The sequence below is a fragment of the Pseudomonas sp. Y24-6 genome, from assembly GCF_020295325.1.
Taxonomy (GTDB): Bacteria; Pseudomonadota; Gammaproteobacteria; order Pseudomonadales; family Pseudomonadaceae; genus Aquipseudomonas; species Aquipseudomonas gregormendelii.
In genome coordinates this window covers 56,417-114,087 of sequence record NZ_JACBXG010000015.1, presented here as the reverse complement: position 1 = coordinate 114,087, position 57,671 = coordinate 56,417, and the positions used below count along the sequence as shown (strand labels likewise).

Genomic DNA, 57,671 nt, shown 5'->3' with positions numbered 1-57,671 from the left:
TCCTCGCCACCGCCTTGCTGATGCTGCGCCCGGTGCTGGATGAATCACTGTGGGTGGGGCTGTGTGGAGCATTACTGTTGATCGCGGCCTACAGCGCCTGGAAGCAATCGGAAGGTTTCGGCCGGGTTGCCCAGCTGTTCGGCGCAAGTTCCTTGCTGATGGGGGTGTGGGGCAGCCTGCTGCTGATCGGTGCCGCCGGCGGCAGTGATGACCTGTTCAAGCCATTACAGGTCTACAGCACGGCAAATTCGACCAGCATCGCCCGCCCGGTTGGCCACGAGGCCTTCACCACCATCAAGGACCCGGCTGCGCTGCAACGGGAACTGGATGCGGCCAAGGCTCAAGGTCAATGGGTGTTGCTCGACTATTACGCCGACTGGTGCGTGGCCTGCAAAATCATGGAAAAACGCGTGTTCGGCCAGCCGCAGGTGCTCACGGCACTCAGTGACGTACGTTTGCTGCGTCTGGACGTAACCGCCGATAACGCCGCCAGTCGCGAACTTCTCGGTCGATACAAGGTGCCAGGGCCACCGAGCCTGCTGTGGATCGGCACCGACGGCGAGGAGCGACGTAGCCAGCGCATTACCGGCGAAGTTGATGCCGCCACATTCCTGCAACGCTGGAACCTCACCCGAGAGGCCCGTTAATGCTGACGCTCACCCTCGGCACGTTTGCCATTGCGCTCAATCACCTGCTGCTGATCGGTGCTCTGGCGCTGGCGACCTTTGTGGGTTGGCGAGCGGCCAGGCGCGGTGGCGAAAACCCCGAGTCGGTGCTGTTCAGCCTGTTCCTGATCGGCATGCTGGCGGCCCGGATCGGTTTCGTGGCGCTCTACTGGAAGCATTATCGTAACGATCTCTGGCAAGTCATCGACCTGCGTGACGGCGGCTTCCTCGCCTGGCCGGGGGTGATCGCGCTGTTGCTCGTTGCCCTCTACCGGGGCTGGCGCCGCCCGGGACTGCGTCGCCCCCTGGGGTTTGGCGTGGGTAGCGGCCTGGCGTTCTGGCTGCTCGCTACTTTTTCCCTCTCCATCTACGAACAAGGCACGCGCCTGCCGGAAATCACCCTGCGCAATGCGGCCGGGGAAACCGTGCGACTGGAGGATTACAAAGGGGGCCCGCTGGTGATCAATCTCTGGGCCACCTGGTGCCCTCCCTGTCGCCGGGAAATGCCGGTGCTGGAAAATGCCCAGCAACAGCGTCCGGACCTGACCTTCCTGTTCGTCAATCAGGCCGAAAGCATGCAAAGCGTAAGTACCTACCTGGAAACCCAGGGCCTGAGCCTGTCGAACGTATTGTTCGATGGCAGTGGCCGCCTGGGTCAGGCGGTGGGCTCCATGGCCTTGCCGACTACGCTGTTCTACAGCAATGAGGGCCGCCTGCTGGGCAGCCATCTGGGCGAACTGTCGGAAGCCAGCCTGGCCCGCGCCCTGGAAAACTTCGACAGCCCTGGTTCCGCCACTTCTTCAAGGAAACTGCCATGCCCCGCCTCCGCCACCTGCTGACGTTGACCCTGGGCACTGCCCTGCTGCACCTGCCATTCGCGCAGGCTGCCGAAGAATTGCCTGAGGCGATCAAGAAAATAGAAGCCAAGGGCGCAAAAATCGTCGGCCAGTTCGACGCACCAGACGGCCTGCGCGGTTACGCCGCGCAGTACCAGAACCGTGGCATGGCCCTGTACCTGACCCCGGATGGCAAACACGTGCTGCTGGGCAACCTGTATGACGCCGACGGCAATGACCTCAGCACCGCCCCCCTGCAAAAGCTGGTTTACGCGCCGATGTCCAAGGAAGTCTGGGGCAAGATGGAAGCGAGCAACTGGATTGCCGACGGCAACAAGGACGCACCGCGCGTGGTGTACCTGTTCAGCGACCCGAATTGCCCTTACTGCAACATGTTCTGGGAACAGGCGCGGCCTTGGGTGAAAGCCGGCAAAGTGCAACTGCGCCATATCATGGTCGGCATCATTCGCGAGGACAGCCCGGGCAAATCCGCAGCGCTGCTGGCCGCCAAGGACCCGCAAAAGGCCCTGGCAGACCACGAAAAAGCCGGCAAGGCCAGCTCGCTCAAGGCCTTGAAGGATGTTCCGCCGGCGATCCAGGCCAAGCTCGCGGCGAACATGCAGTTGATGGAAGAGCTGGAATTGTCGGCCACCCCGGCGATTTTCTATATGGACGACAAGGGTGAGTTGCAACAGCAGCAGGGCGCGCCGTCGCCGGATAAGCTGGTGAAGATTCTTGGGCCGAAGTAAGCGTCCGTTGGCCGCGGACTCCTTGAGTTCGCCTGTTTACTACTGACTGGAAGTTGAGTGTGGGTGCACGGCAATGACTCTACAGAAGGTTTCACTTAACGTGACTTACTGTTGAGTCATTGCAAACACCGCTGGTCTTTTCAACCTCAGGCATGGCAGCCCCAATCACTGCATTTCATTCCCAGACAGTCACAACCCCTCAAGCTCCGCCATCAGATCAGTCAACCGATCCACTTTCTCTTCGGTGATATCGCTCGCCGCCAGCCCATCGATGTATTCGGCCAGGTCCTCAACCGTACTGCACTCGAACATCGCCCGCAGCGGCACTTCGCGCTGCAGCGCTGTCTGCACCCGCGAAGCAATCTGCGTGGCCAGCAGCGAATGCCCGCCCAACTCGAAGAAATTATCGCGCACACCCACCCTGTCGACTTTCAACACCTGCGCCCAGATATCCGCCAGCTTCAGCTCAAGCTCAGTGCGCGGCGCCTGGTAGTCCTGGCTCTGCAACTGACCTATCTCCAGTGCTGGCAACGCTTTGCGATCCAGTTTGCCGTTGGCATTAAGCGGCATTTGCTCCAGCCACAGCCAGTGCAGCGGCACCATGTACTCCGGTAGCTCGGTGCGCAGACGCTGCTTGATGCGCTCCAGGCGTTCGCCGGAATTGAGCGCCGAATCCGCCGCTACCAGATAACCCACCAGGTGCTTGCCATTGGCGCCCTCCTGCACGCCCACCGCAGCGTCCCGCACTTCTGGTTGTTCGTGCAGGCGCGCCTCGATCTCACCCAACTCAATGCGATAGCCGCGAATTTTCACCTGATGATCGATTCGCCCGACGTACTCCAGCACCCCATCGCTGCGGCGGCGGGCCAGGTCGCCGGTGCGGTACAGACGATCCCCCGACGCGCCAAACGGGTTGGGCACAAATGCCTGGGCAGTGCGCAACGGATCGCTCACATACCCGCGGCCAACCCCTGTGCCGGCGACACACAATTCACCTACGGCACCCAAGGGCACCAGTTCCAGCGCGCCATCGAGCAGGTACAGGCGATTGTTGTCGGTTGGCATGCCGATCGGCAGATAACTGCTGCGGGTCGAGGCCAGGTCGACGCGATGAAACGCCACGTCATCCGAACATTCCGCCGGGCCATACGCGTTCACCAGGCCGACTTGGGGGTAACGCAGCAGCCATTGGTGGGCCAGTTCAGGTGGCATGGCTTCACCGGTCGGCAGCATCCAGCGCAGGCCATCGAGGCTCATGTGTGCTTGAACGAGCATGCCCTGGATCAGCGACGGCACGCTTTCCAGCACGGTGACGCCTTGGGCCACCACGTGTGCCAGCAAGCCCTGCGGATCATGGGCGATGGCGTTCGGCACGATGTCCACACGTGCACCGAACAGCGGTGCCGCGAGGAACTGCCAGACGGATATATCGAAGCTTTGTGAAGCGGTCTGCGCGATCACATCGGCCTCGCCCAGCTTCAGGTACGGCACCTTGCTCAACTGATTGTTGAGCATGCCGCGCTGTTCGACCATCACGCCCTTGGGCAGACCTGTGGAACCGGAGGTGTAAATCACGTAAGCGAGGTTATCCGGTCCACTGTAGATCCCGGGATTGGCGACCGATGCAGCGCTCGCCTGCACCTCTTCCCAGACCAGCAACCTGGGCCGATGCGCACAGCTGAATGAATCCAGCAGCGAAACGGCCTGCTCCCGGCAAGCCTGGGTGCACACCAGCAACGGCGTGCGGCTGAGATCGAGGATGCGGCTCAAGCGTTGGCTCGGCAGGCCCGGATCCAGCGGCAGATACCCCGCACCCGCCTTGAAGCTGCCGATGATCATGCCCAGCAATGCACAGTTGCGTTCGGCCAGCAGGGCCACCGGTTGATCCAGCCCCACCCCGGCCGCCAGCAGTGCATGACCGAGCCGGTTGCTGCACACGTTCAGTTCGGCATACGTGTGCCGCTGATCGAGACAGCTGGCCACCACTCGCTGCGGATGCCGGGCCACCTGCGCTTCGAACAGCGCCACGTAGCTCTGCTCCAGCGGATACTCATGGGCGCTCTGGTTGCAACCGTAGAGCAGGAAATCCCGTTCCTCGGTGCCCAGCAGCGGTAGATCCGCCATGTCACCATGGAAACCCTGTACCAGTGCCAGCAACAGGCGCTTGAACTCGGCGAGCATGCGCTCGACCGTGGTTTCATCGAAGAATCGCTGGTCGTACGACAGATGCAAGCCCAGGTCGTCCCCCGGATAACACACCGCCGTCAGGGGGAAGTTGGTATGCGTACGGCCTGAGTCCGACGTGGCATTGAGGCTCTGCGCGCGGTCCAGAACCGAGACTTCGACCGGCGCGTTCTCGAACACGAACAGGCTGTCGAACAGCGGCTGGCCCTTGGGCAGCTCACTGTGTTCCTGGATGTTCACCAGCGGCAGGTACTCGTATTCACGCAGCTGCATATTGCTGTCGAGCAACTCGCCAAGCCATTGGCGAACGCTGCAACGCTGATCGTCCCCAGGCATCTTCACCCGCAGCGCGATGCTGTTGATGAACAGCCCGACCGTGCGTTGCATTGCCGGCATCTGCACCGGACGGCCGGCCACCGTGACACCAAACAACACGTCGCGATCACCGCTGAGGCGCCGCAGGACCAAGGCCCAGGCCGCCTGGGCGAAGGTATTGACGGTCAACTGATGGGCCTGGGCCAGTTCGCGCAGTTGCACACCGTCCCGGACAGCCAGACGGGTGTAACAGTCGCCGACGACCATGCCGCCGCTGTCGCCGGCATGCTCGCGCAGCAAGGGCCGATCGCTTGGAATCGGCGTTGTCCGTTCAAAACCCTGCAGATTGTCTTTCCACCACTGCCGGGCTTCGGCAAGGTTCTGCCGTTGCAGCCAGGCGATATAGTCACGATAACGCGGCGGTAGCGATAATTGCGCTTCGCGCCCCTCGCCCAAGGCGGTGTAGATCTCAAGGAAATCGTTCATCAATAGCGAACGGCACCAGGCATCGATAAGAATGTGGTGGTTGCTCATCATGAACCAGTAGCGCGCCGCGCCGACCCGGATCAGGCGCAGGTGAAACGGGGCCTGGTTGAGCAGGTCGAAGCCGGCTTCACGCTCGCTTTTGAGCAGCGCCTGCAACCTGGGTTCCTGCTCGGCCTGGGCAACAGCCGACCAATCGAGGTACTCGATCGGCGTGCTGCCCGGCTTGTGGATAACCTGCAGCATGTCCTCGCCAACGTTCCAGCAGAACGATGCCCGCAGGGCCTCGTGCCGGGCGATCACCGCGTGCCAGGCCTCGGCAAAACGCTGCGGGTCCAGTTCACTGTTGATGCGGTAACGGTCTTGCATGTAGTACAGGCCGGTGCCCGGTTCCAACAAGGTGTGCAGCAGCATGCCTTCCTGCATCGGCGTCAGCGCAAAGACATCTTCAATGAGCGCGGCAGGTACTGGCAGCGCATCGAGCTGGGGCTGGGTGAGTTTCGCCAGCGGGAAGTCCGACGGCGTCAGGCCTCCCGCGCCATCGCCCAGGCAATGCTCGATCAGACTCTGCAATTCTTCGAGGTAGGCGTGCGCCAGCTCGGCGATGGCCTGCGGGTCGTGACGCTCTGTACTGAAGGTCCAGCGCATTACCAGCTCACCGCCATAGACCTGGCTGTCGACGCTCAGCTCGTTGGGCAGCGGCGCCTCCGGATCGTGCGCCGCGCCGACCGGTTCGTCCAGCGGACGGAACAAGGCGTCGTCAGCAAAACTCTGGTCGAACTGGCCCAGATAATTAAAGGTGATCTGCGCCGCCGGCAAGGCCGACATGGCGTGGCGGCAGACGTCGTCGGCCAGGTACCGCAGTACCCCATACCCAAGGCCCTTGTGCGGTATGGCGCGCAGTTGCTCCTTGATTGCCTTGATCGTGTGCTCATGCTCAAGTCCTGGCGTCAGGCGCAGTACGAATGCGCTGGTGAACCAGCCAACCGTGCGGCTCAGGTCGATGTCGTCAAACAGGTTCTCGCGGCCGTGCCCTTCAAGTTGAATCAGCGCCGACTCGTGCCCGCTCCAGCGGCACAGAACCCGGGACAAGGCACTCAGCAGCAGGTCGTTAACCTGCGTGCGATAGGCACTCGGCGCCTGTTGCAGCAACTGGCGGGTGCGCTCGCCATCGAGGCGTACGCTGATGGTCTGGGCGTGGCGATGCTGGCGTCCACCTTCAGGGCGGGCGCACGGCAGCGCAACATCCGGCCCTGCCAATTGTGCCTGCCACCAACCCAATTCCTCACGCAGCGAATCACTGCCCGCGTAGGCCTGCAGACGAGCCGCCCAGTCGCGCAAGGCGCTGGTTTTCGCCGGTAACTCGACGGGTTTTCCCGCGAGCAATCGACGATAAACCGCCTGCACATCGTCCAGCAGTACTCGCCAGGACACGCCATCCACCACCAGGTGGTGAATGGCGATGAACAGGCGTTGCTGACCCTGCGGACCATCCACCAGCAGCGCCCGCAACAACGGCCCCTGCTTGAGGTCCAGACTTCTCTGGGCGTCGGCGAACAGCGCGGTGCACTGTTCCATGGATTTGACCCGCACCTGCCACAGCACGGGGGTGTCGCTATCGATCCGATGTTCGGCGCGCCAGGCGCCAGCCACTGCGGTGAAGCGCAGCCGTAATGCATCGTGTTGCTCGATCACCGCCAGCAGTGCCTGCTCCAGGCAATGGGGTTCGAGCAGCACGGTCGGCTCCAGCAACAAGGCCTGGTTCCAGTGTTGAGGCTCAGGAATCTGGCTGTCGAAAAACCAGTGCTGGATCGGCGTCATTGGCGACTCACCGGTGAGCAGGCCTTGTTCGGCCACCACCTGTTCCGTACGCGTGGCGATGGCGACGAGCGCCTGCACGGTCTGGTGCTGGAACAGGTCCCGTGGGCTGAAATGAATGCCCTGCTGACGGGCGCGGCTGACCACCTGGATCGACAGGATCGAGTCGCCACCCAGTTCGAAAAAGTTGTCGTTGAGCCCCACCTGCGTGACATTCAACACCTCGCACCAGAGGCTGGCCAGGGTCAGTTCAAGCTCGCTGCCGGGTGCCACGTAATGCTGACGGTTGAGCGCCGGGTCCGGCGCCGGAAGCGCGCGACGATCGAGCTTGCCGTTGGCGGTCAGCGGCCAGTGTGCCAACAGGATCAGGTGCATGGGCACCATATAGTCCGGAAGCTGGGCATTGAGGTGAGCCTTGAGGGATTCGCGCAGGCTGCTCTGTTGCGCGTCATCCTGCTCGGCGACCGCCGTCAGCAGGTAGCCCACCAGCTGCTTGCCACTTGGCGCATCAAGCGCCAGCACCACCGCTTCACGCACCGACTCATGCTCCAGCAGGCGATTTTCGATCTCGCCAGGCTCGATACGGAAACCGCGAATCTTCACCTGATGATCGATGCGGCCGAGGTACTCCACCAGCCCATCGCCGCGCTGGCGCACCCGATCTCCCGTGCGGTACAGGCGTGTGCCATCGGCGGCAAAGGGGTTGGCCACAAAGCGTTCGGCGGTCATGCCCGGACGCTGGTGGTAACCCTGGGCCAGGCCGGCACCGCCAATGAACAGCTCGCCCGTCGCGCCCTGGGGCACCAACGCCAGGTCGGCGTCGAGGATGTACCCAACCCGGGCGCCGATCACGCTGCCGATCGGTACGCTGCCCATGCCCTCTTCCAGGTGTTCCGGGGCCAGGCTGGACAGGGGCATGACCACGGTTTCAGTCGGGCCGTAAGCATTGAAGAACAGGCTCGGCTTGAACGCCCCGCGAATTCGTTGCAGATGTTCGCCGGTCAAGGCTTCGCCGCCGGTGATGCACATACGCACTGGCAGGGTTTCATTGCGGGTGGCCAGCCACTGCGCCAACTGGCTGCCATAGCTTGGCGTGAAGCCAAGGATATTGATGTGGTGGCGACGGATCAGCTCGCAGATCTCCTGCGCATCCCACTGACCTTGCGCCCGCAAGACTACCTGGGCGCCGCTCAACAAAGGCACCAGCAATCGCTCGGTGGCGGCGTCGAAATTGATCGAATAGAAGTGCAGTTCGCAATCATCGACGCGCATGCCGAAGCGCTCGATCACCGCGCGGCAATGCATGGCGATTTCGCCGTGGGACACCATCACGCCCTTGGGTTTTCCGGTGGAACCCGAGGTGTAGATCAGGTAGGCCTGATGCTGGGGCAAGCTGCTGCGAGGCAACTCTGCCGCCGGGTAATCGGCCAGGGCGGCGCTGTCATCTTCAAGGCACCAGCGCGAGACGCCAGTCGGCAACTCGCCCAGGGCCGTGAACATGGCCGAGTTGCTGAGGAGCAAGCCGATGCCACTGTCCTTGATCATGTAGTGCAATCGGTCCAGCGGGTATTCCGGGTCCAGCGGCACGTACGCGCCGCCGGCTTTGAGTATCGCCAGCAGGCCGACCACCATCTCCAGCGAGCGCTCCAGCGCCAGGCCAACCCGCACCTGCGGCCCGACTCCACGCTCACGCAGCATCCAGGCCAGGCGATTGGCCCGGGCGTCGAGTTCGGCATAGCTCAGGGTTTGCCCGGCGAAGGTCAACGCCGGTGCATCGTTGCGCAGCAGCGCCTGTTCACTGAACAGGTGATGCACGCACTGGTCCAGACGATGCTCGCCCGGCTCCACGCCGAGGCTGCCGAGCAGGTGTTTCTGCTCGTCGGCGGCCAGCAGCGGCAACTCGCTCAGGCGCTGTTGCGGATCGGCCAGCAATGCCTCCAGCAGGTTGCGCCAATGCCCGGCCATGCGCGCAATGCGCGGCTCATCGAACAGATCGGTGCTGTAGGTCAGGCAGCAACCCAGGCGATGGTCAAGGTCGGTGACTTCCAGGTTGAGGTCGAACTTGGTTGCACGAGCATCGTTGGCCAGGTACTCGACGGTCATCCCCGCCAGGGTGCGTTTTTGCTGGAATTCCCAGCGCTGCACATTGCACATGACCTGGAACAGCGGGTTATAGGCGGCGCTGCGCGGCGGCTGCAAGGCTTCCACCAGGTGATCGAACGGCAAGTCCTGATGGGACTGGCCTTCGATGACAGTGTGGCGCACCTGATCGAACAACTCGCCGACGGACATCTGCCCATTGAGCTGGCAGCGCAGTACCTGGGTATTGAGGAACGCCCCGATCAGCCCCTCGCTTTCCGGACGGATGCGGTTGGCCACCGGCGCGCCGATGCGCAGGTCGGTCTGGCCGCTATAGCGATAGAGCAATACGGCCAGTGCCGCGGTCATGGTCATGAACAGGGTCAGGCCATGTTGCGCATTGAAGGTTCGCACCCGCGCGGCCAGCTCGTCAGGCAGGTCAAAACGGTACAGCTCGCCCCGGTGGCTTTGCACCGGTGGCCGCGCTCGGTCGGCGGGCACCTCCAGCAACGGATGTTCCCGGCCCAGCTGCGCGGTCCAGTAGTCGAGTTGACGCTGGCGCTCGCCGGACTCCAGCCACTGGCGCTGCCAAACGCTGTAGTCGAGGTATTGCACCGCCAGCGGCACCAGGGGAGATTCGCGGCCATCGACCAGCGCCTCGTACAGTGCGCTGAGCTCCCGGGCAAAGATGTCCATGGCCCAGCCTTCGGTGACGATATGATGCAACGTCAGCACCAGGTAGTACTCCTGCAAGGCCGTCCTGACCAGGCAGGCGCGCAGCAGTGGACCTGTTTCCAGATCGAAGGGTTTATGGGCCTCGGCGTCAGCCAGAAGCTGGACCTGGCGCTCGCGGTCAGCGTCTGCCAGCGCGCTGAAATCCTGCAATTCCAGGAGCACGCTGCTGTGCGGGTGAACCTGCTGTCGAGCCACACCGTCGACACTCGGGAAGGTGGTGCGCAGGGTTTCGTGGCGCAGGATCAGCGCTTGCAGCGCAGCGTCGAAGCGCTCGACATCCAGCTCGCCGCGCAGTCGCGCCATGCCACCGACGTTGTAGGCAGGGCTGTCGGGCTCCATCTGCCAGAGAAACCACATGCGCTGCTGGGAATATGACAGCGGCACCGGCTGGCTGCGGTCAACCTGCTCGATGGGCGGCTGCCGATTGATGTTGCCGCTGATTTGGAGCAAGCGTACCTGTTCGGCGAACGCACCGAGTTCACTGTTCTCGAACAGGGCTCGCAGCGGCAGTTCGACGTCACACGCCTGGCGGGTCCTGGAGATGATTTGCGTGGCCAGCAAAGAGTGGCCGCCAAGGGCGAAGAAGTCATCGCGCAGGCCTATCTGCCCATGGCCCAATACCTGGTGCCAGATGCCGGCGAGCTGCTGTTGCAGCGCCGTCACCGGCTCGACATGCTCGCACACCTGCCACAGCGGCTCCGGCAAGGCCCGGCGGTCGAGCTTGCCGCTGGGGCTCAGGGGCATCGCGTCCAGGCGCATCAGTTGCGCCGGCACCATGTACTCGGGCAGCTCGGCCGCCAGGGCAGCGAGCAGCCGGGTGTTATGCCCGTCATGTGGCTCAGCGTCAGGCGTAGCGGTGTAGTAACCGATCAGCTGTGCACCAGCGACCGTGTCGCGCACCAGCACCGCGGCCTGGGCGACGCCTTCCTGAGCCAGCAGGCGCGCCTCGATTTCCTGCGGTTCTACGCGGAACCCGCGTAATTTGACCTGCTGATCGAGCCGCCCGAGATATTCAAGCACACCGTCTGCGGTCCACCGCGCGCGGTCTCCGGTTCGGTACAGGCGCGCCCCTGGCTGGCCCAGAGGGTCGACGACAAATCGTTCCGCAGTCAGCGCCGCACGTCCCAGGTAACCCCGCGCCAGGCCGAGACCGCTGATGCACAGCTCGCCCGGCACGCCGGCCGGGAGCGCATTCAATTCGCTGTCCAGTACCCGACACAGCACGTTCCCCAGCGGGCGGCCGATTGGCGAGCGCTCGCCGTCGGCGCGGGTGCAATGCCAGTGGGTGACGTTGATCGCGGTTTCGGTCGGGCCATACCGATTATGCAACTGCACGGCGGGCAACTGCGCCAGGACGCGGTCGCGCAGCTCGGGGGCCAGGGCTTCACCGCCGCTGAACACTTGACGCAGGCTGGTGCACTCGGCGCTCAGCGGCTCGTCGATGAACAACGAAAGCAACGGCGGCACAAAGTGCAAGGTGGTGACGCCGAACTGTTGCACCAGCCTCGCGATACGGTGGGGATCGCGGTGCTCGCCAGGTGCGGCAATCAGCAAGCGCGCACCGGTCACCAGCGGCCAGAAGCATTCCCACACCGATACGTCGAAACTGATCGGGGCCTTTTGCATCAGCACGTCAGTCTGGTCGAGTCGGTAAGTGTCCTGCATCCACTGCAGCCGTTCGGCCAGGGCCGCATGCGTATTGCCCACGCCCTTGGGCTGGCCGGTGGAGCCCGAGGTGTAGATCACATACGCCAGGTTGTCGCCTTGCAGGTGCAGGCCCGGTGCGTGGCTCGGCCAGCTTTCCAGGTGCAGGGTGTCCATCGCGATGACGCTGACGCCTTCGGTGGCCGGCAAGCGGTCGAGCATTCCGGTCTGGGTCAGCAGCAACCCGACCGCGCTGTCGGCGAGCATGTAGGCCAGGCGCTCGGCAGGGTAATCGGGGTCCAGCGGCACGTAGGCACCACCGGCCTTGATGATCGCCAACAGGCCGATCAGCAACTGCGGCGAACGCTCGGCGGCAATCGCTACGCGCACGTCAGGACCGACGCCTTTATCGCGCAGATAATGGGCCAGGCGGTTGGCCTGGGTGTGCAGTTGGGCAAAATCGAGGCTGCCGCTTTCCCAGATCAGCGCCGTACGTTCGGGGGTCAGGCGCGCCTGTTCGTTGAGCTGGTCAGGCAGCCATTGAGTGGCCGGCGCGCGGGGGGCACCACTCCACTGCGCCAGTTGTGCCTGCTCGCTTGAGGTCATCAGGGGCAGGTCGCCGATGGCGGTACCAGGCTGCTGGCAAACCGCGCGCAGGAGGTTGCAATAATGCTCGGCCAGTCGCTCGAGGGTGCTGGCGTCAAACAGCTCGCTGGCGTAGTCGAAGGACAGGCTCAGGCGCCCCTTCTGGTCCTCTTCACTGTGCAATTGCAGGTCGAACTTGGCTTCGCGACTGTGCCACGGCAGCTCTTCGACCAACAGACCCGGCAGCCGCCGCAGTGCACTCAGGTCGCGCTGCTGGTGGTTGAACATGACCTGGAACAGCCCTTGTTCGCGCGCCTGGGGACAGGCTTGCAGCAGCTGCTCGAACGGCAGGTCCTGATGGGCTTGCGCACCCAGCGCGGCGTCGCGGGTCTGCGCCAGCAGCTCGACGAAAGGCTGCCGCGAATCCACCTCGGCACGCATGACCTGGGTGTTGATGAAGAAGCCGATCAGGCCCTGGGTTTCCAGGCGCGGACGGTTGGCGTTGGGCACCCCGATACGGATCTCGCGCTGGCCGCTGTAGCGATGCAACAGGCTCTGGAAGGCCGCGAGCAGCAGCATGTACGAAGTCGATTGATGCGCCAGGGCGGTCTGGCGAATGGCATTGCTCAGGGCCCTATCGAGCTTCACGCCATGGCGTGCCGCGCGGCGCAGGTGCTGCGCCGAGCGCGGATGGTCGGTCGCCAGGTTCAACGTCGGATGTTCATCGCCCAAGTGCGCTTTCCAGTAGGCCAGCTGCCGCTCACCCTCCCCTTGCCCCAGCCATTGGCGCTGCCAGCTGGCGTAGTCGGCGTAATGGGTCTCCAGGGCACCCAGCGTGGCGGTCTGCCCCTGGGACGCGGCGGCGTAAATCCGCGAAAACTCGTCGATCAGTACGTTCAGCGACCAGCCGTCAGCGATGATGTGGTGCATCGTCACCAGCAGTTGATGGTCTTGCTCATCGAGGCGTACCAGGGTCACCCACCACAACGGGCCCTTCTCCAGATCGAACTGGGTCCGCGCTTCGTCCTCACGAATCTGCAAGGCACGGGCTTCACGCTCGGTCACCGGCAGGTGACTGATATCGATCACTTGCAGATTGAATTCAGCGGCGGCATCCACCTGCTGCAACGCCACCCCGTCATGCTCGAAAAAGCGCGTACGCAAGGCCTCATGACGCTCGATCAAATGCTGGAAACTGACGCGCACTGCGTTCTCATCCAGCTCGCCACGCAAGCGCAGGGCACCGGGAATGTTGTAGGCGCTGCTGTGCGGGTCAAGCTGCCAGGTGATCCACAACCGGTTCTGCGCCAGGGACTGTGGCAGCGCTTCGCGGCGTGGCAGGGCAGCTATTGTGCCTTGGGCCAGGCCACCCTCCTGCTGTTGCTGCAGGACTGCTGCGGTGAACGCGCCCAGGGTTGGCGCCTCGAACAGCAGGCGCAGGTTTAACTCCAGGCCGAGCGCCTCGCGCAGTTGGGCGATCACGTGGATGGCGGCGATGGAATTGCCGCCCAGCAGGAAGAAGTGATCGCCGGCGCCGAGCTGCTCGACCTGCAATTGTTCGGCCCAGATCTTGCCGATCAGGCCTTGCAGTTCAGACCCTGCTTCGCCCGTCGCCTCGTTGGCCGGGGTCGCTGACGGGAACTGTGCATAGCTGTCCAGGCTGCCCTCGGCCAGGCGAATGCGACAGGCCGAGCGTTGCAGTTTGCCGCTGGAGGTCTTCGGCAGCGCACCCGGATTGAGCAACACCACAACACCCGGGGCCTCCTGATACGCTTCGGCTACCGCTTGACGGATGGCCTTGATCAGCGCCTCGGGCGCAAGGATTTTCTGCACGCTGCGGCTGATTTCGGCGGCGATGCCGATGCCTTCGACACCGTCCACTGATACGGCAAATGCTGCGACGCGCCCCTTGCGCACCACCTCGACTTCGCGCTCGATGGTTTGCTCGATATCTTGCGGGTACAGGTTGTGGCCGCGCACGATCAGCAGGTCTTTCAGGCGACCGGTGATGAACAGTTCACCGTCACGCAGGAATCCCAGGTCGCCGGTTCGCAGCCAGGTGCGGCCGTGGTGCTGGACGAACGTCTCGGCACTGGCCTGGGGATTGCGCCAATAGCCGTGGGCAATGCTCGGCCCCGTGGCCCAGACTTCCCCCACGCAATTGTCTGCGAGTTCGGTCCGAGCCAACGGATCGACCACTCGCAGCCCATGGCCCGGCTGGCTGATGCCGCAACTCATGATCGCGCTGCCTGCACCCGCCTCGGCACGATTGGCGGCCAATGCCAGGTCGTCGACTCGCAGGCTGCCAATGCCTTGGCCTCGCGGACTGCCGGCAACGAACAATGTGGCCTCCGCCAGTCCGTAGGACGCCATGAAGGCATCCGGTGTAAAACCGCACGTGGCGAATTTCCTGGCGAAACATTCCAGCGTGTCGAGGCGAATCGGTTCGGAGCCGGAATACGCCACCCGCCAGCCACTGAGGTCGAGCTGCGCCAGGGCCGACTCGCTGACCCGCTCGCAGCACAGCCGGTAAGCAAAATCCGGCCCGCCGCTGATGGTGCCGCCGTACTCGCTGATCGCTTCGAGCCAACGCAACGGGCGCGCAAGGAAGTACGCCGGCGACATCAATACACAAGGTACGCCACTGAAGATCGGCTGCAGCAGGCCACCGATCAGTCCCATGTCGTGGTACAGCGGCAGCCAGCTGACGATCACGTCATCGGGGTTCAGATCGATACCGAAGCCTTGGCGGATCAGCGCCTCGTTTGCCACCAGATTGCCGTGGCTGACCTGCACACCTTTAGGCTGCGCCGTGGAGCCGGAGGTGTACTGCAGGAACGCGATATGCTCGTCCTGCACCGAGGGTTCGACCCATTGCCCGGCGAGCATGCGGTCGAGGGTGTCGACGCACAGCAGCGGCGGCGCTCCTTCGATTTGCCCCAGGGCGTCGCGCAGGCCGGCGCTGGTCAGCAGCAGGCGTGGCTCGGCATCGCTGATGATCGACAGCAGGCGTTCCTGATGATGACGCCGGCTTGATTCCGGCGGATAGGCCGGCACCGCGATCACGCCCGCATACAGGCAGCCAAAAAAGGCCGCGACATAATCCGGGCCGCTGGGAAACAGCAGCACCGCGCGATCACCCCGTTGCGTTTCCTGCTGCAACGCCCCGGCGATGGTCCGCGCCCGCTCATCAAGCTCGCGATAGCTGAGCACCAGCGCTTCATCCCGGGATTCGGCAAGAAACCTCAAGGCCACCCGATCCGGCGTCAGGGCCGCGCGGCGCTGGAGGGCTTGGACCAGATTGCTTGGAAGTTCGAACGCGTCGGTCATGGGGTTTCCTGCGAAAAATTTGGGCTGTATGTATGCGGTGCCATTCACCAAGGAGAACGGATGGGGTCAGGCAAGAATTAGTCGTCGGCGTCGATCGCCAACAGGGCTGGCGTGCGTCAGCGTGTCGCAGTTCGCAAAACGCACCGGCAAGGAGCATTAATTCTCTTTCTCAATTGACAATCATTATCATTCAACCTAATTTGTCGCTCGATGTGTAGGGCAGCCGGCTCTCTGGCCGCTCCACTAACCTATTTGCAGCAGGGTGTTTTCCATGACGGAACAAGTATCCACAAGCAGGTGCGATTCACCGCTACTTCAGGCATTCGTCGACAATCGACTGATACTGGTCAAGATTGCAGCACGCATTACCGGGTGCCGGTCGCGCGCTGAAGACGTGGTACAGGATGCGTTCTTCCGCCTGCAGTCGGCGCCGCAGATCACCTCCTCCTTCAAGGCACAACTCAGCTACCTGTTCCAGATCGTGCGTAACCTGGCGATCGATCACTATCGCAAGCAGGCATTGGAACAGAAGTATTCCGGCCCGGAAGAGGAAGGCCTGAATGTGGTGATCCAGGGCGCGTCGCCGGAAACCTCGCACATCAATTTCTCGACCCTGGAAAACATCGCTGACGCCCTGACGCAACTGCCCAGCCGCACCCGATATGCGTTCGAGATGTACCGCCTGCATGGCGTACCGCAAAAAGACATCGCCAAGGAACTGGGCGTGTCGCCCACCCTGGTGAACTTCATGATCCGCGATGCACTGGTGCATTGCCGCAAGGTGTCGGGAAGTCGCGCGGATACGTTTGCACGGCGTTGAGATCTCGCAATTGCGGTGCGCTCAATCACGAGCAGGCTCACTCCCACACGGGATCTCCCACCCTGGACCCATGCCAAGCGCATATCCCCTGTGGGAGCCGGCGTGCTCGCGAAGGATGAATCAAGATCAATGAAGACCTTGATCCCTGGAACTCAAGCCAGCACACACCGTTCGAAAAACCGCTCCCGCCCCAACACCATCAACGCCGCCCGCTTGTGCGGAAAGTCGAACTCCTTCTCGCAGTGAAATCGCTGCCCCTGCATGTACCCGATCATCTTCGCGTTGTCCGCGCGCGGCTCGGCGACTACTCGCTGGGTGCGCGGGTCATCGAGAAACAGGTAGTGCGTCAGCGCCGATAACCAACTCGCCACTTTGTGCGGGCCGCGGTGCTGCTCTTCACCTACCAGCATATGGATTCCACGGTCGTAATCGCCCGCCTCGTAGAACGGCGCGAGGCGATCCTCCTTGGCCCAGTAGGCCTCGAAGTAGGCAAACGGCTGGTCATCGAAACAGCCGATCAGCGTCAGCGTGTGCGGGTCGGCCAGCAACTTGGCCAGATACTCCCGGTGCTGATCGAGGCTGCCCTCCTCCTGCCAGAAACTCGCAACCCGTGCGCTGTTCTGCCAGCGATTGAAGCGCGCCAGGTCATGTTCGATTTCGACCGTGCGCAGGGATATCCATGCCCCCAACCGCGCATCGAACCGTCGGTACACCTCGCCCCGAGGTTTGAGCGGCCGCAAGGGGTGGCGTTTGCCGTCGCTGATCACTGGATGCTGTGGGTAGCTGTTTACACTGGCCTGGCTCAACCAGGGCCGGGGCAACTGCCAGAACAGCGCGCGCTCGCAACGGTATTGGCCACTGATTTCACCGGTGACCAGCAAGCCGCTGAGCAGTGCCTCGGTGGGCAGTTCATCGAGGTGCCAGGTCAAGTGCTGACAGGCCGAATCGCGGGCGAACAACCAATAACAGGCCAGGTACAAGACTTCGCTGTCCGGGTGTTCGAAACGTTGCTCGATGGCCACGTGCAGCGCAGGCTCGCGGTTCACTCGCAAGCTGAGCAACGGCTGCCCGTCGCAGCCGAGGCTCAAGCGGTCGGTGGTTTCATCCGCCACAAGGCACCGGCCATCGGGCAGAGCCAGGGCAGTCAGAGCGTTCAGATCAGGCATGGGTCAGGCTCACGTTAGTCGTCCACTGTTAAACGAGGTGACGTGAGCCGATCAGGGAAATTTAACCGAAGACAGAAAATACCCGACGTGCGATCCCCATCAGTCCCCAGGAACAGGGACCACGGCGATTTGGTACGGCGCAAAAATTTTCATCATCTGGCCGCTCTCCCGCAACTCTTTCAGCAACTTGCCAAAGGCTTCACCGCTGATGGGTGCTGCAGGACGAAGGATCGCGTAATGGTGATAGACCTGGTCCACCCGTTGTGACACCAGCAGCTGATCGGCGACTTTTGCGTTGCGCAGCAGGTAATCGCTCAGGTACGAACGCGTGACCAACGCGATGTCCGCCCGGCCGCGCAGCACCATGAGCAAATTGCTGTCATGGGAATAGGTCAGCGAGGCGTTGTAGCGTTGCGCAAGTTTTTTGGGGTCGGCGTCAAAGTTGGCGAACTCGTAGTGATACCCACTGAACAGTGCCAGACGTTTGCCGGCAAGTTCGGCAAAATAGTCTTGCTGGCGGTCCGGCCGCTGTTGCGCGACGAAAATCTCGGCATCTTCCAGGCCCATGTCGACCGTAACATGTGGAATGTCCTTCCAGCCCCAATCAGGATTCTCGAAGATCGCCATGTCCACCCGGCCTTGCTTGAAATCACCAAAGCGGCGGGGAATCGAAGTCGGCACCAGGACAAACTGGTAGTCATGCTGGGCAACATTCAATGCTTCGACCAGCTGTGGCAGCAAGCCAGTGTCGGCCCCCATTTCCGGACGCACAGTGTAGGGAGGGAAATGCGCCGCTCCGACTCGAACCAGCTGTGCCGCCTGAGAAGGCAGTACCCATAATGCGGGAAGCGCCGCCAGTAAAAACCGGAAGGCCGTCCGTGTTGGCGAGGACATCAAAACAACCTACTCCCGAAAATTACACTCTATGGGTTCAAGCCAGGCGGTTTCGCCCGATTAGCCAGTGGCTACTGGCAAATCACCACTATCGTGGCTCTTTCAATACCATGATCAGGGCTTCGTCCGCCAGTTGATCCAGGCTCAGGCTGCCGCCGGCACGAAACCAGGTGGTGGTCCAGGACAGCGCCCCCGTCAGGAAACGACGCGTGATAAACACATCGCCGCCAATCAACCCGGCGTCCCTGGCCTCTCCCAGCACCTGCAACCATAGCTCTTCGTAGATATCGCGCAGGGCCAGCACCTGCGCCTGGCCCTCCTCGGATAACGACCGCCATTCGTAGACCAGCACGGCCATGGCCTCGCCGCTGCCCCCCATGATCGATTGCAGTTCGCAACGAATCAGCGCCAGCACCCGCTCACGCACGCTTGCGGCGTCACCGAGGGCGGCACGCATGAGTGCCGTGTTGTAGCGGATGGTTTCCTCCATCACTGCGCGCAGGATGTCGTCCTTGCTTTTAAAGTGATGAAAAATACTGCCCGACTGTATACCCACGGCGCCGGCCAGGTCGCGCACGGTGGTGCGCTCGTAGCCTTTGTTGCGAAACAGGTGGGCGGCCACTTGCAGCAGTTTGCCGCGGGCGCTGTCCGGGTCGGTCAACTGGCCGCTGTCGACCAGTTCGCGCATGACGCCCAGGGCTTTTTGCTCGTCCACCCATTCTCTCCTACAGTCGATCAATCCAGATGCGCCGCTCGCCGCTGAAACTGCGGGCTTGCGCGGGCAATTTAAGCTGGCGCCGGCAACCAAGCAAGCGCTCGGGAAGAAGATATTTCAAGGCATTTACAAACCAAGCGCTTGCTTGGTAGTCTCGAATCGTAAATCAGCAGTCACGCAGCGGTAGTCTCCCAACACTGTCGACGGAGGTGAGCATGAAGCCAACTGTGCCGGAAACCATTCGCATCGGGTGCGCCAGCGCGTTCTGGGGCGACACTTCGACGGCCGCGGCGCAGCTGGTGGAAGGGGGACGCCTGGACTATCTGGTGTTCGACTACCTGGCAGAAATCACCCTGTCGATCATGGCCGGAGCGCGGATGAAAGATCCCCAGGCCGGTTATGCCAGCGATTTCGTCGAAGTCCTCAGTCCGCTGCTCACGCAACTCGCCGAGCAAGGCATTCGGGTGATCAGCAACGCCGGCGGGATCAATCCACAAGCCTGCGCTGCGGCCCTGCAAGCTGCTTGCGACAAGGCCGGGGCGGGGTTGAAAATTGCCGTGTTGCTGGGCGACGACCTGCAACCGCAGCTCAAGCAGCTCAGGACCCTCGGCATCCAGGAGATGTTCAGTGGCGCGCCGTTGCCGGCGATGTGCGTCTCCACCAACGCTTACCTCGGCGCACCTGGCATCGTCGAAGCCTTGCGCCTGGGGGCGGATATCATCATCACCGGGCGGGTGGTAGACAGTGCCGTGGTCAGCGCCGCCCTGGTGCATGAGTTCGGCTGGTCGTGGCAGGACTACGACAAACTCGCCCAGGCCGCCCTCGCCGGCCACATCATCGAATGCGGAGCCCAATGCACCGGGGGCAACTTCACCGACTGGCGTGAGGTGCCAGACTACGAACACATCGGTTTCCCCATCGTCGAAGTCAGCCGCGACAGCCAGTTTATCGTCAGCAAACCCGAAGGCTCCGGCGGCCTGGTGACGCCGCTGACCGTGGGCGAACAGATGCTCTATGAAATCGGTGACCCGCACGCCTACCTGCTGCCTGATGTGGTGTGTGATTTCACCCAGGTCAGGCTCGTGCAACAGGGTAAAAACCGGGTTCAGGTGCACGGCGCCAAGGGCCTGCCGCCCACTGACCAGTACAAGGTCAGCGCCACCTTCCTCGACGGTTTTCGCTGCACTGCCAGTTGTCTGATCGCCGGGATCGATGCGGTCGACAAGGCCCGGCGCGTCAGCGCCGCGATTATCAATAAAACCTCGGACATCTTCAGCCAGCGCGGCTGGTTGCCCTACAGCGAGGTCAATGTCGAACTGCTCGGCAGCGAAGCCACCTACGGTTCTCACGGTCAGCGCCAGGACACCCGCGAGGTGGTGATCAAGCTGGCCGTGCGGCATCCGGACAAACAGGCGTTGATCCTTTTCTCCCGGGAAATAGCCCAGGCCGCGACCGGCATGGCGCCAGGGTTGACCGGGATAGTCGGCGGGCGACCGACGGTGTACCCGCTGATCCGCCTGTTCTCATTCCTGGTTGATAAATCCGCGTGCACCCTGGGTATTCACTTCGACGGTCAACGTCATCCCTGTGCCCTGCCCGCCATCGCGATGCTCGACACCCAGGACTTGCCGGTGCCGCTCGATCCGCCCAAACCGGTCGGCCTGGCCGACGCCAGCGTCGAGCTGGTCAAGCTGGCGGTTGCGCGCTCCGGGGACAAGGGCAACCACAGCAATATCGGGGTCATGGCCCGGGAAGCAGAGTACCTGCCATGGATCGCCGAAGCCTTGACCCCGGAGGTGCTGGTCGACTGGATGAGCCATGTTCTCGACCCGGTATACGGGCGAGTCGAGCGCTGGTACCTGCCGGCCACCCACAGCCTGAACTTCCTGCTGGAGAACGCCCTCGGCGGCGGTGGCGTGGCCAGTCTGCGCATTGACCCGCAAGGCAAGGCGTTCGCCCAGCAACTGCTGGAAATCCAGATACCGGTGCCGCAAAGCATCGCCGACCAGGTCAACTAGAGGACTGTCACCGTGGCCTACGATTCGATTTTCAAAGCCGGCTTGTTTACCGGGCAAAACATCATCGTGACCGGTGGCGGCAGCGGCATCGGCCGTTGCACCGCCCATGAACTGGCGGCATTGGGTGCCCATGTAATGCTGGTGGGGCGCAACGCGGCCAAGCTGGAGAACGTCGCTGGCGAGATAACCGCAGATGGCGGCCAGGCCGACTGGGTCGTGTGCGATATCCGGGAGGAAGAAACGGTGCGGCATATTGTCAGCGAATTGATCCGCGAGCATGGCCCCATCCATGGCCTGGTCAACAATGCCGGTGGGCAGTTCCCCTCGGCGCTGGCCTCAATCAACCAGAAGGGTTTCGAGACCGTGATGCGCACCAACCTGGTGGGCGGTTTCCTGATGGCCAGGGAAGTGTTCAATCAATCCATGAGCAAGCACGGCGGCTCGATCGTCAACATGCTCGCCGACATGTGGGGCGGCATGCCGGGCATGGGCCATTCCGGCGCCTCGCGCTCGGGTATGGACAACCTGACAAAAACGGCGGCATTCGAGTGGGGGTACGCCGGTGTGCGGGTCAACGCGGTGGCGCCCGGCTGGATCGCCTCAAGTGGCATGGACACTTACGAGGGTGCGTTCAAGGCAGTGATTCCTACCCTGCGCGAGCATGTACCGCTCAAGCGCATCGGCACCGAATCGGAAGTCAGCGCGGCGATTGTTTTCCTGCTCAGCCCGGCGGCGACATTCATTAGCGGCAGCACCCTGCGCATCGATGGCGCGGCGAGTCTTGGCGGGCGGGCGTGGCCCATGCACAAGGCGCACAACAGCGAATCGTACAACGGCTTTCACCGAGCGTACCTGCCCGAAGTACTTCAGGACAAGGACTAAGCCATGCCGGTCATACAGTCCCAGGTCGACCCCTTCAGCCAACATTTCGCGCAGAACCATGCCGCAATGCTGACGGGTATCGAGCAGATGCGTCAGCTCGAACAGAATCTTCTGAACAAGGCTGCCGAGGCAAAATCCAGGTTCGACCAGCGCGGGCAATTGCTGCCCCGGGAACGTCTCAACCTGCTGCTGGATCCCGGCGCGCCTTTTCTCGAACTGGCGAGTCTGGCCGGTTACAAGCTGCACGATGACAAGGATGGCCATTCGGCAGGTGGCGGCCTGATCGCCGGCATCGGTTACGTGTCCGGTGTGCGCGTGCTGGTGGTGGCGAACAACAGCGCGATCAAAGGCGGGACCATTTCCCCAAGTGGTCTGAAAAAATCCCTGCGCCTGCAGCAGATCGCCATGGAGAACAAACTGCCGGTCATTACCCTGGCCGAAAGCGGTGGTGCCAACCTCAATTATGCGGCGGAAATTTTTGTCGAAGGCGCACGCAGCTTTGCCAATCAGGCCCGGATGTCGGCCATGGGCTTGCCGCAGATTACCGTGGTGCACGGCTCGGCCACAGCGGGCGGTGCTTATCAGCCCGGCCTCTCGGATTACGTGGTGGTGGTGCGCGGCAAGGCCAAGCTGTTTCTGGCCGGGCCGCCACTGCTCAAGGCTGCCACGGGCGAGATCGCCACCGATGAGGAGCTTGGCGGTGCCGAGATGCACGCACAAGTGGCAGGTACGGCGGAGTACCTGGCGGAAAACGATGCAGACGGCGTGCGCCAGGTGCGTGAGATTCTGCGCCTGCTGCCATGGAACACGCGCCTGGCCATGCCCCCTCGGCCATCGTTCGAAGAACCTCTATACCCCATCGACGAATTGCTCGGGCTGATTCCCGACGACGCGAAAAAACCCTACGACGCGCGGGAGATCATTGCGCGGATCGCCGACGGGTCGAATTTCCTCGAGTTCAAAGGCGAGTACGATCAGCAGACGGTCTGCGGGCATTTGCAGATCCAGGGTCGTGCCTGCGGCTTCATCGGCAACAACGGCCCGATCACGCCCAGGGGGGCGAGCAAGGCGGCGCAATTCATTCAGCTGTGTGACCAGAGCCAGACGCCGCTGCTGTTCTTTCACAACACCACCGGGTTCATGGTCGGCACCGAGTCGGAACAGCAAGGCGTGATCAAACACGGTGCGAAGATGATCCAGGCAGTCGCCAACGCCCGCGTGCCCAAATTGACCATCGTCGTCGGCGGATCCTACGGCGCCGGCAACTATGCCATGTGCGGTCGCGGCCTCGATCCGCGCTTCATCTTCGCCTGGCCCAACAGCCGCACGGCGGTCATGGGTGGCGCCCAGGCGGGCAAGGTACTGCGCATTGTCACCGAGGCCAAACAACTCAAGGATGGCCTGGTGCCCGATCCGAAAATGCTCGACATGCTGGAGCAGGTCACCGCGCAGAAACTCGACGGCCAGTCCACTGCCCTGTATGGCAGCGCCAACTTGTGGGACGACGGCCTGATCGACCCGCGCGACACCCGGACCTTGCTCGGCTACCTGCTGGACATCTGCCACGAGGCCGAAGTGCGGCCATTGCACGCCAACAGTTTTGGTGTAGCCCGCTTCTAAAGGGCGATCAGGAGAACAATAAAAATGATCTTCACCCAGGAACACGAAGCACTGCGCCGCACGGTCCGCCAATTCGTCGACAACGAGATCAACCCCCACGTCGACGAATGGGAAAAAGCCGGGCGTTTTCCCATTCACCAGCTCTTTCGCAAGGCCGGCGAACTGGGCTTGCTGGGGATTTCCAAGCCGGAGAAGTTTGGCGGCATGGGGCTGGACTACAGCTACTCGATCGTCGCGGCCGAGGAGTTCGGCACCATACACTGCGGCGGTATTCCGATGTCCATCGGCGTACAGACCGACATGTGCACGCCGGCGTTGGCGCGTTTTGGTAGCGACGAACTGCGGGAAGAATTTCTGCGCCCGGCGATCACTGGCGAGCAGGTCGGTTGCATCGGAGTGTCGGAGGTCGGAGCCGGTTCTGACGTCGCCGGGCTCAAAACCAGCGCACGCAAGGATGGCGACGATTACGTGATCAACGGCAGCAAAATGTGGATCACCAACTCACCGAGCGCCGATTTCATCTGTTTGCTGGCCAACACTTCGGACGACAAGCCGCACATCAACAAGTCGCTGATCATGGTGCCCATGAATACTGCGGGCATCAGCCTCAGCTCGCACCTGGACAAGCTCGGCATGCGCAGTTCGGAAACCGCCCAGGTTTTTTTTGACAATGTGCGTATACCGCAGCGCAACCGCATTGGCCACGAAGGGGCGGGCTTCATGATGCAGATGCTGCAGTTCCAGGAAGAACGCCTGTTCGGTGCGGCCAACATGCTCAAGGGCCTGGAGCACTGCGTCGACAGCACGATCGAGTACTGCAAGGAGCGCAAGACTTTTGGCAATGCCCTGATCGACAACCAGGTGATTCACTTTCGCCTGGCCGAACTGCAAACCGAAATCGAGTGCCTGCGGGCGCTGGTCTATCAGGCCACCGAGCAATACATCAAGGGCCAGGACGTCACCCGCCTGGCGTCGATGGCCAAGCTCAAGGCCGGGCGCCTGGGGCGTGAAGTCAGCGACAGCTGCCTGCAATACTGGGGCGGCATGGGCTTCATGTGGGACAACCCCGTGGCACGGGCCTATCGGGATGTGCGCCTGGTGTCGATCGGCGGGGGCGCCGACGAAATCATGTTGGGGATCATCTGCAAACTCATGGGCATCCTGCCAGGGAAGAAGAAATGAACCGCTTGCCGGTATGCCAGACGTTGCTCCTCGAATTGCATAACGGCGTGCTGCACGTCACGCTCAATCGCCCGGAAAGTCGCAACGCCATGAGCTTGCAAATGGTTGCCGAACTGCGGGGCTTGTTGGCGAGCGTGCGCGAGGACCAGGCCATTCGGGCATTGGTGATCGGCGGCGCCGGGGGGCATTTTTGCGCCGGCGGCGACATCAAGGATATGGCCAACGCCCGAACTCAAGGCCCGGAGGGGTTTCGCGAGCTGAATCGGGCGTTTGGTGCGCTGCTGCAGGAAGTGCAGCACGCGCCGCAAGTGGTGATCACGGTGCTGCAGGGCGCAGTACTGGGCGGTGGCCTGGGGCTGGCGTGCGTGAGCGATGTCGCGCTGGCGGATCACCAGGCGCAGTTCGGTTTGCCGGAAACCAGCCTCGGAGTACTGCCAGCGCAGATCGCCCCGTTCGTGGTCCAGCGCATTGGCTTGACGCAAGCACGGCGCCTGGCACTGACGGCCGCGCGATTTGATGGCACCCAGGCGCGACAGATCGGCCTGGTGCACTTCGTCGAGCATGACGCCCAGGCCCTGGCCGAGCGGCTCGATGAAGTGCTGGCCCATGTGCTGCGTTGCGCGCCGGGAGCGAATGCACTGACCAAGCGTCTGTTGCTGGCCAGTGCCGGACAGCCGACCGATGCCTTGCTGGATGAAGCGGCGCAATGGTTCAGCGACGCAGTGACCGGGCCTGAGGGAGTCGAGGGGACTATGGCTTTCGTGCAAAAACGTAAACCAGGGTGGGCTCTGTGAAAGCATCGCAGGCAAACCAGCCCCCACAGGGTTCGTCAACGCCACAGATCCCCTATGGGAGCGGGCTTGCTCGCGTAGAGGCCCGTAAATCCACCGTGTAACCAGAGCGAAGACTCCATGCCCTCCTTCAACAAGATCCTGGTCGCCAACCGCGGTGAAATCGCCTGTCGCATCCAGCGCACCGCCCAAGCCCTCGGCTATCGTACCGTCGCCGTCTTCAGTGACGCCGACGCCGACGCACTGCACGTGCGCATGGCCGATGAGGCCGTGAACATCGGCCCGGCCCCGGCGCAACAGTCTTACCTGAGCATTGCGGCGATCATCGACGCCGCGCGCCGCACCGGTGCCGACGCCATTCACCCAGGCTATGGTTTCCTCTCGGAAAACCCCAAATTTGCCCTCGCCTGCCGGGAGGCCGGACTGACCTTTATTGGCCCGAGCCCCGAAGCCATCGAACTGATGGGCAGCAAGCGGCTGTCGAAAATCGCCATGCTTGCCGCAGGAGTGCCCTGTATCGATGGCTATCAGGGCGCTGAACAGGACGACGCGAGCCTTGGTCGTGAAGCCGCGCGCCTGGGTTATCCACTGATGATCAAGGCCAGTGCCGGAGGCGGCGGTCGCGGCATGCGCCTGGTACAGGATGCCAGTGACCTGCTGGCGCAGATTCACACCGCACGTTCCGAAGCGTTGAACGGTTTTGGCAGCGATGAACTGATCCTGGAACAGGCGCTGATCGATCCTCGGCATGTCGAGGTGCAACTGTTTGGCGACCAGCACGGCAACCTGATTTATCTCGGGGAGCGCGACTGTTCGATTCAACGCCGCCATCAGAAAGTCATCGAGGAAGCGCCCTGCCCGGTGATGACCGAAGCCTTGCGCCAGGCCATGGGAGAAGCGGCGCTCAAGGCCGGCCGCGCGGTGAATTACGTCGGCGCCGGGACGGTGGAGTTCCTGCTGGACCGGCAAGGGCGGTTTTACTTCCTGGAAATGAACACCCGTCTGCAAGTCGAACACCCGGTGACCGAAATGATCACCGGCCTCGATTTGGTGGCGTGGCAGTTGCTGGTCGCGCAAGGACTGCCGCTGCCGTTGCGCCAGGACCAAGTGCAGCTCACCGGTCATGCCATGGAAGTGCGCTTGTACGCCGAAGACCCAACCCAGGGCTTTTTACCGCAAACCGGACGTGTCGGGGTATGGGAGCCCGTCTTGCAAAGCACTGTGCGGATCGACCACGGCTTGATTGCGGGCCAGAATATCAGCCCGTTCTACGACCCGATGCTCGGCAAAATCATCGCCCACGGCGCCACACGCGAGGAAGCCCGGCGCAAGCTGGTGCGCGCCGTGCAGGACAGCGTGCTGCTGGGCGTGCAGACCAATCAGGCGCTACTGGCGCGCTTGTTGGAACATCCACAGTTCGTCAGCGGTGAATTCAACACCGGGTTCATCGCTACCCATTTCGCCGATCACGACTGTCTGCGCCCGCGGGTGCCGAGCGCTGCGCAACTGGCGATCGCGGCCGCACTGGTCCATCACCATTCGGCCCGGGTGCATGCCGGGCCGCTGGCCGGCTGGCGCAGCAATGCCAGCGTACCCCTGCTCTATCGCCTGGGCCTGGCGGAACAGGACTGGGCCGTGGAGTTGAATGGGCTTGCAGGACAACCCTACCGGGTACACATCGCCGGCCAGGCCCTGACCCTGAACGTGATCGAATGCGACGGCTGTTGGGCCATCCTGGACATCGACGGCATTCGCCAGCGCCATGCCTACCGTCTCGAAGCCGACCGCCTGTGGCTGTTCACCCGTCCCGGCAGCCTGTGCCTGGAAGACCGCACGCAAGCACCGGTCAGCGCGCAGGCCAGTATCAGCTCCGGCACCCTCAAGGCACCGATGGATGGCGCCATCGTCGATGTACTGGTCAGCGAGGGCAGCCCCGTGCACAAAGGCCAGCTGCTGGTGGTGCTGGAGGCCATGAAAATGGAGCATCCGCTGAAGTCCGGCATCGACGGCGTGCTCAAGCGCCTGCAGGTCAGTGTCGGCGACCAGGTGAAAAATCGGCAGATTTTGCTCGAGGTCGAATAAGCCGCTAGGCGGAACCGCAGGGTTTGGCTACGCTCAAAGCCTATCAGGACGCGGATACCAGGAAACCTGCGATGCCCCATTGGCTGGTCATTGATCTTGAAGCCACCACCGATGAGGGTGGTTGGCCAGTAACGGAAATGGAAATCATCGAAATCGGTGCCACCCTGGTGGATCGCCAAGGTCGCGAGCTCGATCATTTCCAGCGTTTCGTCCGGCCGCTACGCCGTCCCTTGCTGACGCCGTTCTGCCGCGAACTGACGCACATCACCCAGGCCAACATCGACGCCGCGCAGCCCCTGGACGAAGTCTGGGCTGCCTTCGAGCGCTGGCTCGGCAAGCATGAATCACGCCTGGAGGGCTGGGCCAGCTGGGGCGACTACGATCGCCAGCAGCTGGTACAGGAGTGGCAACGCCTGCAACTCGACAGCCTGCTCGGTCGGGTGCCCCACATGAACCTCAAGCAGCGCTTCGCCAAGGTGCGCAGGCTGGAGCGCCCGCTGGGCCTCAACGGCGCCCTGCAACTGGCGGGCATGCAGTTCACCGGCCAACAACATCGGGCCCTCGAGGACGCACGCAATACAGCGCGCCTGTTGCCGCTGATTCTCCCCGCCTAGAGTGGTGACGGCGCCCAGGGGCTTGTGCATACTGGCCGGCCCTTTTAAGCCCTTTTTGAGGAATCGCCCATGTTTAAAGTCAACGAGTACTTTGACGGCACCGTCAAGTCCATCGCCTTCGGCACCGCAGAAGGTCCGGCGACTATCGGCGTCATGGCACCGGGCGAGTATGAATTCGGCACCAGCCAGCGTGAAATCATGCATGTCGTGAGCGGCGCACTGACCGTCAAGCTGCCAGACAGCACCGACTGGGAAACCTTCGCAGCAGGCAGCCAGTTCAATGTGCCAGCTAACAGCAAGTTCCAGCTGAAAGTGGCTGTCGATACCGCTTACCTGTGCGAATACCGCGGCTAAAACCGCGGGTTTTCATAGCGAAAAAAATGCCCGGGCTGACCCGGGCATTTTCATTTCCAGCGCCGTTATTCGAGCACCAACACTGGCATGCCGACTTCCAGCCGGCCATTGCCGTCGTTCACCAGGTTCTGGCCGAACATCGCGCCGTCAGCCTGGGCCCGGTATTTCTGCAAGGTGGCCAAGGGTTCACGGTCTTCGCTGCGTTGACCGGTCTGTGGATCGATCGTAGTCAGGATGCAGCGCGAACAGGGCTTGACCACCCGGAACTCGACATCACCGATGCGAATGCGCTTCCAGCCGTCTTCGGCAAATGCGTCACTGCCTTCGATGACCAGGTTGGGTCGAAAGCGCTGCATTTCCAGCGGGCGCCCGACCCGTTGCGACAGGTCTTGCAGGGACGCCTGGCCGATCAGCAACAGCGGAAAGCCGTCGGCGAAAGCCACTTGATCATCGTCCTTGCCATAGCCGGACTGGGTCGTACGGGCACGATCGAGAGGGATTTGTACCAGTCGAGTAGGTTTGCCTATGAACTCGCTGACCCAGGCACCCGCCTCGTCTCCGGCATCGGGTACGCGCAGGCTGTCGCGAAAGATGGTCACTCCGCGCAGTTCGGCATCGCCGCCAGGCAGGGGTATATCAATGGTCGAATGCCCCGGAGCGCTAAGCGTCAGGCCGCCCTGGGCATTCCACAAGGCGGACAACTGGCTCATCGTTGCCACCGCACGCTGGGTGAGGAAGCGGCCGGTGGCTTCGTCCACCAGCATCCAGCGTCGATCACCGTCCACGCCCAGTTTGTCCAGGCTGACCTGTTGCAGGGCCTCGCCTTTGCCGGATTTCAGGGGGTAACGGTAGAGTGCGCTCAGATGCAGCATGGCCAGGTTCCTGAGGGGAAAACGTCACCCTATACGAGCTTGGGGCCTGAATCAAAGAACACGTGTCTGGCGTCGATCAAACCGGTACTTCATCCAGCAACAATCGCTGGCGCACCACATCAACCAGTTTGTCCGGCTGGAATTTGGACAGGAAATTGTCACAACCCACCTTCTTCACCATCGACTCGTTGAAACTGCCGGACAACGACGTATGCAGCACCACATAAAGCCCGCGCAAGCGCGGATCGTTGCGAATTTCGGTGGTCAGGCGGTAGCCGTCCATTTCCGGCATCTCGGCGTCGGTGAATACCATCAGCAGCTTGTCGGTCATGTTGTCCCCTGTGTCGGCCCAGGCCTTGAGCATCCTCAAGGCCTTGAGACCATCGCTGGCGATATGCATCTTTACGCCCAACTGGCCCAGGGTGTCGCGCAATTGCGCCAAGGCCACGTTTGAGTCATCCACCAGCAACACTTCACGGCCCCTTGCGCGCTCAAGCACCGGATCCTCGAGTTTCTCGCGAGACACTTTGGCGTTGTACGGGACGATTTCCGCCAGGACTTTCTCGACATCGATGATTTCCACCAACTGGTCATCAACCTTGCTGATCGCAGTCAGGTAGTGCTGGCGGCCGGCGCTGGTCGGTGGAGGCAGGATGGCTTCCCAGTTCATGTTCACGATCCGATCTACGCCACTGACCAGGAATGCCTGCACCGAGCGGTTGTATTCGGTGACGATGATCGTGCTGGTCGGCCCCGGGACCAATGGCCGCATGCCGATGGCCTGGGACAAGTCGATCACTGGCAGGGTCTGACCCCGCAAATTGACCACGCCGCAGACGAATGGATGGCGCTGGGGCATCAGGGTCAGCTTTGGCAACTGCAACACTTCCTGGACCTTGAACACGTTGATCGCAAACAGTTGCCGGCCCGCCAGGCGGAACATGAGGATTTCGAGGCGATTCTCACCCACCAGTTGCGTGCGTTTATCTACCGTGTCGAGAATGCCGGCCATTATGACTCCTGGGCTTGTACGGGTGAATTCATTAAGAAGGTTTATCGGCTGCGCACGGCAGACCTTGACCCCCTGGTGAAGATGCCATGCCGAGGCATTGATGTCACATTAGCATCATGCTTTACTGGCAGCGATCTCCAGCCCTGCACCACCGCGCGAGACAGTCTTTTGCTCGCCAGGTTCCCTCGCCTAAGGGTTCCCCCTACACGCAATCAGGCCCGACCTGATATTCGTCCTTTCCGATAGCCATTAATGTGATGCCATTCTCATTGTATGAACGGAGTCGGCTTTTGTGTGCGATCGAAGGCAAGTGGTCCTGTGCCCGACCGAATACGCGGGCGCCGTCCGCAACAACAGGAGCGCAGCCGCTCACATCGCCACACACGACAATTGCTCATTTGACATGATGGTGTGGAGTCAGCATGCGAATCGACCATAAAGGGTGGCCTCAGCGGTTCACCGAGTTTCAAGTCGAGGCGGAACTGCTTTTGGCCAAAACGGAGGAATGCCTGAGTCACTTGCAACTGATCAGCGACGACAACGATGCGATCGACTGCATACTCAGCACCCTGCTCAAGCTCGCAAGCAAGGCTGAATCACTGGCCCTTGCCGCGGTGTCAGGCTTTTCGCTGCACATTCACAGCGTGCTTAACCATGCCCACCATCACCTGCCACTACACGACGAAGCGCTTGGCGCGCTGAAAGACTGCCTGACGTTAATGGCCTGGCAACTTGAGCTGATCGATCAGAAAACCGGTGAGCTCTGCCTGGACGACAGCGAGCAGACCGAACTGATTGAAGCCTTTGCGTTTCAGGTCGGCCACCGGCCGTTCCAGCCACCCGTGACCGCCAAACCTTTTACTGTCGTGGGCTTCGCGGCGGTTCATGCCTGATCCGTGGCGAACATGTTTGAAGGAAGAACCGTATAGACGTAGGGGCTGACGCTTCAGCCCTCTGGAGCTGGCGCGACCAACGGTATCTTCGGTGTTATCATGCCGACCAATAATTGACGTCAATTAATGGCGCATTGATTCCACACCCGGATACGCCACTGCATTTGGCTGTCCTTTCGCAGCGAACATTCATTGGCTCCATCCGCTATGTACGCCAGCCTGAAATCAATCATCCCGTGGCCCCCCACCCCCGTGAAGGCGCGACGGCTGACGCTGTTGCTGTGCACCAGCTCGGTGCTGGGCAACCTGCTGGTCTATTGCATGGCCCTGCAGTTTCCACCTGGCATGCTGGCGCTGAATTTCGCGACGCTGTTGGCCCTGTGGCTGCAACATCGCCTTTCCAGCACGATGATCAAGTTTCAGCCCCAGGAACTGGCTGATCGGCTGCTGCAGGTCCAGGAAAATGAACGTCATCGCCTCAGTCGCGAGTTGCACGACGATATCGGCCAACTGCTCACGGCGGCCAAACTGCAAAGTGAATGGCTCAAGCGCCGCATGCCCGAAGACCTGCAAAGCCAGTGCGCGACGCTCTGCGATACGCTGGAAGAAACGCTGGCGAAGGTTCGCGATGTGTCGGCCATTCTCAATCCGCGGCAACTGGCCAGTCTTGGCCTGGAAGCCAGCTTGCGCGCGCATCTGCTCAAGGCTTTGGCCAATACCGCCGTGCACTGGAGCCTGGAGTGCCAGCAGCGACTGATCGGGATTCCCGAAGAAACAGCCGTCGCGGCGTTTCGACTCACGCAGGAAGCGGTGACGAACGTGTTGCGCCATGCCAGGGCGAAAAACCTCCTGGTTCGTCTGCAGCGCCTGCCCCAGGGCCTGTCACTGTCGATCAGTGATGATGGCCGGGGATTCTCTCCCGCGACAGATCCAGGGCTTGAGGGGCAGCGAGGCATGGCAGGCATGGCCGAGCGGGTCCAGCAACTGGGCGGCACATTGTCGATCATCAGCGAGCCGGGCAAAGGCACGCGCATCGAAGTACTTTTCCCCTGGGCGCCCCGTGCGCTTGAACGGGCCAGCACGAATAAGGTTCTGCATTGACTTGTAACTTGCTTCTGGTGGATGACCACTCGCTGATCAGGGCTGGCGTGCGCGCCCTGGTACTGGATATTCCCGGTTACTCGGTCGTGGGAGAAGCGAACGACGGCTCGCAGCTGGTCGAGACGGTCGAGCGCCTGGTGCCCGACATCGTCCTGCTGGATCTTTCCATGAAGCAAACCGGTGGCATGGAGGCGCTGCAACGACTCAAGCGCGTGCGTCCGCAATGCAAGGTATTGATCTTGTCGATGCACACCGACCCGGCCCTGATCATGCAGGCGCTGGAGTCAGGTGCCCACGGCTACCTGCTCAAGGACACCACCGCCACCGAGCTCGAACAGGCACTGGAAGCCCTGCGCAACAACGAGCGCTACCTGAGCCCGGCTATCGCCCACACCGTGATCAACCAGGCGCTGGTGCGCAATCGCACGAACCAGGCGCAAGCAGGCGATACCCACAACCTGACGGCGCGCCAGCTGGAAATCCTGCGCCTGGTCGTTCGCGGCAAATCCACCCGGGAAATCGCCAGCGGCCTCGGGCTGAGCATCAAGACCGTGGAAACCCATCGCTCGCAGATCATGAAGCGCTTGCAGATCTACGACGTGGCCGGGCTGGTTCTGTTTGCCGTGCGTGAGCGGATCATCAGTCTGGATGATTAACGATCGTCGAACCGCTCAACAAGGGTGAGTTCGCTGGCAGATGCACTCGAAGGGCTGCCGGACGCGCCGCGAAGCGCAGGTTGTCGCCTTCCAGTGGCTCGCCATCAAGGTTGATGTAGAGCCCTTCCGAAACCTTGATTTCAACCCAGGGCAAGCGGGCGCGCACGAACATGTTGTCCAGACCGAAGCCATCGGCCAGCAGGTTCTTCAGGGTGCCGACCACTTCCTGGGGTGCAGGCAGAATGCTGATATCAAGCAAACCATCGTCAGCCAGTGCTTCGGGGCACAGGACGTGCCCGCCACCGGCCTGTCGACCATTGCCGATGCCCAGTGCCAGGAGCTCGCCGCTCCAGTGGAAATCAGGCCCCTGCAACTCGCCGTAGGCGGCGTGCAACTCGCTGAAACGCGACAATCCGGTAAACAGATAGGCAGCTCCACCGAGCACTTTTTTCAGGTCTTCCGACGTGTTGGCGGTGACCTGGCTACCGAAACCACCCGTGGCCATGTTCAGGAAAACTTGCGAGCCTGCTTCGCCCAGGTCAATGGCACTGGCCGGGGCATCCAGTAGCTCCAATGCGGGCCCAGGTTCCAGCGGTACCCCGGCGGCGCGTGCAAAATCATTCGCGGTGCCCAAGGGCATCAGCACCAGGCTGGCATCTGCCGAGTGGTTGGCGATTGCTTCGGCGATATCGCGCAGGGTGCCATCTCCGCCCCCGGCGATAATCTGCACATAACCGGCATCCAATGCCTCATCGACCAGCCGCTGGGCATCGCCAGCCTCCCAGGTCACCCGTACAGCCAGGTCCCAGCCCTGCTGCCGTTTCTCTTCAACTGCGGTACGCACCGCTTCGTTGAGCGCTTGCTTGCCGTGCAGAATTAACAGCGCTTTGCGTTCGCTCATGGCAGTCACTCCCAGGATTGGATTCCGTATGGCAGATGTTGACCTCGCCCACCGCCAAAAAAGCCGTAAAAAAACCAAATATTTAAGCGAGGCCAGAGGCGAGTCCTACAGCGGTGACCATGCTGGCCCGGTGACCGGGTGCAACACGCACCCGTCAGTTGCCGGCCACAGGTGTCAGCCCAGGACTTCACTCAGTGGAATGAACCCGACAAACTCACCTGCGACCAGCGTGCGATCCTCCCGTACCTCAACCAGTCCCTCGGCCCACGCTGCACTGCGTAACACACCGGAGCTCTGGTTCTTGTAGATGATCGCTTGGCCGTTTTCCAGACGCCCTCGCAGGTACTCTCGACGATTGCCTGCCATCGGCCAGTCGAAACCCGCCGGCACCTGGAACTTCAGGGGCTCTACGTCCTGCACGCCTTGACGGCGCAAGAGATAAGGTCGGGTCAACAAGGCAAAGGTCACCAGGGTCGAGGCCGGATTACCTGGCAGACCGATCACCGGCACCCCGCGAAAGTGCCCGAAGGTCAGCGGTTTTCCAGGCTTGATGGCGAGTTTCCATAGCGTCAGCTCACCCTCCTCGCGCAAGGCAATTCCAAGAAAGTCAGCCTCACCCACCGAGACGCCTCCGGTGGAAAGGATCAGGTCAACGTCGTTGAGTTCGCCGAGGCGAGCGCGGGTAGTGGGCAGGTCGTCGGGGAGAATACCGGCGTCGATCACCTCGCAACCCAGGCGCTGCAACCAGCTGCACAGCAGCACCCGGTTGCTGTTGTAGATTTGCCCCGGGCCGAGGGGCTGACCGGGCTCGATCAGTTCATCACCGGTGGAAAGCACTGCAACGCGAACCTTGCGAATGACTTCCAGCTCCGCGCAGCCCAGTGATGCAGCCAGGCCCTGTTCGATCGGGCCCAAGCGAGTCCCGGCCACCAGCACCTGTTCTCCGGCAGTGGTTTCCTGGCCCTGAGGACGGATGTTTTGCCCCACCTTCAGACTTTGGGTGAACGCTACTCGCCCGTCCGGCTGGACCTCGGCGTTTTCCTGCATCTCGACGCAGTCGGCACCCGCCGGCACTGGAGCACCGGTGAAAATTCGCGCACACGTACCGGGCTGCAGGGGCTGCGGCGCGTTACCGGCGAAAATCTTCTGGCTAACCACCAGCGGTTCGCCGGTCCAGTCGCCCAAGCGCAACGCATAGCCGTCCATGGCGCTGTTCGGCCAGGGCGGCAAATCCAGGGTTGAAGTCAAGTCCTCGGCCAGAACGCGGCCCTGCACTTGGGCCAGGGGCAAGCGTTCACGCTGCAGAATAGGCGTGGCGCCAGCCACTTCCAGCAGGCGTGCCAGTGCGGCTTCGACCGGCATCAAAGCGCCGGTCTTGCCAGGCTTACCCGCGGGATTCACAGGGTGCCGCCTGTTTCAGGTGAGTCACGAAGTTGCACGGGCGGTGCCGCGAGTCCAACTGCTCGGCGAGGATGCCATCCCACCCGGTACGTACTGCATTCGTCGAACCCGGCAGGCAGCAGACCAGCGTGCCATTGGCCAGGCCGGCCAGCGCACGGGATTGCACAGTGGAAGTGCCGATGTCGGCTACGGAAATTTGCCGAAACAGCTCGCCAAATCCGTCAACCTGCTTGTCCAGCAGGCAGCTCACCGCTTCCGGCGTGCTGTCGCGGCCGGTGAAACCGGTGCCGCCAGTTATCAGGACGACCTGCACGACATCTTCGGCAATCCAGTGGGCGACTTGCGCTCGAATTTTGTACAGATCATCTTTGAGCAGTACCCGCTCGGCCAGGCGATGCCCGGCAGCGCTCAGGCGGTCGACGAAGACCTGGCCAGAAGTGTCGGTTTCCAGGGTACGGGTGTCGCTGACCGTGAGCACCGCTATGTTCAGCGGCGCGAAAGGTACATCAGCCTTGGCTTTCATAGGCTCGTCCAGTTGTAGGAAAAACAGGCCGGTGTTATATCACAGCCCTCACTTTTTTCGCCGCCCCCATGGAGGCTCGCCATGACCCTCGAAACCCAACTGCCGCCCTGCTCCATTCTGCTCCTGGCCGGCGGGCGCGGCCAACGCATGGGGGGGCAGGACAAAGGGTTGCTGGACTGGCACGGCGAGCCGCTGATTGCGCATCTGCACCGCAAGACCCGGCCACTGAGCGATGACCTGATTATTTCCTGCAATCGCAATCTGGACAAATACGCACCCTATGCCGACCGCATGGTGCATGACGTTGAAGGGGATTTCCCGGGGCCCCTGGCGGGGATTCGAGCAGGCCTGCAGGCCGCACGGCACCGTTTCATGATGGTCTTGCCCTGTGATGTGCCGCGCATTGACGCCGCGCTGCTGCAGGCCATGCGCGAAACCGCCAGCCGGCATCCGGACAAACCATTGATGCTGCGCCATGGCGAGCATTGGGAACCGCTGTTATGCATCATCCCCGTGGAACTCTGCCAGGCATTCGACGAGGCTTGGAGTGAGGGGGAACGCAGTCCCGGCCGGATCATGCGCAAACTGGGTGCGATCGCCCTGCAATGCCCCGAAAACGACCCGCGGCTGGCCAACCTGAATACTCCGGAGCTGTTAAGCAGCCACGGCACTGTGTCAGACTGACACTAGCCAAGGAACTTGCGCGCGTTGTACACGTCTACAAGCTCAGTAACCAAAGAATTCATATCGGAGACACACTCATGACTCAACGGACCCTCGCCACTTTCATGCTCGCACTGGGCCTTGCGACCCTTGCCGGTTGCTCTTCGCCTACCGTGATCACCTTGAATGACGGTCGCGAAATCCAGGCTGTCGACGCGCCACAGTATGATGAAGATTCCGGTTTCTACGAGTTCCAGCAACTCGACGGTAAAGAAACCCGCATCAACAAGGATCAGGTTCGTACCGTTAAAGAGCTGTAATCTTTACGGCATAGCCCGATACAGAAAAGCCCGCTTCGGCGGGCTTTTTCATGCCTGCAATACCGTCATCACCAGTCCAGAAACAGCGAGCTTTCAAAACAACGCTCCTGCCCGGTGATCGGGTCGACGAAGCGCAAGCCCTGGGCCAGCAGCTTCAAGGGGTTGGCATAGTCATCGACGACGTCCTTGAGCACCTGGGGATAGAACGGATCATTACAGATGCCCGCGCCCAGGGCGGCCATGTGCACGCGCAGCTGATGTTTCTTGCCCGTGACCGGGTACAGCGCATAACGCCAGAAGTCGCCGTTCTTTTCCTTAACGTCCACCGCTGTCTCGGTATTGGTCGCGCCGGGACCTTCCTGCATGCGGAAAAAAGGTTCGCCCTCCACCAGCCTACTTTTGTGCACCCGCGGGAAACACAGCCCGGGCAACGCAGGAGCAATAGCTTCGTAGCGTTTTTCGATCTGCCGGGTCGGGAACAGGGACTGGTAGGCCGAGCGGCTGTCAGGATGGGCTGAAAACAGCACGAGGCCCGCTGTGTGGCGATCAATGCGATGCAGGGGCACCAGATGCGGATTATCCAGGCGATGGATCAACCTGCGTAGCAGGGTTTGCTCGACGTATTCACCGGCAGGCGTTACTGGCAAAAAGTGCGGCTTGTCCGCCACCACCAGATGCTCATCTGCGTACAGGATCGACTCGACCACCGGAATCGGTTTTTCATCCGCGACTTCCCGGAAATAATGAATGCGCAAACCTTCCTTGTACGGCAGGTCGAGGGGGATAGGTTGCCCAAAGCCATCCAGGACACGACCGCGGGCGATGCGGTCGAGCCATTGCTCGCGGCCGATGGCACTGAAGTGCTCGCATAGGCAGTCGAGCACGGTCTGCCACGCACCCGGGGGCAGATACAGAGTACTGGCTTGAGTGCGCGCAGCAGAAAACGATGAAGTGGACATAAGAACGCTCTGACCCCTAATGCAGGTCAGCATTATCCTGCAGCGGCCAGAACGATCCTAGAAGAGATTACTCACGCCGGTATCCGGTCGCGCGCGGCGGCCTCGGTGAACTCCTTGAGCCAGCGCAACACGTCGACCGCCTCCCAGCGGCCAGGGTCATACAATGCGTACAGCAAGCCCTGGTAACCGACCACATCCAGCTGCCGGTGATACCCTGCGCGCTGGAACAAGGCTTCGATTTCGGCGAAACAGGTGTTGAAATGCAGCTTGTTGAAGGGGGTCTTCCCTTCGGTCACCAGGCCGTCCAGGCGCAGTTCGAGAACGGCCTCTCGCACCACGTCCGCCGACATGCGGTTCACGCTGTTCTTCAACTGTTCGACATTGACCATGACTCATCCTCTGACTCGCAGGATCGCCCGCAAGACAGGCCATCCGAATAACTGTATACACATACAGTAACCGAATCAGCGAGCTTTCGCCAACGGATCAATCGGGCAGAGCGATAAGTGGAGCGCTGTTCAACGCAAAAAAGCCACTATCTGCTCGGCATCGAATGGCCAGTCCAGCTCCGCTCCCGTATCCACGCGGCGCAGCACCGGAATTCGCAACCCGTAGTCCTCGACCCAGTCTTCGTTCTCGGCAATGTCGATTAGCTCGACCAGCAAACCGTGCTCGACCAGGGGCATCAACTCTTCTTCGGCAAGTTCACACAGATGGCAACCAAGGGTGCCGAACAGCTGACATTCAGGAGGCATGGCGAGGGGCCCAGGCAAAGTAGGGGTTCATTCTAGGCCCACGATCCAAGTCAGTCGAGACGAAGCCTGCAGCGCCTGGGCAATGGCGGTTCGAGGATCTGGCAATCCCCTGACTCAAATCATTCCCGGCAAATGCCATATGAGTGATGCTCGGTCTTTTTTTGCCTCTACGCTTCATTAGCCAACTTCAAATTCGGAGAGTTCGTGTTCGCCAATCTGCTGATCATCCTAGCCTCCTCCCTGGTGGTGATTGCGCTGTTCCAGCGACTGCGCTTGCCACCGGTCCTGGGCTACCTGTGCGTGGGGCTGATGATCGGCCCCACTGCGTTCAATTGGGTCAATGAAAGCGAAGAGCTGCCGGATCTCGCCGAGCTGGGCGTGGTGTTCCTGCTATTTTCCCTGGGGCTGGAATTTTCCCTGTCGAAAATGCTGGCACTGCGACAGGTGGTGTTCGGCCTTGGCAGCCTGCAAGTGCTGATATGTGCGGTATTGCTGGGGAGCCTGCTGATGCTGTTCGGCATGCCGGGTATACCTGCGCTGTTACTGGGTGCGGGACTGGCCCTGTCATCGACCGCCATTGTCAGCAAGGAGCTTGGCAGCCTTGGTGAAATATTCAGCAGCCACGGCCAGAACGCCATCGCCGTGCTGTTGTTCCAGGACGTGGTCGCCGTTCTGCTGCTGACCCTGGTGCCCGTGTTTGCAGGCAGTAGCGAGCAACCCTGGTACTGGGCGCTGCCCATGACGCTGGGCAAAACCCTGGTGTTGTTTGTCGGCTTGCTGATGGCCAGCCGCTGGCTTTTGCCGCGGTTATTCCATGAGGTGGCGGCGGCTCGCTCCGCAGAGCTGTTTGTGCTGCTGGCGCTGGTGATTGTCCTGCTCACCGCATGGCTGACCCACCTGCTCGGCCTGTCGCCTGCACTGGGGGCGTTTCTCGCCGGCATGTTGCTGGGCGAGAGCCACTACCGCCATCAGATCGAGGCTGACATCCGCCCCTTCCGCGACATTCTCCTTGGATTGTTTTTCGTCAGCATCGGCATGTTGATCGACTTGCAGCTATTTGCCAGCCATGGCCTGCTGATCCTGGGGTTGACGCTGGCGTTGCTGCTGATCAAGGGCAGCGTTGTCGCGCTGCTGGTCAAATGGCGTGGCAGTGACACCGAAACCGCCTGGCGTAGCGGCCTCGCGCTGGCCCAGGGCGGGGAGTTCTGCTTTGCGCTGATGGCGCAAATGCAAACGAGCAAAATGCTTCCGGGCGACTTCGCCGCACTGCTGCTTGCCGCCACCTTTTGCTCGATGCTGGTGACGCCCTTGCTCCTGCGCGCGGCGCCGCGTATAGCCGCGCGCTTGCATCGCAAACCCAATGAAGAAGCGCAGCTGGAACAAATCAGCGCACTCAATGCCGGCCTGGACGGTCACGTAGTCATCTGCGGATACGGCCGGGTTGGCCAGTCCATCGGCCGCTTCCTGCGCCATGAACATCAAGCCTACATTGCGCTGGACAACGACCCGGTACGAGTACAGGAGGCCGCTGTCAGCGAACAGTGCGTGCACTACGGCGACTCCCGCCGCGGCGAACTGCTGCTCGCAGTGGGACTGGACCGCGCGCGGCTGCTGGTGATTGCCGTGGACCGGGCCGACATTGCCATGCTCATCCTCAAGCAGGCGCGCGCGCACAACTCGAGCGTGCCGATCCTGGTGCGCACTCGCGATGACAGCCAGCTCGCCGAATTGAATGCAGCAGGGGCCAGCGAGGTCGTGCCGGAGCTGCTGGAATCGAGCCTGATGCTCGCCTCCCACGCGCTGATCATGCTCGGCCTGCCCGCACAACAGGTTAAGGACCGCGTAGACCAGGTCCGCATCGATCGCTATCGCCTGTTGCACGACTTCTATCCAGGTTCGGACGACGATGAACGTTGAATCAGTCCTGGCTGACCGCGCCGATCTTGTGGATCGCCAGGTCCGCACCGTGATACTCATCTTCCTGGCTCAGGCGCAGGCCATGCAGCGCCTTGATGCCGCCATAAATCGCCAGGCCGCCGAGCAGCGCCACGATTACGCCCAGCGCCGTACCGATCAACTGGCTGATCAGGCTGACGCCGCCCAAGCCGCCCAGTGCGACCTGGCCGAATATCCCGCAGGCGATCCCCCCCCAAACCCCGCACAGGCCATGCAGCGGCCACACGCCCAGCACATCGTCTATGCGCCATTTGACTTGCGCGGCAGTAAAACACCAGACAAACAGCGCCCCGGCAATCGCACCGGTAACGAGAGCGCCCACCGGGTGCATCAAATCGGAACCGGCGCAGATCGCAACCAGTCCGGCCAACGGCCCGTTATGCAGAAAGCCGGGGTCGTTGCGCCCGACGATCAGTGCCGCCACAGTACCGCCCACCATGGCCATCAGCGAGTTCACTGCCACCAGTCCGCTGACGTTACCCAGGGTCTGCGCGCTCATGACGTTGAACCCGAACCAGCCAACGATCAGAATCCACGACCCCAACGCCAGGAACGGAATACTCGACGGCGCGAACGCAACCAGCCGGCCGTCGCGATATCGGCCCTGTCGTGGTCCCAGCAGCAACACGGCCGCCAGCGCCAGCCAGCCGCCCATGGCATGGACTACCACCGACCCGGCAAAGTCATGGAAGCTGGCGCCAAAACGCGCCAGCAGCCAGGCTTGCAGGCCGTAGTTGCCATTCCACATCATGCCTTCGAAAAACGGGTAGATGAACGCCACGATCAAGGCTGTCGCGCACAGCTGTGGTACAAACCTTGCGCGCTCGGCGATGCCCCCGGAGATGATGGCCGGGATTGCAGCGGCGAAGGTCAGCAGGAAAAAAAACTTCACCAGTCCATAACCATGATCGGCGTTCAGTATCGCCGCCGGTTGCATGAAGGTGACCCCATAGGAAATCCAGTAGCCTATAAAGAAATAGGCAAGGGTCGAAATGGCGAAGTCACTGAGGATTTTCGACAGCGCGTTGACCTGATTTTTCTGGCGAACCGTGCCGACCTCAAGAAAGGCGAAACCGGCATGCATGGCCAACACCATGACGGCGCCGATCAGAATGAACAACGTATTGGAGCTGTGAACCAGAGTGTTGACAGCGCTTTGCAGATTTTCCATGGGATCGGCAGACCTTAAGGCTAAAAAAGCACCAAAGCAGTTCGCGCAGAAGATTTATGCACCAAGTTGCGCCTCGACAAGGTTCTCAAGAGAAGCCTGGGGAGCCGTTTTGGTGCGCAAGGTCATGACCTATGCGCGGGTTTCAATTATTTGAGTTATGGTTTTGCTCAAACCATGCCCAGCAACAGCGCAACGGCGCGGGCTGGCGCACCATGGCAAAGCAAAAGCTGTACCAGTCATTTGGACTGAACCTTCACTTACCGCTCATACTCGAACGCAACAGACGCCACTTACGGAGATCACCAATGGCCAGCATCAAGGCAAAGACTGCTCAAGAAATACTGATGAATGATTTTCAAACATTGGTCAGCGACACTGAACGGTTGCTGGAACACACCAAAACCATCGCTGGTGATCAGGCTGATGAATTGCGCGACCAGATTCACGACAGCCTCCTGCGCGCCCGGGAAACCCTCAAACTGACCGAAGACTCCCTGCGCGAGCGCGGTCAGGCTGCGGTCACTGCGACCGAAGATTACGTCCAGGCCAACCCGTGGCAATCGGTCGGGATTGCCGCCGGCGTGGGTTTCCTGATCGGCCTTCTGGCCACCCGGCGCTGATATGGCGATCGGCGAATCCAGCTCGTCCGCGACGGGCCAAAGCTCCTCACCGCGGCGCTTGGGTGCCGCTTTTCTCGGGTTGCTGCACAGTCATGTCGAGCTCTTCGGCATCGAGTTGCAGGAACAGAAAGCCCGCACCGTAAGCCTGTTGTTGTTTGCGGGCCTGGCGCTGGTGTTTGCCCTGCTGTTGCTGGTGGGCCTGTCGACCCTGGTCATGATCCTGTTCTGGGATACCTACCGCCTGGCAGCCATCATCGGCCTCTGTGTGTTCTACACGCTGGCGGCAATCTTCTGCGCAGTGCGCCTGAAGGCAGCGATTTTCGATGAGTCCTCGCCATTCCACGGTACGCTGGAAGAACTGGCCAATGACCGGGAGCGCCTGTTGCCATGAGTCTGCCCGAACTGCCGCACAACACCTCACGCACTGAAATGCGCAAGGCGCTGATCCGCCTGCGCATGGAAATGCATCGCCAGGAAATTCGCCACGAATCCGCGCAATTGCTGCAGCCTTTGCACCGCGTGCGCGGGATGACGCAAAGCATTCAAGGCGGGTTTGGCATCAAGCATGCGCCGCTCTGGGGCGTCGCCGCAGTGACACTGCTGGGCTTCCTGACCGGCAAAGGCGCCAAGAGCGGCGGCGCCGGTGGCGTTACCCGGCTGATTCGCCTGACTACGACCCTGGGCCCGTTGATCAAACTGGTCATGCAGGGCTCATCGCGCAAACACTAAGCAAGCTGGCTGTATTCTTGCAACATCATGCGGGGTTGGATCTCTTGGACAAGAGGTTCAACCCCGCGTGCCTACTGCTGCGTGCCTGACAGGTACCCGGATAATCCCAGAACAAGAATTTAGCAAGGAGGCCTCGTGATCGACGGGCAACCGCTCGCCTGTTTCCAACCGTTCATTGATACCGCCACCGGTCGCATCGCAGGCGTCGAGGCCTTGGGAAGACTGCGTCAGGCGGACGGCCAGTTGACGTCGGTCGGCCCATTGTTTGCCGATCCCAGAATCCCTGCGGCCGCCTTGCGTCGCCTCGACCGGCAGATCCGCGACCACGCCTTGAGCCGCCTGCATGCAGCCCCCGCAGACTGGTTCCTGAGCCTGAACATGTCACCACGATGGGTCAATCGCCTGCGTCCAGAGCAGGACCTGCCAAGCCTCAAGCAGATGACCAGGCATGACGTCGACCCGCAACGCATCGTCTACGAAATCACCGAGGTCGGTGGCGACATCCAGCGCCTGGCCGACGTGGTCGCGCGATATCGCCGGGCAGGTGCCAGGATTGCCATTGATGATTTTGGTGCCGGGTATTCCCAGCTCGATCGGGTACTGGCCCTGCAACCGGATATTCTCAAACTCGACATGCGCCTGTTTCAGGCTGCAGCGTTGGGTGGGCCGAGCAGCGACGTGGTCAAGGCCCTGGCGCAAATGGCCGAAAAGACCGGTTGCTGGATCATCGCCGAAGGGGTGGAAACCGATGCCCAGCTCAATTTTGCCCTGGAGTGCGGTTCGCGCTACGTCCAGGGCTTTCTGTTCGCCCGGGCCGAGGAAGACTTCTTCCACACCGATGCGTTCGTCGACCATTTCGCCCAGCTGCGCCACCGCTACGTCCAGCAAAAACTGCTTGAGCGTGGCCGCCTGATGGTCATGCGCCAGCAACTGAGCGAACTGATGGGCATTCTGCAGGACTGGGCCCAGGCTAGCGCGCCGCTCAGCGCCCTGCCCCGGCTCGATGCCTTCCCCTGGTTGCTGCGGTTTTACCAATGTGATCGACACGGCACACAACTGACGCCGAACCTGGAATGGAGCCAGAATGGCTGGAAAGCCGACAATCGCTATCTGGGCCATAACTGGTCATGGCGCCCATATTTCTATCACCTGCTGGCCGAAGGCTGGGACGAGCGCCGCCTGACGCTCTCCAGTACTTACCGAGATGCCACCACCAACCAGTATTGCCTGACCGCCGGACAGTTTTTCGCCCATGGAGAAAGGCTGTTGCTCATCGACATCGACGCCGCCGGCCTTTAGTTCCGCTTGCACGTCCCGACCTGAACCCGGAAGCTTAGGCCATCAGTCACCTGACGGAGAGAATCAGCCTTGGATTGGCAAACCCTGCTCACTCGCGAACGCCTCGGAAAGCCCCTGCACAGTCCGGAAGAGCTCGGACGCAGCCCCTTTCACAAGGACCACGACCGCATCATCTTCTCCGGAGCGTTCCGTCGCCTGGGGCGCAAGACCCAGGTTCACCCGGTCACCAGCAACGACCACATCCACACTCGCCTGACGCACTCGCTGGAAGTCAGTTGCGTCGGGCGGTCCCTGGGCATGCGCGTTGGCGAGACCATCCGCAACGCCCTGCCCGACTGGTGTGAGCCCAGCGACCTGGGCATGGTGGTGCAATCGGCTTGCCTGGCGCACGATATTGGTAATCCGCCGTTCGGCCATTCCGGCGAAGACGCCATCCGCCATTGGTTTCAGCAGGCCGCCGGGCGCGGCTGGCTGGATGCGATGAGCGAGGTCGAGCGCAATGATTTTCTCAATTTCGAAGGTAACGCCCAAGGCTTCCGGGTGCTGACGCAACTTGAATACCACCAGTTCGATGGCGGCACCCGTTTGACCTATGCCACTCTGGGGACTTACCTCAAGTACCCATGGACGGCAAAACATGCCGACTCCCTGGGCTACAAGAAGCACAAGTTCGGCTGCTACCAGAGCGAGCTGCCGTTACTGGAACAGATCGCCCACAAACTCGGCCTGCCGCAACTTGAAGATCAGCGCTGGGCGCGCCATCCGCTGGTCTACCTGATGGAGGCTGCCGATGACATCTGCTACGCGCTGATCGATCTGGAAGACGGCCTGGAAATGGAGCTGCTCGAGTACGCGGAAGTCGAGGCGCTGTTGCTGGACCTGGTGGGTGACGATCTGCCTGAAACCTATCGCCAGCTAGGCCCGTCGGATTCGCGGCGGCGCAAATTGGCGATCCTGCGCGGCAAAGCCATCGAACACTTGACCAACGCCGCCGCGCGGGCGTTTGTCGAGCAGCAGGACGCACTTCTGGCCGGCATGCTGCCCGGCGATCTGGTGGAGCACATGCACGGTCCGGCAAAACGCTGCGTGCTGAATGCCAAGGACATGGCGCGTAAAAAGATCTTCCAGGACAAACGCAAGACCCTGCATGAGATCGGGGCCTACACGACCCTGGAGATCCTGCTGAATGCCTTCTGCGGTGCGGCGCTGGAACAGCACGACGGTCGAACGCCGTCCTTCAAGAGCCGGCGCATCCTGGATTTGCTTGGCAACAATGCACCCGACCCTCGCGGCCCGTTGCATACGTCATTCTTGCGCATGATCGACTTCATCGCCGGCATGACCGACAGCTACGCCAGCGAAATGGCCCTTGAAATGACCGGTCGTTCCAGTCACTGACCGACACCTGCTGATCGCCCATTACGCCCTGCGTGTGGCCGATCAGCCCTCAGTAGCCCTGAAACACTCAAGGCCTGACGAATCGTCCTACAGCGCATGTCGCGCCGGCTGATCGATTGCTCCCACCTGTCGCGAAATAATCACCCTCCGTCAGCTCGACGGCTCAGTGTGAGTATCCCGATGAAAGAAGCAGACTTGCGCATCCTTCTGGTTGAAGATCACGACTTCCAACTTCGAGCAACTCAAATCCTGCTCCAAAGCTACGGTTTCGAACACATCACCACGGCCGACAGTGCCGAGGTCGCCCTGCATAGGATGCGCGAGACGCCTACACCCTACGACGTCCTGTTGTGTGATCAATGTTTGCCCGACTTGCGCGGCTTGCAACTGATCGAAGCGGCAACGCACATGGGAATGATCAAGCGCGCGATACTGCTCAGTAGCCTGACATCAGTAGAACTGGAAGAACTTGCACAGTCGGCGATCAGACTGGGATTACCGCTGTCAGGTTTTCTGATAAAGCCTCTGAAACATCTGGAACTTATAACGCTATTGACTTCAGCCAAGTAATTAACGCCAAAATCTCGCAAACTTAAACTCAGTAAATCGCTCTGGAGCTTGTTTTTTTAAACTTATCAGCACCCGCTTGAAACCTTGAAACTTTTAAATATCCAATACAATCACTAATTAGAACGTAGTACTTTTCCTGCTCTGCTGTAGGAATCATCTGATATTAAGGATAGAGGTAGGCCTGTTCATGCGATAGCGGAACCTTCTGAGCTAAGGTGCGCGCTTTATCTACATTCGCATGGGATTTGATTATGAACTCCGTTTTTATCGTCGACGACCACCCAGTTATCCGCCTTGCCGTAAGAATGTTGCTGGAGCATGAAAAATTCAAAGTCGTCGGTGAAACGGATAACGGCGTAGACGCGATGCAGATGATTCGTGAATGCATGCCTGACCTGGTGATTCTCGACATCAGCATTCCCAAACTAGACGGGCTGGAAATTCTCACCCGACTCAATGCCATGAATCCCCGCATCAAGACTTTGGTATTGACGGCGCAATGCCCGACACTGTTTGGCATACGTTGCATGCAGTCGGGCGCGTCCGGATATGTGTGCAAGCAGGAAGGCCTGAGTGAACTGGTCAGCGCCATCAAGGCTGTATTATCAGGATACCACTACTTTCCAAGTGCGGCGCTCGATCCCATTCGTGGCGACCACATTCGCCACGCCGAGATCGAACTGTTCAAATCAGTCAATGATCGAGAACTGATGGTGCTACAACTTTTTTCCCAGGGCCGCAGTAACAAGGAAATTGCCAAGGCCATGCTCCTGAGCAACAAGACCGTCAGCACTTATAAAAAAAGACTCATGCAAAAGCTGAAGGCCAGATCGCTGGTCGAACTCATTGAACTGGCAAAACGCAACGCACTCGTGTGAGAAACATCATGCCCAGTCGCGCCAAGGAATACCTGATGCTGATGACCGTAGCTCTTTTCCAGAGCAGTTCGGTACAGGCCGCGCCGATCGAAAGTCAAAGCTACTCCTTGCTCAGTCGGGCCACGGCCGCACAACATGAGGTGCCATTGGATCGACCGCAACGACTCTGGATACTGAACAGGTCTGAGCTGGTCCTGGGCACCTCAGCCCCCGATTATCCGCCCTTCGACATGACCATCGACAGCAGCCAGGATTACGAAGGGCTGACCGCCGACTATGCAGGTCTTCTCGGCGCGACCACCGGTTTACCGATCAAGGTCAGGCGGTTCTCCACCCGGGACGACGCCATCGAGGCGCTGGAGAATGGCGAAGTCGATTTGCTGGGTACGTCCAACGGCTTCGAAGCCGAACATCCGGACATCCTGCTGTCCGCCCCCTATGCCGTTGATCAACCGGTGCTGGTCACGCGCGAGGAAGAAACCCGATCCCTGACCGATGGGCTGAGGGGTTTGCGAATGAGCATGGTCTATCACTATCTGCCGCTGGGGGAAGTAAAGAGGCTATACCCCAACGCGGTTATCACGCCCTACCCCTCCTACCAGAATGCGATCAATGCAGTGGCCTTCGATCAGGCCGATGTTTTTCTCGGCGACACGATTTCAACCCACTACATGATAAACAAGGGCTACCTGAACAACATCCGCATGGCGAGCTTCGGCAAACATGAAGCGCATGGCTTCAGTTTTGCGGTGCATAAAGACAACCCGCAATTGCTGGGCATCATCAATTCGATGCTGGCCGCCCTCCCAACCAGTGAAAAAGACAACATCGGCAAACGCTGGGGCGCCGGCGGTGACATCCTGATCAGCGATCACAACCTGCAGTTCACCGATCGCGAAAAGCGCTGGATGGCAGCCCATCCGGTGGTTCGCGTAATTGTGAACGAAGCCTATGCACCGCTGACGTTTTTCGACCGCGACGGCAACTTTCGTGGCGTCACGGCCGACCTGCTGGAATTGATCAGGCTGCGCACCGGCTTGCGCTTCGATATTCAGCGCAGCCGCAATGATGGCGAGATGATCGAACGCGTCGCTGACAAGCAGGCTGACATGATCACCGCCCTGCTCCCCAGTACCCAACGTGAATCTACCCTTAATTTCACACGGCCCTACCTGCAGAACTCGTTTGTCTTGCTCACGCGAAAACTGGCCGGTAGCCCGACCAATCTCGAACAGATGCAGGGCAAGCGCCTGACCATCGCACAGGGCAATCCGATGGTGGATTATCTGCGTCGCGAATTCCCGCAAATCAAACTGATCGAAACACCCGATACCTTCAGCGCCGTGGAAATGCTGTCCGATGGGCGCGCCGACGCTGCGGTCAACTCACTGGTCATCGCCAACTATTTCATGTCCGCGCGGATTTTCGGCCGCGATCTGCAGATCGGCACCACAATCGGCACTCAGCAGGCCGCGTTTTCTCTGGCGACCGCCCGGGACTCCAGGGAACTGAACTCGATTCTCGACAAGGCGTTGCTGAGCATCGCACCGGACGAACTGGGGGTAATCAACAGTCGCTGGCGCGGCTACTCGGCTTCAGCGCAGGACTCATGGCAGGACTACCGCCGCATTTTTTACCAGATCGTTATCACTGCCGGCATCCTGCTGCTGATTTCATTCACCTGGAACGCTTACCTGCGCCGGGAGATCAAACAGCGCCAGGCCGCAGAGCGTGCGCTGAGTGATCAATACGAATTCATGCGATCGCTGGTCAATGGCACGCCGCATCCCATGTATGTCCGCGACCGCCAGGGGTTGCTGCAAAGCTGTAACGACAGCTATCTCGAAACATTCAACGCCAAACGCGAGGACGTCATCGGTAAAAGCGTGATGCCGGGCAACATGAGCAACGCATTCGAGGCCCGGGAATATCAGGCCGACTATCAGCGCGTAGTGGCAGAAGGCATCCCGCTGGTGCTCGACCGGGATTTGCACATCGGCGGACGCAGGCTGACCATTTATCACTGGGTACTGCCCTATCGTGATTCGCGCGGCATGGTCCAGGGCATCATCGGCGGCTGGATCGACATCAGTGACCGGCGCCAATTGTTCGAAGAACTGCGGCGTGCCAAGGAACGCGCCGATGAAGCCAACCGGGCCAAAAGCAATTTCCTGGCGACCATGAGCCATGAAATCCGCACCCCGATGAACGCCGTCATTGGCATGCTCGAGTTGACGCTCAAACGAATCGAGCAGAATCACCCGGATCGGCCCGCGATCGACGTTGCCTATAACTCGGCGCGGGACCTGCTGGAGCTCATCGGTGACATTCTGGACATTGCGCGGGTCGAATCCGGCCGCCTGGAATTGAACCCGGAACGGGTCAATCTCCGTGAAGTCGTCGCGTCGGTGGTCAATATCTTCGAGGGCCTCGCGCGGCAGAAAAAACTCGAGCTACTGCTGGAGTTTCAATGCGACGACCCCGCCATTGACGTGCTGCTGGACCCTGTGCGGTTCAAGCAGGTGCTGTCCAACCTGATCAGTAACGCCATCAAGTTCACCCCCCAGGGCCATGTCCGGATCGCCGTCGACCTGAGCCCCACCGGGCCGGACGCAGTGCAGATGCATCTGAGCGTTGAGGACAGCGGCATCGGTATCAGTGAAGACGATCAGAGTCGGCTGTTCGCCCCTTTCGTCCAGGCAGACAACGGTGCCAAAGCGGGCCGTGGCGGAGCAGGCCTGGGGCTGATGATCAGTCGCAGCCTGTGCAAGTTGATGGGCGGCAGCCTGCAACTGAGCAGTCACCCAGGTATCGGAACTCAAGTGCAGGTCTCACTGCACCTGCCAGCTCTGGCGCAGCAACAGGCGGCATTGACCATTGAACAGGCACCCCAGCCGCCCAGGACAGTGCTGAAAGTCCTGGTGGTCGATGACCACCCTGCCAACCGGCTGCTCATGTGCCAGCAACTGGAGTTTCTTGGTCATGTGTCCCGGGTTGCGGAGGATGGCGCGGCGGCGTTCAGACTTTGGCAGACCGAGGCGTTCGACCTGGTAATCGCCGACTGCAACATGCCGGTCATGAACGGGTATGAACTGGTTGGCGCCATTCGCGGCGAGGAGCAACGCCTGCAGCGCCCGCCCACTGTCGTTTTGGGTTTCACTGCCAATGCCCAGCCGGAAGAGATCGCCCGCTGCAAAGAAGCCGGCATGGATGACTGCCTGTTCAAGCCGCTCACCCTGAACGCATTGAGCCACTGGATTGAAAGCCTCAATCCCGAGGCGCAGTCCCCGGCATTCAACCTTGCGGGGCTGCAGCAACTGACGGGAGGAAACCCGGCGCTGGACCTGCGATTACTCAACGAACTGCTCAAAAGCAATCGTCTGGACCGCCAGGAGTTATTGGCGGTGCCCAGCACCGCTGAGCCACAGGCATTTTTGGATATTGCCCACAAAATCAAGGGCGCAGCGCGGATCATCCAGGCCTCGAGCCTCATCGACAGTTGCGAATCACTGGAGGCAGCCTGCCAGGGTGGGTTGGACGCGCAGGCCCTATCCGACTGCACCCAGGCGATGGCACGCGACATGGTGCAACTGGAACTGGCTCTTTTGCAGCAAATATGCGAGCACGAGCGCAGCACAACGGGGGAGCCTTAACTATGCTTGGGCGCTAAGCAGTGAGTTAAATCCCATGGAGAACACTGCAATGCCCAGCCCACTGCGCCCGGATCCGCGGCGTTTGCCGTTGCATATCCATATCAGCGTCATGTTCACCTTGCTGTTGCTGCTGACCGGCGTAGTGCTGGGGATCTTCAACTATCGACAGACCACCCAGATCATATTGTCGAGCAGTGAAAAGCTCTTCGAACAAATCGAGCAGGACGTGCGGCTTGACCTGCACGCCACCTACCAACCCATTCGTCATCTGTTGAGCCTGCTGGCGGACTACCCGGCCACCCAGGCCACAGACCTCGAGCAGCGGCTGGCTTTGCTCAAGCCTTTGAGCCAGGCGCTTACGGACAATCCAGACCTGGCATCGCTGTATCTGGGTTATGGCAACGGTGATTTCTTCATGGTGCGGCCCTTGCGCACCTCGGACCTGAAAGCGCGCACCCAGGCGCCGGATGCCGCCGCATTCCAGGTCTGGAGCATCGAGCGCGACCGCAGCGATGGCCAGGTCAGGTCCCAATCACTGTTTTTTGACCGCGACCTGATGCTCCTTGGCCGTCTCGACCACCCCGACGAAGACTACGATCCGCGGACTCGCGCCTGGTTTTCCAGCGCTCGCAGCGAGCAGGAACAGATCACCACAGAGCCTTACGTGTTCTTCTCCACCCACAATGTGGGCACCACACTGGCCCGACGCAGTGGCGAACAGGCAGTCATGGGCGCCGATCTGACGTTGGCCGAACTATCAGCCACCCTGGCCAAACACGTCGTGACCCCGGCAACCGAAATCGTGCTGTTCGACGCCCAGGGCAATGCCATTGCCTATCCCGACAGTAGCAGGCTCATTGTTGACGACCAGAGCGCCCGCTTGATCAAGGCGGCCGATTTAAGCCCGGGACTCGGCGCGCTGCTGAACAACCAGGCGGCGGGCAATCGGCTGGAGGCCGGTGGTCGACGCTGGATTGTGGCCCAAAGCAGCATCCAGGAAGGTGGTCCCCAGGGATTGCACCTGGCTTTGCTCGTTCCCGAGGATGAACTGCTCGTCGATGCGTACCGCCTGCGCTGGCAAGGTGCGCTGGTGACCTTGGCGACGTTGCTGTTGTGCCTGCCGCTGGGATGGCTGACCTCCCGAATACTGGTCCGGCCCCTGCGCGCGCTGGTTCAGGAAGCTGACGCTATTCGCAGTTTCGACTTCAACTCCCCACCCATCAGGCGTTCACCGGTACTTGAAGTGGACCAGTTGGGCGTGTCGATGGCGCGCATGAAAGACACCTTGGCCAGTTTCTTCCAGATCACCGACAGCCTCAGCGCCGAGACCCGCTTTGGCCCGCTGCTGGAGCGCGTACTGTTTGAAACGGTAAATATCGGCCAGGCCCAGGCCGGCCTGATCTACTTACGGGAAAATGACGGTGACCGCTTCGTTCCCCTCGGCCTGGTGATCGACGGCGCGTCCCAGGATTTGCCCGCATTCGACGTTCAGGCGCACGAGCCGAAGTCTGCGCAGAGTCCTGCCTGGCTTGGGCAACTGGTGGAAGTCGACACCATGGTGACCAGTCTGGGGTTCGAAGAGGCCGGGGATTGGCGCAAGGTGCTGCTGGCGTTGGAGTGCCCGCGGGTCCACCTGATCGGCATTCGCCTGCGCAACCGGCATAACGAGACGGTGGGCCTGCTGGTACTGCTGCTGGCCGACAGCGGCCACCCGAGCGACCTGGAAAAACTGCGCCCGGATCGCATCGCCTTTCTGCAGGCGGTTTCCGGAGCGGCGGCGGTGAGCATCGAAAGCCAGCGCCTGCAAACCAAACAGAAACAATTGCTGGACTCGTTCATTCAACTGCTGGCCGGTGCAATCGACGCAAAAAGCCCCTATACCGGCGGCCACTGCCAGCGGGTACCGGCGCTGACCCTGATGCTCGCCCAAGCCGCTGCCGCCAGCCAGGCGCCGGCTTTCAAAGGCTACCAGCCGACCGAAGACGAGTGGGAAGCCTTGCACATCGCTGCCTGGCTGCACGACTGCGGCAAGGTCACGACCCCGGAATACGTGGTCGATAAAGCCACCAAGCTTGAAACCCTGAATGACCGTATCCACGAAATCCGCACCCGTTTCGAAGTGCTCAAGCGCGACGCCTGGATCGATTACTGGCAAGGCGTGGCTCAGGGCGCAGACGAGCAGCCGCTGGCTGACTTGCGAGAGGCCAGCCTTGCGGCGCTGGATGAAGACTTCGCCTTCATCGCCCGCTGCAACCTGGGCAGCGAAGCCATGGCTGAAGAGGATCTGCAGCGCCTGCGCAGCCTCGCGCAACGCACCTGGAGTCGTACCCTGGACGATCGCCTGGGGGTTTCCTGGGAAGAGAACCGCCGTCAGACGCGCACCCCGGCGCCGATCCTGCCGGTCAATGAACCCCTGCTGGCGGACAAACCCGAGCATCTGTTCGAGCGGGCAGAGAGTGAGCTTATTCCTGCGGAAAATCCCTGGGGCTTCAAGCTCGACGTGCCCCGCTACAAGTACAACCGGGGTGAGTTGTACAACCTGAGCATTGCCCGTGGCACGCTGACTCGTGAGGAGCGCTACATCATCAATCACCATATGGTGCAGACGATAATGATGCTCAGCCACCTGCCCTTTCCCGGCCACCTTGACAACGTCGCGGAAATCGCCGGCGGCCATCACGAAAAAATGGACGGCACCGGCTACCCCAAGCAGTTGAAGCGAGAAGAAATGAGCCTGCCGGCGCGGATGATGGCCATTGCCGATATCTTTGAAGCGCTGACCGCCGCCGATCGTCCCTACAAGAAGGCCAAGTCCTTGAGCGAAGCACTGGGCATCATGGCGACGATGTGCCGGGACGCGCATATCGATCCCGAGTTGTTCGGATTGTTCATCAATGCCGGAATCTACCGGCAATACGCCGAGCAATTCCTCGATCCACAGCAGATTGATGCGGTAGACACTGCAAGCCTGCTGGTCAAGGCAGGCTTGCAGGGGTGATCAGCAATCGGTCAGGCGCAGGAAAATCGCAGCCAACTGCTCGATGCCCGCCTGGTCCAGCGCGGTAAATCTCGCCAGTTTCGGACTGTCGAGATCGAGCACGCCAATCAGCTGACCGTCCTTGACCAGAGGCACCACCAACTCGCTGTTGGAGGCGCTGTCGCAGGCGATATGCCCGGCAAACGCATGAACATCCTCGACCCGCTGAGTCTGTAAAGTTGCCGCCGCAGCCCCGCACACACCCCGTCCGAAAGGAATGCGCACGCAGGCGATCTGCCCCTGGAACGGCCCCAGCACCAACTCCTGGTTACGGTTGAGATAGAAGCCGGCCCAGTTCAAATCATCGAGCTGGTTGAACAGGAACGCGGAAAATTGCGCTGCGTTGGCAATGAAATCGCGCTCGTCCGCCAGCAGCGACTCCAATTGCGCCTGCAACATGCCGTAGCCTTCGAGGCCTTGGCCGCTCTGTTGTAAATCGATCATGCCTTGTGCTCCAACAGCTTTAACCCGACCCAATAACGGGCAAATTGATAGGCGCAACGGCCGTTGCGGTTACCGCGTCCGGTGGCCCAGCGCACGGCGAGGATATCCAGCGCTTCGTCACGCTGCCATTTGAGGCCTGCCTTGTCAGCCAGTTGCCCGATCCAGTGTTCGACCACGTTCAGGAAGTGCTCCTGAGTGAACGGATAGAAAGACAACCACAAGCCGAAGCGGTCCGACAGTGCGATCTTGTCTTCCACCGCTTCGCTGGGGTGCAGTTCACCGTCGACGCGTTTCCAGTTTTCGTTGTCACTTTCTTTTTCCGGCACCAGGTGCCGGCGGTTGGAAGTGGCGTATAGCAATACGTTGTCCGGGGCCTGCTCGAGGGAGCCGTCGAGTACGCTCTTGAGCACCCGGTAATCGCCCTCGCCGGATTCGAACGACAGGTCGTCGCAAAACAGCACGAACCGCTGGGGCAGCTTGGCGATCTGTTCAACCACGCGTGGCAGGTCCGCCAGGTGATCGCGCTCGATCTCGATCAGGCGCAAGCCTGCCTGGGCATGTTCGGCCAGCAGCGCCCGGACCAGCGAGGACTTGCCGGTCCCCCGGGAGCCCCACAGCAGCGCATGGTTGGCAGGCATGCCATCGAGGAATTGTTGAGTGTTGCGACCCAACTGCTCCAACTGCCGATCGACGCCGATCAGGTCGCTCAAGCGCATGTCGAGGCTGACTTCCAGGGGCATCAGGAATCCGCTGCGCCCCTCTCGCTGCCAGCGCGCAGCCAGGCAAGTGGTCCAGTCAATGGCCTGCCGGGGTGCGGGCAGCAGCGGTTCGATACGGGCCAGAACGGCATCGGCGCGCTCCAGGAAAGCATTCAATCGGGAATCCACGTCTTCTCCTTGGGCACATTCACATTAATGATTGCGCAACAGCGATAATCCACAACGACCAGGTGCCTGTCCCAACCCATGTTTGAGGGCTCGCGACAACAGCGGTATCCATGCATCATCGACTATGCTTGAGCAGCGAAGGGAAACGGAAGTGGTTCAACACCCTATGGATATCAAATTCACCAACCGGCTGTCTTACAAACAAGCCCGGCTGACCGTGCTCGTGGGTTTCATTCTCGGCACGCTGCTCAGCCTGCTGCAGATTGGCATCGATTATGCCAGTGAAGATGCCTCCATCAACCGGGAAATCCAGTCTTTGCTGGAAATCAGCCATAACCCGGCGTCGCGCATCGCCTATAACATCGATGCAGAACTCGCCCAGGAGCTGACCTTGGGCCTCTTGCGTTCGCCCGCCATCATCGGTGCGCGATTGATCGACAACAACGGCACGGTACTGGCCAACGTCAAGCGACCCGGGCAGCAAAGCAATTACCGGATGATCAGCGACTTCATGTTTGGCGCCGAACGTCAGTTTGAAGACCGCCTGTACCTGGATCACTTGCCCGCCGAGTCCCTCGGCACCCTGCGCCTGGACGTCGACACCTACGCATTCGGCAGCCGCTTTCTGCGCCGGGCCGAAGTGACGCTGCTCAATGGTTTTGCCCGCAGCCTGTTGCTGACTGGCATCCTGCTCGCACTGTTCTATGTGATGCTGACCAAACCGCTGGTGCGCGTTATCCGCGAACTGAGTGGCCGCGATCCACGCAGCGTCGAACCGACCTGGCTGGAGTACCCGGCGGGGCATCAGAACGATGAAATCGGCGTGCTGGTCAAGGTCGCCAACCAGCAATTCGAGAACATCGCCACGGAAATCCAGCAAAGGCGCAATGCCGAAAACCGCCTGACTGACTACCTCGCGCAACTGGAGAACATCGTCTCCGCCCGGACTGCGGAGCTCAAGGCGATCAACAGTCGGCTCAGCCAGTCCAACCAGGAACTGGAAATTGCCCGCAGCACCGCCCTGGATATGGCAGAGGCGCGCTCGGTGTTTCTGGCCAACATGAGCCACGAAATCCGCACGCCGCTCAATGGCCTGCTGGGGATGATCGCATTGTCCCTGGACGGTCCGCTCAATGCTGAGCAGCAGCAACAACTGTCCATCGCCCATGACTCCGGCAAGGTCTTGGTGGAACTGCTCAACGACATTCTCGACCTGTCGAAATTCGACGCTGGCCAGCTCGAACTCGAGCACATTCCATTCGACCTCGGTGCGCTGGTCGAGGACACTGCCAACCTGCTGTCCCAGAACGCCGCGCCCAGTGTCGAACTGACCTGTCTGATTGATCCGCAGTTTCCGGCACTGGTGTTGGGTGATCCGACTCGGGTTCGGCAAATCGTCAGCAACCTGCTGTCCAACGCGCTCAAGTTCACTCGTTTCGGCCGCGTCGATGTGCGCCTCGGCACCTTCAAGGACGGCGTCAGAATCGAAGTCTGCGACACTGGCATCGGTATCCCCCAGGACGCCCAAGTGAAGATTTTCCAGCCGTTTACCCAGGCGGGTGCCGGCATTACCCGACAATTTGGCGGCACCGGCCTGGGCCTGGCCTTGACCTACAACCTGTGCGAAGCCATGAAAGGACGACTGTCCATCAGTTCGGAAGCCGGGTTTGGCAGCCAGTTCTGTGCCGACCTGCCGCTGCCCTGCCACACCCGCGCCCTGGCGCCTGCGCCCTTGCAGGGGAAGGTCATTGCCATCACGGCAGCCAGCAGCGGCCTGGCAGAGCTGCTCAAGACCGTGTTGCCGGTGTGGGGGCTTGAGTATCAACAGCGCTCGATCGATGATTCGATGATCGGCCTGGACCCCGACGTGGTCATCACCGATTGCCCCGAATGCCTGTTTGTCCTGCGCCCCGCCTGCACTGCGCCGATCCTGCTGGTGACTGCCTACGGCAGCTTCATGCCCAGCGAACAGGCCAGCGCCCTCGCCCCTTTGCAACAGCAGGCGCGGCCGCTGGCGCGAAACGCACTGTTCCAGACATTGCGACGGGTACTGCAACCTGAGATCAATACGATCAACGATGCGCGACTGCAAACGCTGTCACCCCAGCGCCGCGGGCGGGTACTGCTGGTGGAGGACAATCCGGTCAATCAGCTGGTAGCCAAGGGCATGCTGGGCAAGCTCGGTTGCGAGGTCATCGTCGCCGCGCATGGTGCCGAGGCCCTGGATCTGCTTGAGCACGACGAGTTCGACCTGGTGCTGATGGACTGCAACATGCCGGTGATGGATGGCTATGAAGCCAGTCGGCAAATCCGTCGCAGCGGACGCTGGCCACAATTGCCTATTGTGGCCTTGACCGCCAATGCCATGTCCGAGGAACGCGAACGCTGCCGTGCCGCGGGCATGAGCGATTA

General features: G+C 61.2%; 43 protein-coding genes (2 of these 43 running past the window's edge). 28 read left to right on the top strand and 15 right to left on the bottom strand.

Going from position 1 to position 57,671, the window contains the following annotated elements; translation table 11 throughout:
* The 3 genes in view from dsbD to dsbG are tightly spaced (each overlapping or abutting the next) and all read left to right on the top strand, a layout consistent with a single transcriptional unit that may run on beyond the window.
* Positions 1-647, top strand: the end of a protein-coding gene (gene dsbD, locus HYI44_RS24595) for a protein-disulfide reductase DsbD (RefSeq protein ID WP_225570735.1). The gene continues 1,090 nt to the left of window position 1, outside the view; only the last 647 of its 1,737 coding nucleotides appear in the window; the start codon falls outside the window, past its left edge; its stop codon occupies positions 645-647.
* A complete protein-coding gene (locus tag HYI44_RS24590; RefSeq protein WP_045058124.1) occupies positions 647-1,504 on the top strand; it encodes a TlpA disulfide reductase family protein in 858 nt (285 codons plus the stop codon). Before dsbD ends, HYI44_RS24590 begins: the two co-directional genes overlap by 1 nt.
* On the top strand, positions 1,480-2,250 hold the full coding sequence (gene dsbG / locus HYI44_RS24585; protein ID WP_045058123.1) for a thiol:disulfide interchange protein DsbG: 771 nt from the start codon (positions 1,480-1,482) through the stop codon (positions 2,248-2,250). Before HYI44_RS24590 ends, dsbG begins: the two co-directional genes overlap by 25 nt.
* 189 nt (positions 2,251-2,439) lie before the next feature.
* Here the strand turns inward: dsbG and HYI44_RS24580 are convergent, their stop codons facing one another.
* A complete protein-coding gene (locus tag HYI44_RS24580; protein WP_225570734.1) occupies positions 2,440-15,423 on the bottom strand; it encodes a non-ribosomal peptide synthetase in 12,984 nt (4,327 codons plus the stop codon).
* Positions 15,424-15,694: 271 nt separating this feature from the next.
* Between HYI44_RS24580 and HYI44_RS24575 the strand changes: the two genes are divergently transcribed.
* On the top strand, positions 15,695-16,243 hold the full coding sequence (locus HYI44_RS24575; RefSeq protein WP_122841331.1) for an RNA polymerase factor sigma-70: 549 nt from the start codon (positions 15,695-15,697) through the stop codon (positions 16,241-16,243).
* A gap of 152 nt (positions 16,244-16,395) precedes the next feature.
* Here the strand turns inward: HYI44_RS24575 and HYI44_RS24570 are convergent, their stop codons facing one another.
* The 3 genes from HYI44_RS24570 to HYI44_RS24560 all read right to left on the bottom strand — a co-directional run bounded on the left by HYI44_RS24570 (position 16,396) and on the right by HYI44_RS24560 (position 19,018).
* Positions 16,396-17,409 carry a GNAT family N-acetyltransferase gene (locus HYI44_RS24570; protein ID WP_122841332.1) on the bottom strand — a complete coding sequence of 338 codons (1,014 nt, stop codon included), beginning with the start codon at positions 17,407-17,409 and terminating at the stop codon, positions 16,396-16,398.
* Positions 17,410-17,508: 99 nt separating this feature from the next.
* Positions 17,509-18,303 (bottom strand): substrate-binding periplasmic protein, encoded by a 795-nt coding sequence (locus tag HYI44_RS24565; protein ID WP_201148435.1) that lies wholly within the window; start codon positions 18,301-18,303, stop codon positions 17,509-17,511.
* Between the two features lie 88 nt (positions 18,304-18,391).
* Positions 18,392-19,018: a TetR/AcrR family transcriptional regulator gene (locus tag HYI44_RS24560; RefSeq protein ID WP_122841334.1), complete on the bottom strand. Its 627-nt coding sequence runs from the start codon at positions 19,016-19,018 to the stop codon at positions 18,392-18,394.
* Positions 19,019-19,245: 227 nt separating this feature from the next.
* Here HYI44_RS24560 and HYI44_RS24555 point away from each other — a divergent pair, with 227 nt between their 5' ends.
* The 8 genes from HYI44_RS24555 (at position 19,246) to HYI44_RS24520 (ending at position 28,561) form a co-directional block, all read left to right on the top strand.
* Positions 19,246-21,036 carry an acyclic terpene utilization AtuA family protein gene (locus HYI44_RS24555; RefSeq protein WP_163019542.1) on the top strand — a complete coding sequence of 597 codons (1,791 nt, stop codon included), beginning with the start codon at positions 19,246-19,248 and terminating at the stop codon, positions 21,034-21,036.
* Between the two features lie 12 nt (positions 21,037-21,048).
* A complete protein-coding gene (locus HYI44_RS24550) occupies positions 21,049-21,918 on the top strand; it encodes an SDR family oxidoreductase (RefSeq protein ID WP_122841336.1) in 870 nt (289 codons plus the stop codon).
* Between the two features lie 3 nt (positions 21,919-21,921).
* Positions 21,922-23,538 (top strand): acyl-CoA carboxylase subunit beta, encoded by a 1,617-nt coding sequence (gene atuC, locus HYI44_RS24545; RefSeq protein ID WP_225570733.1) that lies wholly within the window; start codon positions 21,922-21,924, stop codon positions 23,536-23,538.
* 24 nt (positions 23,539-23,562) lie between these two features.
* Positions 23,563-24,720, top strand: coding sequence for a citronellyl-CoA dehydrogenase (gene atuD / locus HYI44_RS24540; RefSeq protein ID WP_122841338.1), 1,158 nt, complete (start codon positions 23,563-23,565; stop codon positions 24,718-24,720).
* Entirely contained in the window at positions 24,717-25,514 is a 798-nt protein-coding gene (locus HYI44_RS24535; RefSeq protein ID WP_045058113.1) for an enoyl-CoA hydratase/isomerase family protein, read from the top strand. Before atuD ends, HYI44_RS24535 begins: the two co-directional genes overlap by 4 nt.
* Before the next feature lie 117 nt (positions 25,515-25,631).
* Positions 25,632-27,593, top strand: coding sequence for an acetyl/propionyl/methylcrotonyl-CoA carboxylase subunit alpha (locus HYI44_RS24530; RefSeq protein WP_225570732.1), 1,962 nt, complete (start codon positions 25,632-25,634; stop codon positions 27,591-27,593).
* Between the two features lie 71 nt (positions 27,594-27,664).
* Positions 27,665-28,207, top strand: coding sequence for an exonuclease domain-containing protein (locus HYI44_RS24525; protein ID WP_122841341.1), 543 nt, complete (start codon positions 27,665-27,667; stop codon positions 28,205-28,207).
* Between the two features lie 69 nt (positions 28,208-28,276).
* Positions 28,277-28,561, top strand: coding sequence for a pyrimidine/purine nucleoside phosphorylase (locus HYI44_RS24520; protein WP_045058110.1), 285 nt, complete (start codon positions 28,277-28,279; stop codon positions 28,559-28,561).
* 65 nt (positions 28,562-28,626) lie between these two features.
* Here HYI44_RS24520 and HYI44_RS24515 read toward each other — a convergent pair whose 3' ends face one another.
* Both HYI44_RS24515 and HYI44_RS24510 read right to left on the bottom strand, forming a co-directional pair.
* Positions 28,627-29,433: an MOSC domain-containing protein gene (locus HYI44_RS24515; RefSeq protein ID WP_225570731.1), complete on the bottom strand. Its 807-nt coding sequence runs from the start codon at positions 29,431-29,433 to the stop codon at positions 28,627-28,629.
* A 76-nt stretch (positions 29,434-29,509) separates the two neighbouring features.
* Positions 29,510-30,445 (bottom strand): chemotaxis protein CheV, encoded by a 936-nt coding sequence (locus HYI44_RS24510; RefSeq protein ID WP_225570730.1) that lies wholly within the window; start codon positions 30,443-30,445, stop codon positions 29,510-29,512.
* 422 nt (positions 30,446-30,867) lie between these two features.
* Here HYI44_RS24510 and HYI44_RS24505 point away from each other — a divergent pair, with 422 nt between their 5' ends.
* The 3 genes from HYI44_RS24505 to HYI44_RS24495 all read left to right on the top strand — a co-directional run bounded on the left by HYI44_RS24505 (position 30,868) and on the right by HYI44_RS24495 (position 33,095).
* Complete coding sequence (locus HYI44_RS24505) at positions 30,868-31,338, top strand: hypothetical protein (RefSeq protein ID WP_122841344.1); 471 nt, start codon at positions 30,868-30,870, stop codon at positions 31,336-31,338.
* A 207-nt stretch (positions 31,339-31,545) separates the two neighbouring features.
* A complete protein-coding gene (locus tag HYI44_RS24500) occupies positions 31,546-32,439 on the top strand; it encodes a sensor histidine kinase (protein ID WP_225570751.1) in 894 nt (297 codons plus the stop codon).
* Positions 32,436-33,095, top strand: a complete 660-nt coding sequence (locus HYI44_RS24495) for a response regulator transcription factor (RefSeq protein WP_225570729.1) — start codon at positions 32,436-32,438, stop codon at positions 33,093-33,095. Before HYI44_RS24500 ends, HYI44_RS24495 begins: the two co-directional genes overlap by 4 nt.
* Here HYI44_RS24495 and yegS read toward each other — a convergent pair.
* From yegS to moaB, 3 genes are all read right to left on the bottom strand, one after another.
* Positions 33,079-33,996 (bottom strand): lipid kinase YegS, encoded by a 918-nt coding sequence (gene yegS, locus HYI44_RS24490; protein WP_225570728.1) that lies wholly within the window; start codon positions 33,994-33,996, stop codon positions 33,079-33,081. The genes HYI44_RS24495 and yegS overlap by 17 nt on opposite strands.
* Before the next feature lie 174 nt (positions 33,997-34,170).
* The gene (glp, locus tag HYI44_RS24485) at positions 34,171-35,358 is read right to left on the bottom strand and encodes a gephyrin-like molybdotransferase Glp (RefSeq protein ID WP_225570750.1); all 1,188 of its coding nucleotides are present in this window, start codon (positions 35,356-35,358) and stop codon (positions 34,171-34,173) included.
* Positions 35,359-35,380: 22 nt separating this feature from the next.
* On the bottom strand, positions 35,381-35,920 hold the full coding sequence (moaB, locus tag HYI44_RS24480; RefSeq protein WP_045058105.1) for a molybdenum cofactor biosynthesis protein B: 540 nt from the start codon (positions 35,918-35,920) through the stop codon (positions 35,381-35,383).
* A gap of 81 nt (positions 35,921-36,001) precedes the next feature.
* Here moaB and mobA point away from each other — a divergent pair, with 81 nt between their 5' ends.
* A complete protein-coding gene (gene mobA, locus HYI44_RS24475) occupies positions 36,002-36,604 on the top strand; it encodes a molybdenum cofactor guanylyltransferase MobA (RefSeq protein ID WP_225570727.1) in 603 nt (200 codons plus the stop codon).
* Between the two features lie 77 nt (positions 36,605-36,681).
* Positions 36,682-36,903 carry a YgdI/YgdR family lipoprotein gene (locus tag HYI44_RS24470; protein ID WP_122841350.1) on the top strand — a complete coding sequence of 74 codons (222 nt, stop codon included), beginning with the start codon at positions 36,682-36,684 and terminating at the stop codon, positions 36,901-36,903.
* 68 nt (positions 36,904-36,971) lie between these two features.
* On the opposite strand, the gene HYI44_RS24465 is transcribed toward HYI44_RS24470, so the two are convergent.
* The 3 genes from HYI44_RS24465 to HYI44_RS24455 form a co-directional block, all read right to left on the bottom strand.
* Positions 36,972-37,862 (bottom strand): pseudouridine synthase, encoded by an 891-nt coding sequence (locus HYI44_RS24465; protein ID WP_122841351.1) that lies wholly within the window; start codon positions 37,860-37,862, stop codon positions 36,972-36,974.
* A 71-nt stretch (positions 37,863-37,933) separates the two neighbouring features.
* A complete protein-coding gene (locus tag HYI44_RS24460; RefSeq protein WP_122841352.1) occupies positions 37,934-38,251 on the bottom strand; it encodes a transcriptional regulator in 318 nt (105 codons plus the stop codon).
* A 129-nt stretch (positions 38,252-38,380) separates the two neighbouring features.
* Positions 38,381-38,617 (bottom strand): glutaredoxin family protein, encoded by a 237-nt coding sequence (locus HYI44_RS24455; RefSeq protein WP_122841353.1) that lies wholly within the window; start codon positions 38,615-38,617, stop codon positions 38,381-38,383.
* Positions 38,618-38,821: 204 nt separating this feature from the next.
* On the opposite strand from HYI44_RS24455, the gene HYI44_RS24450 reads away from it, so the two are divergent.
* Complete coding sequence (locus HYI44_RS24450) at positions 38,822-40,534, top strand: cation:proton antiporter (RefSeq protein ID WP_225570726.1); 1,713 nt, start codon at positions 38,822-38,824, stop codon at positions 40,532-40,534.
* 1 nt (position 40,535) lies between these two features.
* Here the strand turns inward: HYI44_RS24450 and HYI44_RS24445 are convergent, their stop codons facing one another.
* Positions 40,536-41,744 carry an ammonium transporter gene (locus HYI44_RS24445; RefSeq protein WP_225570725.1) on the bottom strand — a complete coding sequence of 403 codons (1,209 nt, stop codon included), beginning with the start codon at positions 41,742-41,744 and terminating at the stop codon, positions 40,536-40,538.
* 305 nt (positions 41,745-42,049) lie between these two features.
* Here HYI44_RS24445 and HYI44_RS24440 point away from each other — a divergent pair, with 305 nt between their 5' ends.
* From HYI44_RS24440 to HYI44_RS24400, 9 genes are all read left to right on the top strand, one after another.
* Positions 42,050-42,364, top strand: coding sequence for a DUF883 family protein (locus tag HYI44_RS24440; RefSeq protein ID WP_045058097.1), 315 nt, complete (start codon positions 42,050-42,052; stop codon positions 42,362-42,364).
* Between the two features lies 1 nt (position 42,365).
* On the top strand, positions 42,366-42,755 hold the full coding sequence (locus HYI44_RS24435; RefSeq protein WP_122841356.1) for a phage holin family protein: 390 nt from the start codon (positions 42,366-42,368) through the stop codon (positions 42,753-42,755).
* Positions 42,752-43,093, top strand: a complete 342-nt coding sequence (locus tag HYI44_RS24430; protein WP_045058095.1) for a hypothetical protein — start codon at positions 42,752-42,754, stop codon at positions 43,091-43,093. Before HYI44_RS24435 ends, HYI44_RS24430 begins: the two co-directional genes overlap by 4 nt.
* A gap of 135 nt (positions 43,094-43,228) precedes the next feature.
* Positions 43,229-44,392, top strand: a complete 1,164-nt coding sequence (locus HYI44_RS24425) for an EAL domain-containing protein (protein ID WP_122841357.1) — start codon at positions 43,229-43,231, stop codon at positions 44,390-44,392.
* A gap of 69 nt (positions 44,393-44,461) precedes the next feature.
* On the top strand, positions 44,462-45,790 hold the full coding sequence (locus tag HYI44_RS24420) for a deoxyguanosinetriphosphate triphosphohydrolase (RefSeq protein ID WP_122841358.1): 1,329 nt from the start codon (positions 44,462-44,464) through the stop codon (positions 45,788-45,790).
* 180 nt (positions 45,791-45,970) lie between these two features.
* Entirely contained in the window at positions 45,971-46,360 is a 390-nt protein-coding gene (locus HYI44_RS24415) for a response regulator (protein WP_225570724.1), read from the top strand.
* Between the two features lie 251 nt (positions 46,361-46,611).
* Positions 46,612-47,238, top strand: coding sequence for a response regulator transcription factor (locus HYI44_RS24410; protein ID WP_225570723.1), 627 nt, complete (start codon positions 46,612-46,614; stop codon positions 47,236-47,238).
* An 8-nt stretch (positions 47,239-47,246) separates the two neighbouring features.
* A complete protein-coding gene (locus tag HYI44_RS24405; protein WP_225570722.1) occupies positions 47,247-50,891 on the top strand; it encodes a transporter substrate-binding domain-containing protein in 3,645 nt (1,214 codons plus the stop codon).
* A 49-nt stretch (positions 50,892-50,940) separates the two neighbouring features.
* Positions 50,941-53,889 (top strand): HD domain-containing phosphohydrolase, encoded by a 2,949-nt coding sequence (locus tag HYI44_RS24400; protein ID WP_225570721.1) that lies wholly within the window; start codon positions 50,941-50,943, stop codon positions 53,887-53,889.
* On the opposite strand, the gene HYI44_RS24395 is transcribed toward HYI44_RS24400, so the two are convergent.
* Both HYI44_RS24395 and HYI44_RS24390 read right to left on the bottom strand, forming a co-directional pair.
* Positions 53,890-54,372 carry a GAF domain-containing protein gene (locus HYI44_RS24395; RefSeq protein WP_225570720.1) on the bottom strand — a complete coding sequence of 161 codons (483 nt, stop codon included), beginning with the start codon at positions 54,370-54,372 and terminating at the stop codon, positions 53,890-53,892.
* Positions 54,369-55,259, bottom strand: coding sequence for an ATP-binding protein (locus HYI44_RS24390; RefSeq protein WP_225570719.1), 891 nt, complete (start codon positions 55,257-55,259; stop codon positions 54,369-54,371). Before HYI44_RS24390 ends, HYI44_RS24395 begins: the two co-directional genes overlap by 4 nt.
* 166 nt (positions 55,260-55,425) lie before the next feature.
* On the opposite strand from HYI44_RS24390, the gene HYI44_RS24385 reads away from it, so the two are divergent.
* A protein-coding gene (locus HYI44_RS24385; RefSeq protein WP_122841365.1) for a response regulator crosses the window boundary here: on the top strand, positions 55,426-57,671 show its 5' portion. 76 nt of this gene lie beyond the right edge of the window; the window shows 2,246 of its 2,322 coding nt (coding positions 1-2,246); it begins with the start codon at positions 55,426-55,428; its stop codon lies off the right edge, out of view.

Excerpts from the sequence above, each read along its gene's own strand:
- HYI44_RS24590 (WP_045058124.1), top strand. The coding sequence starts at position 647 with ATGCTGACGCTCACCCTCGGCACGTTTGCCATTGCGCTCAATCACCTG.
- dsbG (WP_045058123.1), top strand. The coding sequence starts at position 1,480 with ATGCCCCGCCTCCGCCACCTGCTGACGTTGACCCTGGGCACTGCCCTG.
- HYI44_RS24580 (WP_225570734.1), bottom strand. The coding sequence starts at position 15,423 with ATGACCGACGCGTTCGAACTTCCAAGCAATCTGGTCCAAGCCCTCCAG.
- HYI44_RS24575 (WP_122841331.1), top strand. The coding sequence starts at position 15,695 with ATGACGGAACAAGTATCCACAAGCAGGTGCGATTCACCGCTACTTCAG.
- HYI44_RS24570 (WP_122841332.1), bottom strand. The coding sequence starts at position 17,409 with ATGCCTGATCTGAACGCTCTGACTGCCCTGGCTCTGCCCGATGGCCGG.
- HYI44_RS24565 (WP_201148435.1), bottom strand. The coding sequence starts at position 18,303 with ATGTCCTCGCCAACACGGACGGCCTTCCGGTTTTTACTGGCGGCGCTT.
- atuC (WP_225570733.1), top strand. The coding sequence starts at position 21,922 with ATGCCGGTCATACAGTCCCAGGTCGACCCCTTCAGCCAACATTTCGCG.
- atuD (WP_122841338.1), top strand. The coding sequence starts at position 23,563 with ATGATCTTCACCCAGGAACACGAAGCACTGCGCCGCACGGTCCGCCAA.
- HYI44_RS24535 (WP_045058113.1), top strand. The coding sequence starts at position 24,717 with ATGAACCGCTTGCCGGTATGCCAGACGTTGCTCCTCGAATTGCATAAC.
- HYI44_RS24530 (WP_225570732.1), top strand. The coding sequence starts at position 25,632 with ATGCCCTCCTTCAACAAGATCCTGGTCGCCAACCGCGGTGAAATCGCC.
- HYI44_RS24525 (WP_122841341.1), top strand. The coding sequence starts at position 27,665 with ATGCCCCATTGGCTGGTCATTGATCTTGAAGCCACCACCGATGAGGGT.
- HYI44_RS24520 (WP_045058110.1), top strand. The coding sequence starts at position 28,277 with ATGTTTAAAGTCAACGAGTACTTTGACGGCACCGTCAAGTCCATCGCC.
- HYI44_RS24515 (WP_225570731.1), bottom strand. The coding sequence starts at position 29,433 with ATGCTGCATCTGAGCGCACTCTACCGTTACCCCCTGAAATCCGGCAAA.
- HYI44_RS24510 (WP_225570730.1), bottom strand. The coding sequence starts at position 30,445 with ATGGCCGGCATTCTCGACACGGTAGATAAACGCACGCAACTGGTGGGT.
- HYI44_RS24505 (WP_122841344.1), top strand. The coding sequence starts at position 30,868 with ATGCGAATCGACCATAAAGGGTGGCCTCAGCGGTTCACCGAGTTTCAA.
- HYI44_RS24500 (WP_225570751.1), top strand. The coding sequence starts at position 31,546 with ATGTACGCCAGCCTGAAATCAATCATCCCGTGGCCCCCCACCCCCGTG.
- yegS (WP_225570728.1), bottom strand. The coding sequence starts at position 33,996 with ATGAGCGAACGCAAAGCGCTGTTAATTCTGCACGGCAAGCAAGCGCTC.
- glp (WP_225570750.1), bottom strand. The coding sequence starts at position 35,358 with ATGCCGGTCGAAGCCGCACTGGCACGCCTGCTGGAAGTGGCTGGCGCC.
- moaB (WP_045058105.1), bottom strand. The coding sequence starts at position 35,920 with ATGAAAGCCAAGGCTGATGTACCTTTCGCGCCGCTGAACATAGCGGTG.
- mobA (WP_225570727.1), top strand. The coding sequence starts at position 36,002 with ATGACCCTCGAAACCCAACTGCCGCCCTGCTCCATTCTGCTCCTGGCC.
- HYI44_RS24470 (WP_122841350.1), top strand. The coding sequence starts at position 36,682 with ATGACTCAACGGACCCTCGCCACTTTCATGCTCGCACTGGGCCTTGCG.
- HYI44_RS24465 (WP_122841351.1), bottom strand. The coding sequence starts at position 37,862 with ATGTCCACTTCATCGTTTTCTGCTGCGCGCACTCAAGCCAGTACTCTG.
- HYI44_RS24460 (WP_122841352.1), bottom strand. The coding sequence starts at position 38,251 with ATGGTCAATGTCGAACAGTTGAAGAACAGCGTGAACCGCATGTCGGCG.
- HYI44_RS24455 (WP_122841353.1), bottom strand. The coding sequence starts at position 38,617 with ATGCCTCCTGAATGTCAGCTGTTCGGCACCCTTGGTTGCCATCTGTGT.
- HYI44_RS24445 (WP_225570725.1), bottom strand. The coding sequence starts at position 41,744 with ATGGAAAATCTGCAAAGCGCTGTCAACACTCTGGTTCACAGCTCCAAT.
- HYI44_RS24440 (WP_045058097.1), top strand. The coding sequence starts at position 42,050 with ATGGCCAGCATCAAGGCAAAGACTGCTCAAGAAATACTGATGAATGAT.
- HYI44_RS24435 (WP_122841356.1), top strand. The coding sequence starts at position 42,366 with ATGGCGATCGGCGAATCCAGCTCGTCCGCGACGGGCCAAAGCTCCTCA.
- HYI44_RS24430 (WP_045058095.1), top strand. The coding sequence starts at position 42,752 with ATGAGTCTGCCCGAACTGCCGCACAACACCTCACGCACTGAAATGCGC.
- HYI44_RS24415 (WP_225570724.1), top strand. The coding sequence starts at position 45,971 with ATGAAAGAAGCAGACTTGCGCATCCTTCTGGTTGAAGATCACGACTTC.
- HYI44_RS24410 (WP_225570723.1), top strand. The coding sequence starts at position 46,612 with ATGAACTCCGTTTTTATCGTCGACGACCACCCAGTTATCCGCCTTGCC.
- HYI44_RS24405 (WP_225570722.1), top strand. The coding sequence starts at position 47,247 with ATGCCCAGTCGCGCCAAGGAATACCTGATGCTGATGACCGTAGCTCTT.
- HYI44_RS24400 (WP_225570721.1), top strand. The coding sequence starts at position 50,941 with ATGCCCAGCCCACTGCGCCCGGATCCGCGGCGTTTGCCGTTGCATATC.
- HYI44_RS24395 (WP_225570720.1), bottom strand. The coding sequence starts at position 54,372 with ATGATCGATTTACAACAGAGCGGCCAAGGCCTCGAAGGCTACGGCATG.